Genomic DNA, 57,671 nt, shown 5'->3' with positions numbered 1-57,671 from the left:
GCCATAAACCAAACTATAAATAATCGAAACAAAATAATTCACTATACCTAGTGTTTTTATTCTCATTGATCCGATTAAAGCAACGAGTATATGGTAGGACATCCATATAAAAATTAATTGTTGGCTAAGTAAAAAATTGGTTACATCAACAAAAATGAGTGTGATACCTAAATTCATTAACCAAAGATAGGATTCAAGTAACTGATAGATTAATAAAAATGGTTTCTTCCAACAATGTCTGACTGAATACAAGGATTGTAAATAACCGGATTTTAACCATCGCACTTGTTGCTTAAAATATTTTGTTGCTTTTTCAGGGACATCTGTATAACAAATGGCGCTACTTTGATAAATCGACAGATAATTTTTTTGATTGGTAATATCTGTTAGGAGTCTATCATCACCAGTATTACAATTTATTCCCATAAATTTACTTTTTTCTAAAACTTTTAAAGAATGATCATCAAATACTTTTTTTCTGTGCATGCTTAATGCACCTGAAGCTACAACAATATGATTAAACAAACTCTGAGAAGCTCGACCTACTTCAAAAGCATTAAAATAGATAAATCGTTGCATTTTAGTTAAAAATGAATGTTTGTAATTTCTTACTCTTATTTGTCCGCAGACCGTTCCTACTTTAGGATTATCAAACGGTTTTTTTAACTCCTCTACTGCTCTTGGGTCTAATTCACTGTCAGAATCAGACAGTAAGATAAGTTCTCCACTAGCATGTTTGATTCCCCACATTAGGGCAGCTTTTTTTCCTTTATTTTGTTCAAAACGATGAACGATTATTTTTAGGCTATGGTGTTGAAGTTGCTGTAAATAATCATAACCTTCCTTACTATGACTCCCATCATCAATAAAGATGATTTCATTCACTACAGTCGTTTGTTTTTCTAGTGACACAAGCATCTTTTTAATGGAAGTGACTGATTCATTATAAAATGGAACAATCGCTGTGATACTATACGCTTGGGTACCCCCTTCATATTTCTGATAAAAATAGGAAGTAACAATTTTAAACAATAAGTAGACAAAATTAAGCGATAAAAAAACCATGTACCACTCATATTTTTTATCGACCGATTGTTTTAAGAGAATCACCATGACTACAATTGTTGCGATTAACATTAAATTAAAAAACTTTCTCGATTTTTCTTTCATATTCTCCCTCCATCCACTTAGATTTTAATGTCATCTTTTTAGAATATTTCTTGTCATTTTAATCAGAAATAAAAATAATAATAAACACACACTCATAGGTGACTTTCAATACACATCGCATCTTTTAGAACTAATCATAGTGTTTAATCGCACAATCTTTACACGGTTTATGTAAGCCAAACGAATCTATCCATTTATTTATAAAAAAATACGCCTCTTATTTTAGAGACGTACTTTTTTATTTTCTTTATTGTTGATTTCTATTACTTAAGCATTTAGCTAGTTTGTAATTGATAAAATCTTGATCATAAAAAGGATAAGTGATTAAATCTGATTGTTTAGATCAAACTTTTCTTATTTTGCTTTTTTGTCAGAAGCATTTTTGACTAGTCGAACAATTAGAGCAATTGTTGGAATGATCATCAAAAATTCAACGATGTACATTGCATTTACAATTAAATTTTCCCATGTTACTGGCACTATAAAGCCTAAAAGGATAAAAATTAAAATAACAACAAGATTACCTGCTAAAGCATGAAACAACTCTGTTAAATTTGCTTTACTCTTGTAATCAAAGCTTTTTTTCCAGTAATTAATGTATGTGTTTACCAAAAATTTTCATTCCTTTCTATCACTTACGTACTTTGTCCAAACAAATCATAGCTCTTTTTTTCCGGGAAATTCATCTTCTTTTTGTAACAGTAAGTGAAGCAAATACACTTTTTTTAGTATGGCTTGTCTAATTGGTGTTAACTCATTGGCCTTAATTGTTTTTACTTGTTGTTGTTCTGGAATTTTCTTTAAAGAAAAGTAATGCCACAAATCAAAAATCGAAAGCACCTTGCTACTTGTGAAGTAATAGGTTATATTTTTTTCTTTTGACCTGTTTTCATGGAGTAAACTATTGGTTGAAAGTGGGATGCTTAGCCACTTATTTTTTCTATAATCTGATTCCTTATCATACTGAGTTAAATCATAGGTTTCAATAATTTTATTCAGTTTTTGTGCATACTGTTGATCGGTGGCATAGCGACCTTGAAGATAATTAGTTGCTTCTTGGTAATTTGCAGTTTCAGATTTCCACACAGGTTTATAAAAATCTTTATTGCCAGCTATTCCTTCTTTGATTAACTGTGCATAATTTTCTAAACTTTCTTTATAAGAAGGATATTTACAAAATTCGGCTTTTACTTGGTAACTTTTACCAGTATTGTCCTGTTCAACGGTTTCAAATGTTATACTCTCCCCTTTGTAACTACCTTTAATTCCAAAGAGATTATAGTTTGGCTCTCTTGACAATTGACTATTGCCAGAACCACTTTCTAAAATAGCTTGTGCAAGCATAACGGACGCATAAATCCCTTCTTTTTGCCCAATTTCACGGGCATCTTCCGCAATTTTCTCTAAAAAAACCTTTGTTGATTGATTTGGAGTAAATGCCAATGGCTCATCAAATTTATTTGGAATAGAAGAATTGAAAAGATCCTCATTTCCTTGCTTCGACAAATCAATGCGCACAGCAAAATCTGGTGTATATTCGGAAATAGAAGTTATTTTCACTGCTTCCCCCGGCTGTGGGGCATGAATAAATTGATTCTCTCCTAAATAGATACCGACATGAGTGGTGGCACCTGTTGATGAGCCCCAAAAAAGTAAGTCTCCTGGTTGTGCTTGATTTATTGGAATTTGTGTCCCTGCATATTGTTGTTCGCCTGTCCATATACCAATAAAGTGCCCGGTAGCACGCAGATAGACATAGTATGCTAGCCCAGAACAATCAAATTGATTTGGACCCTTTGCGCCCCAGAGATATTGTTTACCGAGATGTCTTAATGCTTCTTGAACAATTGCTTGTTGTTGCTCATTCGTATTGGTAGAAAGAACCTCATTTATTGGTTTCTTTGTGACAAAATTTTCACTAGGACTTGCTGGTTCTTTCGCCTCTTTCATTGCTCCATTTTCCTTTTCTTTTGCTGGTGGAGTTGTTTCTTTGTTCAAAGTGTTGTCAACGCTACTTGTCGTTTGATTAGTTGATTCTTCTTTAGGTTGTTCAGGACTTGATGAATGTGCAGGTTTTGATTGATTCGAATGACTTCCGCTAGTTTCTGTATTCGTGCCTTGCTCTGGACTATTGGAAGAATCACTTGAATTAGTCGTTTTATCCGTTGAAGATTCTGTTTTTTCCTCTGACTCACTCGTTGAAGAATCTGTTATTGGATTATCTTCGTTTGGTTTAGAAGGATCTTCGACCGGTACATCAGGAGTCGTTTCAATCAAAGCTGTGATAAAAATATTTTGGGTTCCAACTACAAATGTTTGAGTACTTAAATCGATTTCCTCTCCTCCATTAATCGAAAGAGCCAATGACTCTTGTTCTTCATCTGCTAAAATAGTGTAAGATAGCTTTGTTCCTGTTTCAACTTCTAGTACACCATCTTGTGAGCCTGTCAACACTTGTCCATCTTGTGTCTTCAATTGCACACGATCAATTAATACAGGATCAATCATAATAGTTATTTTAGATGTTTTATCCATTGCATCTACTGTACTTTCTGTGACACTGGATGATTCTAACAACGTATTTTGTTCTGAAATTTCTTTTTCTTCAAAAGCAAAAGCGGAGTGAGTGGTTAAAACCATGGGCGCCACCAAAAAAGAAATAGTTAACAGTTGTATGCTTTTTTTGGCTTTTTTCATTTGTTCTTTCTTTTTTCCTTTCTTCTTTCCGTTCATCCACAAATGGATCCACCTATAGAAATAGTAGTGATGAAAAGAATATTTTAAACGGTTAGTTCCGTTATGTTGGCGATTATACTGTTTTTTTTTTACCATCCATTATTTTTTTTTGATCAATCATTCATAAAAATAATTATTTCACTATTTATTTTCTGCTAAAATTTGTTTTAAGGTAATGAATGTTGAGATATCCACAAATATTCTCTCAGATTTTCCTATCCATACTCTAACACTCTAATCTAAGTTCATTGCCTAAAAAAACACTGGGACAGTCATCAGAAAAAATTGATGATTGTCCCAGTCTAACTTTAAACTAGTCGAGCTGAATCGATCTATGGATCAATTCAGCTTGACTAGTTTTTTTGTACGATCATTTTTTTCAATAACTGTTTGTCCATCTTTGATATGACGAATACGACTTGTTAATTTTTTCTGTAATCAAGCTTTTTGCTACAATCGTAAGCTCTTCATTTTCTTTTCCTCGTGCTGTAACTATTCAAAGGTACCAGTCACGTTTGTGTCATTCAACGAATAAGGTTGAGGCAAAAGCATTTATGACAAGAAATCATAAAAAGGCTGTTTTGTATCAAGCAATCTGTCGTTTTTTCGAATGTTCTTTGATCACTCGAAAAAACGACATGTCTCACCCACCTATAGTGGATGGGCGACTTCTGCCTAAATCAGTTAAATTTAATGATAAAAAGCAAGGGTGAAGAATATAATTCTATTATTTGATCTCAAAATTTAAAAAAATATATAAAAAGTTATTTTTATAATATTTTCCACTTAAAAAAAACCAATATTAGAACACACTTTATTGAGATTTTAGTTTAATATAATGGCGTACTCATTAGCTAATGAATATTCCACTATATTAAAAAAAGGAGGTTAACAACCAATAAAATTAGTTATTTTAAAAATGAAATTCCCAATAAAAAATTTTAGGAGAGATACAATGTTAAAAAAACGATTATTCACATTATTTATGCTTACTGGAACGTTAACTCAAACTTTATTAACATCAACCAATGTAATTGCTGATGTCAATCCCTCAGAGAAATCATCTACTGAATTAGTAGCAGATACAAATAAAGATACTACCATTTCATATAAAAATTTAAGTAGTGATACTTTGGGGGAAACAATCACATCATTATCTATAGTCGATAATAAATTAGTAGCAACAAAAACAAAGAACCATAATGAACTAGGTGTAAAAGTTGGTTACTACTTGTATAGTTCAGACAGTCCGGTATTTGAGGAAAATACTGCTACTAAAATAGATATGCTACTTTTAGATAACCCCCAACGTGACACAACAACATTAGAAGCATGTTTTGATATTAATACTTATCCAAATGCGAAATATTATTACATTGTTGATACTAATTATTCAGTCATTACTCCAATGGTTCAAATCGATGGAAGTGAACTTGTAGGTAAGTAAATTTAGTATTCTATTTTTTTATAGTACAAAATAAAGAAATTAGAGACCAAGGACACACCGTGAGGCCTATAGCCTTCATCGATGTGTCCTTAGTCTCATTAAATAGCTTTTAAAAATTTATAATAATTTATCCAAACGTTGAAGCAAGAAAGGAGAGAAATATGTTCCTGTTAATCCGTGATCTGAATAATCACTCACTTCAATGAATGGATTGATTCCTTGTTTGATACATAATTTTTGAAAAGGAAGAATATCCGTTTGATACAAGGTATCTCCTGAACCGATATGAATAGAGATATTTGGTTTATGATCACACATGATTAACTCATTCGTAATTAATCGATTAAACCGTTCAAAACTAAAGGGTTCTTCTTCATTGATAATTTCAAATAATCGTTTAGAAATAAATGTCGACCGCTTACTCAAAATATTTTTTAAATATTTTCCAGGAAAAATTTGAGGTGCGCCCACAATAATATGCTGATAGCCATACTTAAGTCCAAAATATAAGGCTGCTGTCCCACCTTTACTTGAACCGATCGTCAGAACATTTTCTTTTGGCACATTTAATTGGTTCATGATCTTAGTTATCAAAGCTAAAGTGGCCGATTCATAAAGACTGTTGCCATCTTCTCCTAAATAATAACAGAACTTTCCAAAATAATTATCCAAAATAAAAAGTTTGTTGATTTTTATTGGTTCTAACGTTCGAATATAATTATATTTTGCTGCATCTTTTATTCCTCGAAATTCATCTTTATAGATTCCCGAGAAAACAATTGCTAATTGGTTGGATTGATTATGTTTTTCAAACATGTATTTAATTGGAATATCATGGAAAAAGACTTTCTCATTCTCAAATGTTGTGAAAATCTCTGTTGCTTTTCTCGCATCATAGACTCTTTCTGTCGTACTGATTTTTTGTATGACTTTTCCATCTTCTTTTAGAAAAATCAACACTCGATAAGCTCCACTAAAAACAAGAGGAATTTCAAGACATTCACAGTAATTTGGAATGAGCAAGCTATATTTATCTTTTCTATATGTCACCTTGCCATCTCGATAAACGTAATAACTATATTCATATTTTTTCTCTTTATCTGTTTGTAAATGAAACTCGATTTTTAATTTTTGATTATCCAATAATTCTTGATCAATTTTAAGAATAACACTCACCGCCAATTTTCTTCTATTAATTAACAATAAGGAGGCTTCTTTTTATATCTATTTATCGCTTATTTTGATCTTATTGATCAAAATAAGCTTCAATCGTTTCGATAATTCTTTGGGAGGCTTTTCCATCTCCATACGGATTTTTAACAGAAGAAATTTTCTGATAGTAGTCCTGATCATTAATCAATCTTTCTAATTCGGTCATTATCTTTTGTTTATCTGATCCTACAAGTTTTAAAGCTCCTGCTTCCACTCCTTCTGGTCGTTCTGTGACATCACGCAAGACTAAAATAGGCTTATCAAAAGAAGGTCCTTCTTCTTGAACACCGCCTGAATCACTCATAATAATAAAGCTTCTTTTGGCAATGTTATGAAAGTCAAATACATTCAGTGGATCAATGAGATGGATTCTTTCTTGATTTCCCAACATTTGGTAAGCCAATTCACTAACACGTGGATTCGGATGAACAGGGAAGATAAATTCAATTGTTTGGTACTTATTAACGATATCAAGAACTACTTGAAAAATTGAAGTTAGTGTATCACCAAAATTTTCTCGACGATGAGTAGTTAATAAAATAAATTGATTTTGCGGATTCACTTGATCTAATACTGGATGATGATAATCCTCAGTAATGGTTAAATCTAGCGCATCAATCGAGGTATTTCCTGTAATAGATATTTTTTGAGAATCAATTTTTTCCTCCAAAAGATTCTCTTTTGAACGACTGGTTGGAGCAAAATGTAACGTTGAAATTTTATCCACCAAAGTTCGATTGAATTCTTCTGGAAATGGTGAATATAAGTCATTTGTCCTTAACCCTGCTTCAACGTGAGCAATTGGTATATGATTATAAAATCCTACGAGGCTTGCAGCCATTGTAGTAGTGGTATCCCCATGTACCACGATCATATCTGGTTTTTCGTATACAATGACTTCTTCTAAACGCTCAATGACTAAAGCAGTAATCAAAGATAACGTCTGATTTTTAGTCATAATATTTAAGTCATAATGTACTGGAATATCAAAATAATCAATGACTTGATCCAGCATTTCTCTATGCTGTGCTGTAATTACATTCACTAAGTTAAATCGTTTGTTTTTTTTAATTTCATTAATAACAGGTGCCATTTTTATTGCTTCTGGTCTTGTTCCAAAAACAAACATTATTTTTTTCATTGCTTTCCTTCCTTCTTTAAAAAATAATAGACAGCGAATAAAGTAAAAGAATCAGTAATAGGAGATAACTACTACCTAAAACAAACTGTTCTACTTTTTTCACGCCCTTTTGGGGACGTTTTTTTATCTCGGCTTTTTCATATAAACGCTTCGAAAGTTTTTGTCTATTTTTTTTATATTCTGCGACATATAATTTATAGGCTTTTATAACTTTTGCTGTAGCGCCTCTTTGCTTAATTTTTCCTTCATGAATCCAGATTGTTTCTTGACAGACTGCTTCAATTTGAGCTAGTGAATGACTGATAAAGATAATCGTAGAACCTAATTGGTTTAAACGATTAATCTCATTCAGACATTTCCCATAAAAGTTGGCATCACCGACAGATAATGCTTCATCGATGATCAGTACATTCGGTGTATTTTGTATGGCAATCGCAAAACCTAAGCGTGCTTTCATCCCAGCTGAGTAATTTTTGACCGGTTCATCAATAAATCCATTGATTTCAGCAAATTCAATAATTTGCTTTTCTATTCTTTTAATTTGTCTGATGGAATAACCTAAATACAAACATTTTTGATAAATATTGTCTCTACCTGTTAAGTTAGGGTTTAATCCAGCGGACACACCTAATAAAGAAATAGTACCATCAATGGATACTTCCCCATAATCAGGGGTTAAAATGCCAGCTAATACATTGGACAAGGTTGATTTGCCAGAACCATTTAAGCCAATAATCCCGATGAAACTGCCATTTTTGATTTCTAAATTAATGTTATTAAGTGCACAGAAGTATTTTTTTTTTTCATTCTACTTTTTGCTGATTTGAACTTTTCTTCTTCAGACACTTGAAAGTATTTATACACATGTTTAATCGTGACCGTAAGAATTCCTCCTTTTACAAATATTCAAATAATTTTTCTTGATATTTTTTATAAAGTAAGATTCCTGTTAAATAAATAAGCAAAGTACTGGTTATCATAAATAGCATCAACCCTTTATTTTCATAAAATAAATTTGTTGACAAGAATGAATGTCTTATTCCTTCTATAAAGTAATTAATGGGGTTTAGTGCTAAAATTTGATCGATTAATCCGTTTTCCTTACTATTAATCACTACAGTAATTCCAGACATATAAAACAATATTTTCATCATAGATGAGATAATATTTGTCATATCTCTAAAAATGATCGTGAGTATTGAAAGTAATAAAGTCAGACTGTATAAAAAAAATATCATAAATGGAATGTAGTAAAACAACTGAAGAATATACAAAGTAAGAGGTACCTGATTGATAATAAGCAACCCTGTAAAAATTAGTAACATTAACAAAAATCGACTAAGATTAGTGTATAAAGTGATCATTGGCAATACTTTACTAGGAAATCCTACTCGTGTAGCTAAACTGATTTTTTGCAACATACTTTTTGAACCTTGGACAATGGTTGCATTCATAAATAACCACGGAATTAATCCACCAATTAACCAAAAAATATAGGGAATATTGTCACTTAAAAACCGATCACTTCCTAATCGAATATTAAAAACAAAGTAATAAATCATAATTTGAATCAATGGATTTAAAAAATCCCATAATAAACCAATTCTAAATCCACTATAAATATTCCTTTTTTCAAACTTTGAGAGGTAATAAATCGTTCGATAGGATTTTATTTTTTTTTCTATTTTGTCCCATACATTATTCACTATTAATCACTTCCTAAAAATCATATGGGATTATCTCTTATATAAAGTTTCGATTAATGTTTCGATTTCATCACAGATTTCTTCTTTAGAAAATTTATGATCCGCAAATGTTTTTAATTTTTCTCTATATTCTTTTGTAGGAACAACTTCTTCAATTTTTTCCACCATTTTTTCAATCGTTGGTTGAATAAATTCTCCTGGATAGATGGTCTCTGCCCCTTTCCAATTACGAATAATAGGAACTGTTCCTGAGGCCATTGCCTCTGAAACCGCTACGTGAGATCCTTCATAGTCACTTGTTGAAAGTAGATAACCGATCTTTTTAAACCAATCCGCAATATCTGAACCATGCTTTTCAAAGATGATATTTTTTCGCCAAGGTGCTGAATTGATGCGATTGAATAACTGATCATAGTATTCCTTCTCTTTTTTTCTACCCATTAGCCACGGCAATTCTTGAGGTAATTTCCCTTTGACGAATAATTTATAACGATTGTCTTTCTCCCATAGTTTTTCAAAGACATCCACTGCTAAATCAAGTCTTTTTCTTGCAGGTAAGATACCTAATATCCCTAGATTTAAGCTACTATCTTTAGTTTTTTGTGTCGTTAACTCTTTGGTATCAACTAAATTATCAATATAAATCATTTTGTGTCTAGGAATGCCAAATATTCGGGCAAATTCTTCAAACATATAAGCAGTAATTACAATAATTTTATCAATATTTTCCATGTTGAATTTTCTTGGATAAGCAAGATCTTTTTCTTGGAAGTGCAAGCGAACAATCAATTTTTGCTGTTTCTTTTTATGTTGGGAATACCATTGCGCATTTCCTAAGCCCCATTCACAAAAAACAATATCTGCCCATTCCACACATTTTTTACTATGATCTTCATCGTGTTTCGTATGATTTTCCCATTGATCAATTCTTACTTCATAATCTTCTTTTGATTCAAAATAGTTGATGAGCATGCGGGCAAATTTTAAGTCATGACCCGCAAAGACAATTTTTTTCTTGTCTTTTTGATGAGACCACAAAAAGTCATGTAAACGATTATAAGAAGCTTGATACGTATAATTATGAACAGCCTCAAACATTTGCCGAGCACTTTCTATATATATGGCATCATCAGTTGTCGCTAAAAATACTTTTTCTTCAAATTCTTCTGGCGTATTCGCATAAAGTGGATAATCTTCTCCTAGTAATTCCACGTGCATTTTGGTTTTTCTTAAAATCGCTGGTTTCCCTATACGAGCATATTCTAATAATTTGCAAGACAATTCGACACTTTCATCGTTGTCTATATAAGCACTTCGCCAAGCAATACCAATATCTGACTCTTTAATCAATTCTTGTGATCTTTTTCTAGAAACTGCACCTAACCAGTTGATATTTTCTAGTTCATTTAATTGTTTTCGTATTCGCAAAACGTTTTCTTTTTCTCTTAATCGATCCTGAAATTTATCGCCAATGATTAGAAAATTGATGTCTTTTTGTTGCTCTTTCATATGGATTGCTGCTTGAATAATTTCTTCTGTATGCCAATCCTCATGAAATTTACCAGCATAAACCAATTGGTTGTTTTTATTTTGAAATTGAGGTGTCTCTTCAACGTTTGGAACCATCGGAGATAACAGAACCACTTTATGGCCATCGACTTTCAATAACTTCTCAAACGCACGTTTTGTTTCTTTCGTTTGTAGAAAAATATGTTGAAATTCATCGTAAATATAAGTTAAATTTCGTCTTTCTTCGCTTGTGGATTCCTTTTTATCATGACGAAAATCGGTAATATAAGGAACTGTTTTTTCTTTTAAAGAAGAGACTTTGGACAATTCCAATGCTAAATTTTGTCCACGAATAATCACCAAATGGTAGTTATTTTCTTGGTTCAAATGATCCATAATTTTAACAGCTGTTTCAACATCTAATCGATTGCTTGGAATAAACGGATAACGTTCTTTTTTCGCATATGGCTCAATCAAATGTAAATTTGGGATACCATCTAATGATTCAATGAGATACTTTTGTTTTCTTGGTGCCTTAATTAATAAATCTACTTCAATGTTTTGATTTTGTGTAAGCATCTGTGCCATAGAGATAAGCCAAACCGCTGAACCATCCATAAAGTTCAGATCGATATCTCCATACAATAGTACTTTTAAAGTACGCAATCAGAACTCCCCTTTCCTCTAAATAGTTATTCTTTTTACAGCATCACTGGTTAAATCTCTTCCATTTTTTACAAAATTATATTTATCTGAACTATACATCGTCATTCCTTGTTCGAATAAAGAACGCAAGGATGGACTCGCTACTAATCGGTCAATAAAAGATTGAATTGAACCATTTGTCTTCAACTTCGTTGAAAAGATAGAAGAATAGACATTTAAATTATTTGTATATAAATATTCTGCTTCTCGCTGCTTTTCCATTATCACATCTGTGTCTTTTTCTCGTTCGTAATAATTTTCTTTGCCAATGATATCTGCTTTTGAATATTTTTCCGCAATCATTAAATCCAATAAATAATTTTCACCATAATAATGATTTAAAGAAACAAACGATATATAATCACTTGAGAAAATATCTGTTAGTTTGTAATATTGGTTCATATAGCTCCATAAGATGATTTGACAATTTTCTTGGTTGTATTGATTTAGCGTGTGTTCGAACCCTCTAAAATGTGAGATAAAGATCACCAATTGTTTTTGTGAGTAACTTTGTTTTTGGTAGAGTTCAATCAGTTTCACTACCTCTAACTCACTGTTAGCAAAACCACACATGGTGACACTCTTTTCTTGATCTAACACGTCAATGTTAAGACAACTCAAGATTTTACGCATTCGATGCTCATATAAATGGTTTTGGTAGACTTCCCTGATTCCTTGGATCGAATTTTTTCGATATTCATATTCATCATAAAATAATTTTGTAAGTACAGGCTTGAGTTCTTCTGTGGTTTCTCCTGCTGTAACGATGCGTTTAAATAGTGTTTTAATTCCTTTTGAATAGTTACTAATAATTGGGGTGCCACAAGCTAATCCTTCAAATACACGTCTAGAAAACATCGATTCTGAATGCTTGACACTATTCACATTTAAAAGAAATTTGTATCCTTTGTAGGCATTTAAAATTTCAGAATAATGCAATGTGCCAACAATGTTTTCTCGAAATTCTTTTGGATATTTAAATTCTGGTTCCTGTCTATAATAATTCCGATCAAAAATATCTAAACCGTACTCTTTTGCAAGTGATAATAAAACATTCAAATCTTTTTTTCTTTCTTCATGTCGATTGGCATAATAAGTACCTGCAAAACAAATCTTTTCTTCACGGCTTTTCATTATTTTCGTTGGATTATGAATAGATGGCTGTGCAGCAAATGACAAGTGAGAAACATTTTTCTTCTTCGTCACCTTTTCATATTTCGGTACCATACTTACATCTGTTGTGAAGATATAGTCAAACAATTTTGCTGTTTCAATAAATTTATCAAAATGAAACGGATCTTCTTTATTCCAAAAAACAGTGGGAACTTCTTTTTCTTTGCACCACTGAATGAGTTCTTTTATTTCTGACCGATCTTCTCCATGATATTTACCAATTTTGTATTCCCAAGTACGGTTATTTCCGTGCCATGCTGACTCGACTAATAATAAATCTGGATGATTTTGTGAAAGGACTTGTTTCCAAGTTTGAGGTGTAAATGGAATCAGCTGTGCTTCTTCCCCAAAACAAGTCATACTAAATTCATCTAAGATACAAGCAATTTTTAAATCTTTAATATACTTTTTATTTTGTTCAGTAGCATTGAGTGAAAGTAAATTATGAACTCTTTCAATCGTAAATTGCTCAATTTCTACTTCGCTGTTGCCAGAAATTCGAAAAGCGATTCGCACCTGTTGCGTTTCTGGTAGTACTTTGAAAATTTGTTCTTTGTTTGCTTCAAGAAAAGTCGTTTGAATTTTTTCTTTGTCTGAATATTCAATAATAACCAGAGATAAATTGCCTTCGATCGCTTTGATTTTTAGATAGATTTTAAATTTATCTTTCGAGTAAAAGGGGATTTTCTGACTTGGAAAAACAGTAAAAGAATTATTTTTTTCTAAATAAGAAATATAGTTGGTTTTCTTTTCTGTATTTTTAAAACACAGCGTTGCTTTATTTTTCTCCAACAACACACTATTTTGAGAGTTCTTGTAATACCACTTCGATGCATTCAATAATTGTTCATTATCTAATACACTCGCATTGACTTTTTCTAGTAATCGCAGTTTTATTGTATGAACATCAGCTAAAATTTGATTTAATTCCTGATTTTGAGATTGTGACATTTTCTTCTTACCCCCTCGATTTCTTTAGCCACATGTAAAGTTTCACTACGGTTGGACTTTTTTTCAATAGCTGCTTCGAACGATAAATAAAGCTTTTCTTGTTATTTGAAACAACTGTAATATTTTCCTTTTTCTGAGGAGGTGTAGCTGTATCAGCTATTTGTAACTCTTCAATTTGTTTTTTTTGTTTTTTAACTACTTGTTCCAAGTTTTCAATTAATTTTGCTGCTTCTTCTTTTACGGCAGTATCCTTTAAAATAATGCTTTTTAAGTCCTTAGTTATTGATTCTTTCTTTTCTAATTTATTTTTTAATTGTTCATTTTCTTTTTTTAGCTGTTCGGTTAATTGTTTTAATTTTTCGTTGTTTTCCACTAGTCCCTCCATTAATCTGCATACAATTTTAAAAATTTATTTTTTTCTTGTTCCCAGTTATAAACCTTCTTTGCATCTTGACAATTCCTTTTACATGCTTGATAACGTTCTCCGTTAGTTAAAAGCTTTTCAATTCCTAGTCGAATAGAATGCACACTATGAGAGTCCACGATTTCTCCCACATCCCAGGTTCCTACGACTTTGGCGATTTCTGGAAAACTACAAGCAACAACCGGTACTTCTGCCATAATATATTCAAATAATTTATTCGATGAGGCAGAATAGTGATTCATACAAGTATTTTGTAAGACTTGAAAACCAATCGTGGCCGATACGGTGTAACATTTTAACGTCTCCATATAAACTTTATCCAAAAATTTTACCCGATTGGTGAGATTTAGTTGTTTTGTTAATGTAATTAATGATTGTCTTAATCGACCATCACCTATCAATACCAATGTTCCTTGATCTAATAAAGCGACAGCTTGGATCAGTTTTTCTAATCCTCTATCTCGTTGTATTCCACCTTGATAGAGCAAGATAGGTTCATTTTCATCAATGGCTAACAATTCATGTAGATTGATTTTATTTATGTGTGTTGCCTCATAACAAACAGGATAATTATGAATGACCTGAGGCTTAATGCCATAAACTTTTTCGACAAAATCAGCTCTCGTATCATTTTCATGAATGTAGACATCGACATATCTTAAAAGATTTTTTTCAATAAAATAATAAAGTTTTTCATTATAACCTGTACGACTAATTTGTATCTCATGAGAATCGTAAATTAATTTTTTACGGTGAAAAATTTTTGCGTTTATAATTGTTTGAGGTAAGGTATTGATATCATTTGCATGATAAATATCAGAAGACTTAAAAAGATTCACACACGTCATTTTTATAATAAGGTAGACTTTATTTACGATTGCCCAACATTTTTTGTTATGGAGTAACACACTTATTAATAAAATAACTCCTGCCGATTTTAACCAGCCAATATGTAGCAACATAAAAAAAACAAATGCTAACATCATTAAAGTTTTTTTTAGATTTGCTCTTTTTAAACGCCGCACGGTAAAGTAAGGGGCAGGGTGCTCGATTTTCTTGAGACTTTCTTTTTCATTCATCAAACAAATCAAATGGACGTAAAACCCTTCTTCAGACAAAGCCGTACACTCTCTCATGACTCTTGCGTCATTTTCAAAAGTATTCCAAACATACATTTGTATTTTTTTCATGCTAAATTCCCTTGATTATTTTTAAAAATCGTTGATAATTTTTATCCCATGAATAATGTTTTTTAGCAAAAATTAATCCGTTTTTTGCTAACTCATATTGCATTTTCCGATTCACCATCAACTTATGAACATTTGAACTATCTTCCATGGTAATGCCACCACTAGATTGTTGAATAATTTTTTGTGAATAACCTTCTAAATTAGCAATGACTGCTGTCCCACTTCCAAAATAATCAATTATTTTTCCTGGGATCACATCACGAAATTCCTCTATGTCAATGAGTCCAACATAGCCAATCGTCGCATTTGCTAAATAATCAAAGACGATTTCTCTTGGCTGTGGCTTTAATATTTTGACATTTGAGGCATTGATTTTTTTTATTTGTTGGATAAATGATTCTGTATCTACACCATATGGAATGATCGTAAAGGTATGTTCTGACGAATTTTTATAAGCATCAATCAGTTTGATTAATGGCTGCATTTCTTGCGCTCTACCGACATTGCCTGCATAAACCACTTTAGTAGTCGTTGTTTCTTTATTCTTTTCTAAATGGCTTCCCCCTTTTTCTAACTCCTCTAAAGTGATTGGGTTAGGTATAAAAGTGATTTTTTCTTTATTAATTCCTAAGGCAAGCAAATGGGATAAAAAACCTTCACTATTGATCACAATATGGTCAGCTGACTGGTACATCCATTTTTCAGCTTTGTAAGCAATTTTGTAGATCATCTTATGAAAGCGTGTTGTTTTGTGTTTTTTGACTCCTTCTACTGATTTGGGCCAAAGATCTCTAACATCTAAAATTAATTTCTTTTTTTTCAGTAAAACACCGAGAATACCTGAAAAAAAATTGGGCGTAGAAGCTACAACAACATCTGTATTTTGTGCAAGTTTTTTCCCCTTAAAATAACCTTTTACTAAAAATTCCAAGTAAATGATCAATCGTAGAATAAAACTTTTGTGGTATTTTTTAAAAAATGGAGAAATACATTCGATACTAGTTTGAGAATCCAATTTTTGTTTAAAAATTGGATTCTCTTCATATAGTTTTTTATTTGGATAACGCGGATTGGAAGTTAAAACAGAAACTTCAATTTCATCTTCATTCGATAAACTCTCGTATAATTTGGTTAATCGATTTGCCGCACTTCCTATTTCTGGAGAAAAATTTTGAGTAATTAATAATACTCTTAGCATATCGCCTCAGTTGTAGACATTGCGATATTTTTGTATCCTTTTTCAAGTTTTCCAAAATTCAAGTAGTGTGCTTCTCCATATTTTTCTACAATATCTTTCGTATCAAAAATAACTTGTTTGTTCATATGGCTCAATGTTTCTGGTGATAATTCTTTAAAGGCATCGTGATCCGTTAACACAACGATTAGATCAGCGTTTTTAACAGCCTTTTCGATATCTTTTTCAAGAATCTGAGCTTCTACATAAGGGTCATAGAAACTTACTTCATATTTTTTGGATTGCAGATGCTCATAGATTTCCACAGATGGACTTTCTCTCATATCATCGGTGTTTCCTTTGTAGGTTGCACCAAATAATGTGACTTTTTGCCCTTTCATTTCTTCCATAATTCGATCGATCCATTGAACGACATATTCAGGCATGCCAGTGTTAATTTTTCTAGCACTTCGAATCAATTGGGCTTTATCAGGGTTTGCTGCTATGACAAAGTAAGGGTCAACTGCTAAACAATGTCCCCCCACACCTGGTCCTGGAAAATGTAAGTTTACTCGAGGATGTTTGTTCGCCATCTCGATTACCTCTAATGCGTCCACTCCTAAATCTAACGAAATCTGAACCAATTCATTAGCTAAAGCGATATTTACATCACGGAATGTATTTTCCATTAACTTAGACATTTCTGCATTTTGGGTATTTGTTCGGATCAATTCCCCTTTAACGAATGTACTATAAGCTTCTACTCCTTTTTCTGTACATTGCTCTGTAATCCCACCAATGATACGATTATTATGAATCAACTCATGCATAATTTTTCCAGGTAATACTCTTTCTGGACAATGTACAAGGAAAATATCTTCTCCTACAACAAATCCTGCTGCTTCAATCATTGGTTTAACAACATCGATCATTGTTCGAGGTGGGATCGTTGATTCTACAATCACAGTATTTCCTGGTTGTAGATGCTCTAAAATGCTAGTTACTGCCTGCTTCACATAGCTTAAATCACAAGATTTGTGCTCATCATTTAAATTAGGCGTAGGAACTGAAAGGATAAATACGTCCGCTTCTTCTGGTTTTAACTTTGCTTGGAAATTTCCATTTTTGACAACTTCATTTAATGTTTCCTGTATATGTGGTTCTTCAATGTGGACTTTTCCACTATTTAACGATTCAATTACTTGTTGATTGACGTCTATCCCAACAACTTTCTGTCCATATTTTGAAAACATCAATGCTGTAGGTAACCCAATATATCCTAGACCGACTACTACAATTTTCATACTATACGCCTCCTAATTTACATTAAACTTCCAAGATGCAAGTTCTTTTCCGTGTGGGTTATAACTTAAAGTAAACTCTTTTTCACCTTTATCAATTTGAAAACTTAGTGTTCCTTTTGCTTCTTTTTTAGATTCAATATCTAAACCAAAGTTTTCTGCATTTTCATAAGGTGTTACTTCTTTGTCTTTTACCTTTAATCTAAAGTCATACGCCCCAATTCCAGTTTTTTCTGCTGAGGTATTGACTGCTTTGATATCAATCATTACAATTTGTTTCTTATCGTTACTACCATCTGCTACCATACGTAAATTTTCTGGTGTTATTTCTAAATAATTAGCAAACTTTGTCTCAGAGGCTTTTGAATCATCGGTATTTTTTTGAGAGGTTTGTATATTCATACTATCCGTGGTACTTTTTGATCCACTACAAGCTGCTAAAATAAATGGGGTAGCCAGTAATGAAATATAGCATAATTTTTTCTTCATACTTTCGCTCCTTGTTATTCTTTTTCAATTACAAAGGAATTTTAATACATCCACAAAAAACTAATTATTCAAATTTAGAAAATAAAAAAAAAAAATGATAAACGAAACGGATTTTTCTCTAGTTTTATCAAACCCATCAAAAAAACAGAGAGTAACGTTCAATAAACGTTCCTCTCTGTTTTTTTGGTTTATCATAATTAGTGAGCTCTTTCTAAACAGAAAATTCCTAGAAACAAAAACATCGTGTGTTTTTTATTAACAAGGCGATCCCTAGTGCTCCTACTAGTTCATTTCATCAAACATCACTTGTTTTCCGATTTTTTCTAATGTTACACTTTTTTGATCACATGAAAGATGAGACTGCTCATTCATATTAATCAAAAGCAAAGATTTATTATACCAATGCGCTTTATATCTTAATTTATGAATAAATTTATACCAATCTTGAAGTGAAAATTTCGTTGAAAAACAATCATTTGGCACAGCTTCAATAAATAAATAATCATAATGACGTATGAGTTTTCCTGAGAGTTGTTCCAAATAATCTTCCTTTTGGTATTTTTGCTTCAAATAAAGGTCCATGACTTTTCTCTTTTGTTTTTGATAGTTCTTAGCCTTTTCTAAACGAACTTTCCGTTTTTGAGCAGCTTTACTTTTGATCCATAATTTTCTCTGAGCAATCTTTATGCTGTCTTGCGTTTGCTTAAGTAATGGCAATTGCACATTCAGTGGAGAAGATGTTTCAATCAATTTTTGTGGATCGTATGCTACGCCAATCCAGCGATTTGAACCGTCTAAGTTTTGATCAGAGACTTCACAAAGTAAAGAGACATAAAACACCTCATTGTAACGAGCTGAAATCGTGGCTGATCGAATGACCCCTTCAACTGGTCGATGAAGATTCACTTTAATTCGTTCTTTTTGTTTTGGCAGTTTTAAATAATTTTTTTCTAAATAAATGGTGCCATTTTGATTGTTGGTTGTATAAGACTGCCACATACTTTTTTTATTTTTTAACTTAGGAAAACTTGCACGACCTTTAAAGTAATTACGAAATGCACGATCCAAATTTAATTGGGCGTTTGCTAGTGCTAGACTGTCCGCTGTTTTTAAAAATGGATACTTCTTTTTTAAAGAGGCAGGTGTCACCGTATAATCGATGGCACCTGTTTTAGCGTAACTTTCTTGTCGAGCTTTTAATAAGTGGTTATACGTAAAACGAACACAGCCAAAATTTTGAATAAACCATTGCTTTTGTAAAGTAGTCGGGTAAATTCGGAATTTAAAGGCTTTTAGCATAATCACTTACCTCCTAGGTTGTCACAAGTAAGGTTTCCTTTTTTTGTTTTAATTTTTTCGTATAATAAGCCACTTCTTGCTCGGTTGCATAAACAAAATGTTCAGGAGCGATTTCTCTTAAACAACGTTCTTGTCCATCATCAGGCTCTGCTTGATATTTAATTCTTTTGCGTTGTCTTTCATGATCAGGATCTGGATGCGGAATGGCTGATAACAAACTTTCAGTGTAAGGATGCACGCCATAATTATAAATCTCATCGCTGGTTCCCATTTCTAATAAGCGACCATTGTGCATCACACCAATACGATCACTAATATGTTTGACCATTGATAAGTCATGGGCAATAAATAAGTAAGTTAATTGCTCTTGTTTTTGTAGGTCTTGTAAAAGATTCACCACTTGTGCTTGAATCGAAACATCTAAAGCAGAAATGGGCTCATCACAAATAATAAAGCGAGGATTGACCGCTAGTGCCCGGGCGATCCCGATCCGTTGACGTTGCCCCCCTGAAAACTCATGAGGATAACGAGTGCCATGACTCGGATTTAACCCTACAGTACGGAGTAACTCGTCTACTTTTGCAGAACGTTCGTCGGGTGATTTTACCAAACCATTGACATCAATTCCTTCTGCAATGATGTCTCGAACTTTCATTCGAGGATTCAATGATGCATAGGGATCTTGAAAAATCATTTGAACTTCATGGCGAAACTTAGCCATTTCTTGTTTTCCTTTAAGTTTGGTCACGTCTTTTCCGTCGAATAGAATTTCTCCACCAGTTGGCTCATACAAGCGTATAACTGTTCGTCCAGTCGTTGATTTTCCACTGCCGGATTCACCAACTAATCCAAAGGTTTCTCCTTCATAAATATGAAAACTGATGTCATTGACCGCACGAACTTCATTTTTTTTGCCCACATTGAAGTATTGCTTCAATCCTTTAACTTCTAACAGTTTTTTTCGCATTGGTCATCCCCCCTTGGCTATATGCTTTTTGTTTTTCTTCAAAAATCGCCCAACGTCGCTTAATTTCCTCAGGTGGATTGACTTTTGGTGCTTGAGGTGCCAATAGCCATGTAGCGGCTTTATGTGTTTTTGACAATTCAAAAAATGGTGGTTCCTGTTCCGCATCAATTTGTAAAGCAAATTCATTTCGGGGATAAAAAGCATCCCCTTTAGGCGGATTCAATAAATCAGGTGGCGAACCTGGAATGGCATAAAGTCGCTCATTGCCACTATCTAAGGTTGGCATCGATCCTAATAATCCCCATGTATAAGGATGTTGCGGATGGTAGAAAATTTCTTCTGATGTGCCAACTTCGATAATTTTCCCACCATACATAACTGCTACACGATCAGCCACATTAGCGACTACGCCAAGGTCATGGGTAATGAAAATGATAGATGTGTCGATTTTTGTTTGGATTTCTTTTAAAAGCTCTAAAATTTGAGCCTGAATTGTTACATCTAAAGCCGTGGTCGGTTCATCGGCAATTAAAATTTCTGGATAACAGATCAACGCAATGGCGATAACAATCCGTTGGCGCTGACCTCCTGAAAATTGATGAGGATAACTATTAATCCGTTTCTCAGCATCTGGAATCCCTACTAATTTTAGTAGCTCTAATGCAGCCTCTTGCCCTTCTTTTTTTGACACCTTGTTGTGTTTACGTAAAGATTCAGCGACTTGTTTCCCAATCGTCATCGTTGGATCAAGAGAAGTCATCGGATCTTGGAAAATCATGGCAATTTCTTTCCCACGAATTTTTTGCATTTCTTTTTCTGTCTTCTCAACAATGTTCTTGCCTTTGAATAAAATCTCGCCAGAATCAATGTTGGCATTACTTGATAACAATCTCATAATACTTCTCGTGGTGACTGATTTCCCACTTCCAGATTCCCCTACAATCGCTAGGGTCTCTCCTTTATTTAAATGAAAATTGACACCACGAATGGCTTGAACTTTTCCAGCATACGTATCAAATGAGATTTGCAAATCTTTCACTTCAAGAATTTTTGTCATAGTACTCACTCTTTCATTTTAGGATCAAAGGCATCACGTAGCCCGTCAGCTAATAAATTGAACCCAATCATGATAACTGACAACGTAGCTGCAGGAATCCATAATAGATAAGGAAGGTACAAGAATGTTTTATACCCATCGCTAAGCATGGTTCCTAAAGAAGCAGCTGGTGGTGTTAGCCCTAAGCCAATGAAACTTAAAAAGGCTTCAAAGAAAATGGCTGTCGGTATACTAAACATCATTTGGATAATAATGACGCTTGAGATATTCGGTAAAATATGTTTAAAAGCAATTTTTAATTTTGATTCACCTAATGTCATTCCTGCTAATACATATTCTTGATCTTTCAATTTCAATGTCTGTGCACGAACAATACGAGCCATAGGAATCCAGTTCGTAATGGCCATCGCTGCGACGATTGAAAAAATACCAGGCTCAAAAACAACGAGCATTAAAATCATGACGACTAAGTTAGGTATACCAGATAGGATTTCTAAGAAACGTTGCATGGCATTATCAATACGTCCGCCTAATAACCCGGAAATCAATCCATAAGCCACACCAATTGTTACGTCTAAAAGAGCGGCGATAAACGCGATTAGTAAAGAGATTCTTGTTCCCATAAATAAACGACTCAACACGTCACGTCCTAAACCATCTGTTCCTAAAAAGAAATTAACGTTCGCAGGGACATTCGCTTGGGCATATTTATCAACTAATTCTCCGCCAACCATTGCCTTCCCATTCAACCCATCAATATTGATACCAGGAATACGGGGAGGTAAATTAATATAATCGACATTTTGAGCGGTTGGATTATGTGGTGAAACAAAAATAGTAATGATCGAAATCAAAATGATGATTGATAATAGAATCATTGAGACAACGGCTGCTTTGTTTTTCTTTAAACGGCGCCAAGAATCTTGAATAAAATTCAATGAAGGAGTCGCAATTTGTTCACGTTCTTCTTCTGTACTTTTTTGCAACGGAAGAAATTTATCTGCCGGAATATCTGCAATGTTTTCATAACGCTTTGGTAACAATTCCATCTAGCTTCGACTCCCTTCTGAAACACGTATTCTTGGATCAACTAACCCGTAAAGCAGGTCTACCACTAATATCACAAAGATCAACATAAAGGAATAAAGAATGGTCACAGCCATAATAGTGGGATAATCATTAGTCGTAATTGACTTGACAAACTGTTCACCAATACCTGGTATTGCAAAAATATTTTCTACAACTAAGGAACCAGTCATCAAAGCAACGGCTAAAGGTCCTAATAATGTTAATAATGGAATTAAGCTGTTTCGAAGGCCATGTTTAAAAGCAATTTCCCAACGACTTAACCCCTTAGCTCTTGCTAATTCAACATAATCACTGTGTAAAACCTCGACCATCTCCGTTCGAATAAAACGTGCGGAATCAGCTAAAGGTGACATGGCTAACGCAATAGTTGGTAGGATTGTATACATAAAACCATCCCATTTCGCAATTGGCAAGACATGTAATTTAATTGCAAAGATATATTGTAGTAAAACCGCAAAGACAAAGTTAGGAATTGAACGTCCTAAAATAGCAATCAAAGTGGATGAAGTATCTGCCCATGTATTTTGTTTCATGGCAGAAATGGTTCCCAAGATCGTGCCAAAAAATGTACCAAAAATAATCGCCTGTAGTCCTAATTGTAAAGATGGACCGACTCTTCCAGCCAATAAATTAGCGACTGGTTGATTTTTAAACTGGAAGGAAATACCAAAATCTCCTTGAAGTAAGTTTGACAAATAAATACCGTATTGGACAATCACCGGTTTATCAAGACCTACTTGTTTATTCAGCATAGCAATCGTCTCAGGACTTAACCGCTCTTGGTTGGTATAAGGTGTACCTGGTAATAATTGCATTAACAAGAACGTAATCGTTGCAATCAACCAAAGTGTGATTACCATAAAGAAGACACGTTTCAATACATATTTTATATAACTATTCACTAATGTTTCCCCCTAGCTTTTGACTTCTGACAAATGTTTCGCTACATTATTAATAATGAACCAAAGATAAAGGAGCAAATGGATGAAAAAAAAGTTTCTACCTTACGTAATTGCGGTGGTCTTGATTCTCCTAATTATGATAAAAAATAGTTTGAATCATTCACTCACACTCACTCAATTATCAAATGATTTATTTTTATGTGCGTTGCCGTTTTTAATTATCGGCGGATTTTTATGGGTTTTTTCCTCAGGTTTCTTTGATCATTTTCAACGATCTATTTATTTAGCCCGTACAAGAAACCGCAAGAAAAAACCAGAATTTTCTTCACTCTCGTCTGCCAGCTACGGTATGTATACCTTTTGGCTGATCATTGCCGGAATCTTACTTGCTCTTTCTGTCTTATTAGCAATTTTAACGTTTATTTGATAAAAATTTAAAGGAGAGAGATTGAGACAATTGTCTCAATCTCTTCCTCTTTTTTTTGCGCTAATTGCTTATTCTTCTACGTATGTCCATTTGTAATCCCATGAAGCTCCTGCTGCATGATGAACAATTCCTTTGATTTTTTCATTGACTAAGTGACCTTCTGCTTTTTGGTAAACTGGAATGACACCCATATCGTCGGCCATGATTTTATTTGCTTCTTGTAAATCAGCCCAGCGTGCTTGTTCGTCACTCGCATCTTTTGTATTTGAATTTGCTACTGCTTTATCGTAATCCGCATTACTCCATTGTCCACGGTTGTAAGAATTACCTGTAGTGAATAAATCAGTAAAGCTACTTGGGTCAGAATAGTCAGCACCCCATCCACCTAATACAGCATCAAAATCACCTGATGATGAACGATCTAAACGAACAGAAAACGGTACTGGTGTTGGTTTGACTTTTATTCCATCTAAGTTTTCTTGAATTGAATTTTGGATATATTCAATTACTTTTTTCGATGCATCATCATCAGAAGCCATCAAGTTAAATTCAAGAGAATCAATGCCAAGTTCTTTCTTAGCTTTTTCCCAATATTCTTTGGCTTTTGCTTTGTCATAAGAAACAAGTTCGCCCGCTTCTTTTGCAAAGTCTTCATTTGTTTCTGGATTTTTTGAAATATCAGCTGGAATTAATCCAGTAGATACCACAGAACCATCACCTAACACTTGTTTAACCAATGCTTCACGGTTGATTGAATAAGAAATGGCTTTTCTTAAGTTTACATTGTTAAACGGTGAATCTTTTTCACGTTGATTCAATTCAATGTAACTTGTACGTGCTTCTTTGACAGAAGTATAAGCAGGATCATTTGCATTTTGTTGGGCTAATTCACCTGAAAGGATGACATCATCCGCTTGTCCATCTTTGAATAGATTTAAAGCTGTAGAAGATTCTTTCACTACACTTACTTTAATTTCTGATAATTTTACAGAATCTTTATCCCAGTAATTTTCATTTTTCTTATATGACCATTCAGTATCTGTTCCTGGCCCATCAAATCCTTCTAAAGTAAATGGTCCATTGTAAACGGCTTTATCGCTTGCTGAAGCATAAGCATCGCCATTTTTCTCAACAACGGATTGATTTTGTGGGAAGAATGATGGGAAAGCAAGTAAATATTGGAAATATGGCGTTGGTTTAGTTAATGTAATTTCTAATTCATAATCGCCTACTGCTTTGATTCCTAATTCTGATTTGTCTTTCTTACCAGCAGTGATATCTTCAGCGTTAGCCACTGGTGCAAAAAGATAAGCATATTCAGAAGCTGTCGCAGCATCTACTGTCCGTTGCCATCCGTAAACATAATCAGCAGCAGTCACAGGATCTCCATTTGACCATTTTGCATCTTCTCGTAATTTGACTTTATAAGTTAACCCATCGTCACTTACATCTGCAAGTTCACTCGCACCTGCTGGTTGTGGTTTACTGTCTTTATCTAAACGATAAATTCCTTCATAGACATTATTTAATGCAGTAAAACTAATGGTATCTGTTGCTAAAGATAAATCTGCAGTTGGCATTTCTTGAGGTACGACTAAATTAAATACTCCGCCTCCATCAGCAGAACCGCCATTAGCTGAATTACTACTTTTTGTATTTGAACTTCCTCCGCCATAACAGCCTGCAAGTACTAGCCCACTCAAAGCTATCATGCTAAATACCCATTTCTTTTTCATCTCTCGTACCCCTTTTTTCGAAATTTTCAGAATAATTAATTTTTTCTGAGTTGTTTAAGATTTTAATGAATAATTATTAAAAAAGCAATACCTTTTGAATGATTTTTTTTAAAATAATCGGAAAAATGTGAAATATCCAACATTTTTTTCAGAAAAATAGCTGATTTTAAAGGTTTTTTTACAATTTAGAAAAAAATAAAATAATTATTGAAAATAAACCTTCCTGCTAAAAGAAGGCGCGAATGTTCGGATTTAGCAAAAAAAATATCAGTTGTCATTTTTATAAACAAAAAAACATGCGAATGCTAAAGAATAAAATCACTGATTTTTTCTTTAACATTCGCATGTAACATGTATTTAATTTATTTGATTTTTTTTACAATACGTTTAGCCATCCAAATGTCAGGTTGGTACCATCCATTGGCATCTGGTATTACTCCGACGATTTGATAACCTAACTTTTCATAAAAGCTGTAAGGGTGATGATTTTTATTCTTTATTTCTTTTAATTTCTCAAATGTTTGATCAAATAAATCGACTTCACTCAGACTAGTTTGTCCCTCGGTGTCATCAGTCCCCAAATAGATAACGATTCCACCACGTGAAGCAACTTCTTTTTCTAAATAAGTAACTAAGCGAGTACCAATTTGCTGTTTACGATGTGAGCTTGCGACCACTAAAGGATGTAACTCCCAACCAGTTTTGCCATATTGGGGAATCGCTCCAACAAAGCCAAGCAACTCATCTCCTTCAATTGCTGATACCGCAATACGCTCCGGTGTCAGCAATTGCTCTACCTCTTTCATCGGCTCTTTGCCGTATTCATCGGGCCAAGTTAGCCTCAAAAGATCCGCAAGCTGGTCTCTTAAAACTAAATTATCACGATCAAATTCACTGATGATCATAGCCATTCCCCCTCTTTGCCTATTGTAGCAGTACATAAATAAAAAAAGAAAAGGTTATGCTTATGAAAGGCAAAATAGGTGACTTCAAGTGTAAGAAGCTAATTTTGAAAACTATAGGAAACAATTTTTATCTATTTATTTAAAGCTACTTAGGCTACAAAAGAAACTTGGTGGGAGTAATAGAGAAAAGATTAATTCCTTCAATTGTACAAGCGAATATAGATAATGTTCCAAATAATTTTCATGAGTGTTAGAATAATTAAGGCGATCGTTCAAAAATTATGCTTATTATCAACAAGCACTTGTTTACAGTAAAAAAAGGAGAGTGATGGCTATATGAAACTGGAAAGTATGACAAAGCATAGAAAGACTTTTATATTTTTATGGTTAGCTATTATTTCGAGTCTTGCAGTATTTCGGGTTACTGAAAATTTTCTATATGGATTGTTCTGCTTTGGTCTTTCTTGGCTACTTTATGGACTTGGGTTGAGCCAACGTAAACGACATTAGTACAAAATTTTACAGGTAGAATTAAAACATCAAAAGACGACAATCCTTGTGGTTTGTCGTCTTTTAGCGCTTTATTTAACGTATGAATAATTCTTATTCCCATCAAACACAATTGTTTTAATTTCTCTTACACTTCATTTATCTTTCCCATGAAATTCTTAAGATAATCACTCACTTGATTTTCTTCCTCTTTTTGAAATGAGGGCTAAGCTTTTCACTTATCATTTAATCTATATAAATTGTTTGAACAATCATTGAATGTTTTACTATATAGGCTATTTCTGTGTATCCTTCTTTTTCCTATAAAAAATGGCAAAAACCGTCCATCTTCTATGAGTGGACGACTTCTGCCTCAAATTCGTTCAACTAAAAAATGTGTGTCATTCCTAAGTTCGTCATTTTTTATTTTGTTGTTGCTTTTTCCTTTTTCATTTGTTTACTACGTAATTGCCCGCATGCTGCGTCAATATCTGTGCCATGCTCTTTGCGGATCACACAGTTGATGCCATTTTTTTTCAATACATCATAAAATTTTAAGACATCTGCTTTAGGGCTTCTTGAGTATTGATCATGTTCACTTACTGGATTATAAGGAATCAAGTTTACATAGGTCAGTTTTTTCTTATCTTTTAGTAAATCTGCCAACTGTTGGGCGTGCTCTGGACGATCGTTTACTTGGTTTAACATAATATATTCAAATGTGATCCGTCGATTGGTTTTTTCTAGATAGTCATCGACTGCATCCATCAATTTTTCAATTGGAAAACTTCGATTGATACGCATGATTGACGTACGGATCTCATTGTTTGGTGCATGTAGTGAGATTGCTAAGTTTACTTGTAACCCATTGTTAGCAAATTCTTTGATTTTATTAGCCAAACCACTTGTTGAAACGGTAATATGTCGTGCCCCAATGGCTAACCCTTTCGCATCATTGATAATATGCAAGAAATTCATGACATTATTATAGTTATCAAAAGGCTCTCCAATCCCCATCACCACAACATGAGAAACACGTTCGCCTTCTTGTCGCTCGTCAAAGTAGTGTTGGACCATCATGATCTGTGCCACAATTTCCCCCGCAGTTAAATCACGGTTCTTCTTTAAAAGCCCGCTGGCACAAAATGTGCAACCGATATTACAGCCTACTTGTGTCGTGACACAAACAGATAATCCATACTCTTGTCTCATTAAGACAGTTTCGATCATATTTTTATCAGGTAATTCAAATAAATATTTCACTGTACCGTCAGATGCTTCTTGGACAACCATTTGTTTCAATGGATTAATGATAAAGTGTTTGGTTAATTTGGCAATTAAATCCTTTGACAAGTTGGTCATCTCAGCAAAATCTCTTACACGCTTTTGATAGAGCCATTCCCAAACTTGTGATGCTCGAAATTTTTTTTCGCCGTTTTCTAAAAACCATGTCGTCAATTCTTCAATTGTTAAACCGTAAATGGATTGTTTTTCCAAAATTATTTCCCTCTTTTTTTCAAAGTATCGCTACATACTATAACTGATTCTAGGTTCTAATGCAATAGTTCACAAGGGAAAGAACACGAATCTCAGAAATTTTTCAATAGCTGTTGTTGCTTGACTAATACTTCATTTATTTTCTTTCCAAATTCGCCTTTCACATGTTCCTTTAAGTCTCGATTCGTCGCCTCAATCATTCTTTGTGCAACTTTAATTTCACCCCTTTTCTTTTTGGAAACTGCTTGTTTCTTAGCGTAAGCTAGTTGAAGATTAATCTGACCAATCACCTGTACATGATGTTGTTCTAAATTTTTTTCTAACCCTTTCAGTAACTCTTGCGCAATTTCAATCAAGTGATCAACCCACTTTATTTATTTTTTTGACATTATTCTGTTTGATTGAATTGCTCGGCTATTTCCAACCGTTTAAGCAACTCCTTTTTTTCTAACATCATTTTCTTAACATATGACTCCTCTAAATCAGCGATCGTTCGATGGGCTTTGAGAATCGCCTCATGGGCTTCACCGTATTCTTGAGACAAACGATGTATTTTAACATGCGCCTCTTGAATCAAACGCTCTCCCTTTTTTTGAATCATATTTAATGTTTCCCATTCCTTTTCCAATTTAAGATAGGTTTGTTTTTGCGCCATAAGTCGTTGTTTATTTTTATCCATATATGGATCTCCTAATTCTTATTTTAACAATTGAGCAAGTTCTCGGTCTCTTTGAAGTATTTCAGCGATTTTCTTGTTCAGTTCTTGTGCCAATCTTTCAAATCTTTGATCTATTTTTTTTGCTTGATTGATTTGTTCTTGATAAAATCTAGCAGGTTCAAGAACAAGTTTTTGTCTTGTTGCTCCGCCAATGGCTAAATATTCTTTAATCTCTATATCTGAAAGTTGATTCGTTTGGTATTTGGCTAATCTTAGCATTTTTTTCCAATCCAATTCAGTCTCGCTGATAGCTGTTTGATAAATGTTCACTGTTTTTGTCAGTGCTAATTGATGCGTTGATTTCGCTTGATGTATCACTAAAGAAGCTTGTTGACTGTCTAAGTAAAGACGGGCATTCGTAGATAAATTCCCATCATTTATTTTCTTCAATTTTTCTCTTGTTCTATGTAAAGTCGCTAACTCGGTCTCAAAGCTTTTATTTAAATAATATTCCTCTTGTTTTACTAATGCTTTCTGATTGAAATCATTCTTTGGAATCACTAGTCTTCCTTTAGCATCGAATTTCCAACTTGCCAATGAATGGTAGGCTTGTGCAAAAAGCGATAGCTCCATTTCTAAATTTACTTTGATCTCTGCTCCAGTTCTATCTCCCATAAAATTACCAAGAAAATCACCTCGATGACGATAATTTTTCAACCAACTTCTATGTTTTTTTGCCCATTTTTTAGCCTTTGACGTCAATATTTCATATGGATCTGGACCATTAAAACTGACGCTTCTCCACTGGTTCTCTGTAGCAACCATCAAAGCCAGATAAGCGCCCAATGAGTGTCCTGTCGTTGTGATTTGTGCATCACTATAGGACTGCTTGACTTTATGAGCAAATTGTAAGGAAGATGTCGCTTGCCCGTCTAAACGTTGAGGACTGCGGTCAATTGAAAAACCGGGACTCGCAGTTTTATCAAATAAACCGCCAATAGTAATTAAATCGGTCATAATATCATTGATATCTGCTGTATTTGTCCCCGCATAAACAATCACGATTGAGGATTGGTCAACAACACCATTTCTTATCGGTGCCACTGCCATTGCTTGCATTCCATCTGTTTTAGAATTTTCTTGTATTTTTAAGATTTTAAATGTCGTCTTTCCAATTAACTTTAGGACACCTTCTTGGTATGTTGGATTGTATTTAGGATGTTTTGGATCCAACCAATAAACATGTTCACTTAGATAACGATAGTCTTCGTCTGTTATCGTCATATATATGCGACCTCACCATTCATGTAGGTCACTTTAATCGTACTAGTTGTTCGTCCTTCCTTTTGGACTTCTACGTCTTCTAAACCATAACTGCCAATCTTACTGGCTTGTGTTGTGTAAAAATAATCAAAATAAACGGCTTTTCCTTCCGTATTTGTCATGGTTACAAGTGCGCCATAAGTGCCTGTCGTATGATTTTTTTCAAAATGTTCGACCTTTACTTCTTGAATATCTGCAAATTTTTCTTTTAGAACTTTCACCGACTGTCTTTCTGCCGCTAGTAACTCTACCGCTCTTTGTTCCTCTCGACGTTTCAGATAATGCGTCCTTCCAATACCTATTATGCCTACACAAAGGAAGATACTTAAAATTACTTTTAGATATTTCTTCATTATTCAAGTCCTTTCTTTTTTCTCTTTCTATAATGATGACTGATAACGATAAATTACATTTTTAAGCGATTCTTTGTCGCTTATCCAAACCTTTCTCTAACTAAAAATACGCACATATTTTTCTACTATTTTTATCTTTTGATAAAAAGATTTATCTAGTAATTTTTACTTCGTTTGATTTAAAACGCTTACAAAAGTGATTGGTTCTTTAAAAATAGAAGATGGAGAGGACATAAGTTTGTTTTAAAACTGGATAAACGATGTTCACAAGCTAACCTCTTTGACATTAACGCTATATTCAACAAAATATGCTCAGCTGTTTTATTAAATATGACGTTAATGCTTGAGGCTTAACAACTTTTTCATGATTTCTTGTTATAAACTGCGCTCAAGGGTTTGTATCCGTAATAATAAGACCAAGCAGAGAAAAATAGTTACATATATTTTTCCCCTGCTTGGTCTTATTTTGTATAGCTTTTTTACAACCTATCCACGGTGTTCTAGAAGCTACTCCTCAACAAGGGATAAATTTCAAAAATATGAAAAGCTATTTTAAAAAATATTCTCCTATTTGCTCAGAGCTGATCGCTTCTATCACAGCCTTTTTAAGTTTCTTGATCGGTAGGAATCATGTCGGTTGGTTCTTCGACTTGTTCAATAAATACTTTTCTTGGCTTACTTCCTTCCGATGGACCTACGACGCCATGTGCTTCCAATTCGTCGACTAAACGTGCCGCACGATTATAGCCAATTCTAAATCTTCGTTGCAAAAGCGAGATACTTGCTGTTTGCATTTCGATGACTAGTGATTTGGCTTCTTCGAATAGTTCATCTTGTGGTTGATCCGTGACAGACCCATTTGACTCCACTTCATCGGTTGGCATCATTTTTTCTTCGTAATGCGCTTCTTGTTGATCGGTTACAAAGCTTACGACTCTTTCGACTTCATGATCAGAAATAAATGCCCCTTGTACACGAATTGGTTTATTTTCTCCCATTGGCAAGAAGAGCATATCCCCTCGACCTAAGAGTTTTTCTGCTCCGTTAGAATCAATAATTGTTCGTGAATCTGTTCCGCTAGAAACGGCAAATGCCATTCGTGAAGGAACATTGGCTTTAATGATTCCTGTGATAACATCTACACTTGGTCTTTGTGTAGCTAAAATCATGTGGATGCCGGCTGCACGTGCCATTTGTGCTAAACGGATGATCGCATCTTCTACTTCATTACTTGCCACCATCATCAAATCAGCTAACTCATCAACGATTACCACAATAAATGGTAACGTTGGATGCTTCGTTCCGTTTTCTAAATTCTTTTGCTGAACAAATTCATTGTATCCCGTGATATTTCTAACCCCAGTTGCCGCAAATTTCTCATAACGTTCTTCCATCTCTTGGACAACTTTCTGTAAAGCTTGGGCGGCTTTTCTAGGGTTAGTAACAACCGGCGTCAATAGATGAGGAATCCCATTATACATATTTAATTCCACCATTTTAGGGTCAATCATCATCAGTTTGACTTCATGAGGTTTCGCTCGCATTAAGATACTCGTGATGATCCCGTTTATCGCAACTGATTTCCCACTACCTGTCGAACCAGCTACCAATAAGTGGGGCATTTTTGAAAGATCCGCTGTTTGGACTCGTCCAGAAACGTCACGACCTAAAGGAACTTCTAACAATTTATCAGGATGATTGGGTTGGGCTTCGATGATTTCTCTAAAAGAAACCATACTAATTTTACTGTTTGGTACCTCGATTCCAATCAAAGATTTCCCAGGAATTGGGGCTTCCATTCGAACGTCTTTAGCCGCTAGCGCTAAAGCAATATCATCGGTTAGACTAACGATTTTACTTACTTTTACCCCTACAGCTGGTTGAACTTCAAATTTCGTGACAGAAGGTCCTAAACTGGCTTTCACTACTTTTGCATCGACACCAAAGCTTTGAAAGGTTTGTTCCAAGACGCCAATATTTTTTTCGATTTTTTTGTACTCATCACTTTGATCAGTCGTTTTTACAGAATCAAGTAAATCGATGGAAGGTAATTCATAATCTTGGTTTTCTTGTTCTGCTTCAATTTCAAATTCTAGAGCTGAACCATCGTCTTCTAATCCTTCATTTTCCAGTTGATCCACCAGCGTATTTGCTGGTGATGATGACTCTTCATTTGGTACGTTCTTTGTTACAGGTGAAACCGTTCCTTGAAAACTGTCAATTGGTACAAAACTTAATTGTTCTGGTTCATCTTCTATCATTTCTTCCTGATAAGAATGCATCGGTTCTTCTTGTTGTTTGCTCAATCGTCGTTTTTCAAGTTCAGCAATTTCAGCTTCTGCCGCTTCTTTAGCTGCTTGTTTTTTCTCTTCACGAGCTTGGGCGCGCTGTTGTTGCCGTTCTTCTTTGGCTGCTTGCTTTTTCTCTTTTTTGGCAGGGTCTCCTTCTAGTAACTCTTGAAGTCGTTCGCCCATCATTTGCAAACCATTCACCAGTTGATATCCTTGTAGATCACTAAATAAGATGGCACCAGTCACAAGCAATAAAATTGCGACAAAATAACTACCTGGTTGTGCGATCAAGAAGTAAGTAAAACTGTATAATGCTGCTCCAACCATACCGCCACCCACATTGTTATCTACTTGGCTTTGTTTGATGTCACTTACGAGTAGATCCCAAGTTGTTCCTAGAATATTAGGTTCGCCACTATGGAGTTTTCCAAAAAGATGCGCATGTAAAAAGAGTAAAATACCTAAATAAAAGAGAATACCACCAAACCAGCGTCGACTCTTTCCTATTTTAAAGTTGGTGTTTTTAACCACGACCCAAAAGCCTAAAACCGCTAATAACAAACAGAGAATTTGATAACTATTTCCAGCAATAATTCGAAAGCCATTCGCAACTAAAGTACCTAAAAACCCTAGTTTTAAAAAGCCAAAGACGGCAAATAATACCAAAGTAAATCCAATACTGATTGCAAGAAGTTGTTCCTGCTGTTGTTGCTGCTTTTTCGTCTTTTTCTTTCTCTTTGCAGGACGTTTTTTCTTTGCCATTTTTATCCCTCATTTCATCAAGTTCCATTATACAAAAAAAAGCGAGGGAACAAAAGTTTTCTTTTTTAGCTATGTCTATCATTGCTTTCTTTTATGGAATAATCACTGAATAAGTAAATCATGAAATGACATTCTTGACTAAGATATAAAAAGCCAGAATTTCCTTAAGATGAACGATCTTTGGAAATTCTGACTGTTTGCTAATCATGATGACTTTTTACAAATTTCTTATTGTTTCCTTGAGTGAACAGATTGTTTCGTTAGAAAAAGCAACCTTTATCTATTTTTTATAATCAACTGCTTTATAGATTGGCTCCATTTTCTTGAATCACTTGTTGATACCAATAATAGCTATCTTTTTTGTAACGATCGAGTGAACCGGCTTGCGTTTCATCTTGATCCACATAGACAAACCCATAGCGTTTTTGATAACCGTTCAACCAGCTTAATAAATCCGTATAGGACCATGTACAATAACCTAACACTTCGGCTCCATCAGAAATCGCTTCTTTGATGGCTTTGACATGGCTGGAAAGGTAAGCTATACGATAGTCGTCATGGATTTTTTTGTCTTCTGTCAACTGATCATATTCTCCTAAACCATTTTCAGTGATCAAGACTGGCGTGCGGTAACGACTAGTAATTCGTCGTAACGCAATCCGTAACCCTTCTGGATCAATTTCCCAATCCCAGTTGGTTCGTTCTACAAAAGGATTTTCTACTTTTTTATACATACCAGGAACTCCAGTCTCTTCAGATGATCCTTTTTTCCCAGTCGTATTCATTTTACCTGCTCCAACTCCATCAATTGGGTTAAAGGCATTCGTGGCAGTTTGGTAATAATTGATTCCTAAGAAGTCAGGCTTCGCAGATTCTAACAGCTCGGCATCTCCAGCTTCCATTGTTGGCGCCCAACCACGTTCTTCTAAAAACTTCATCGCAGCGATTGGGTATTTGCCCCACATATACACATCCATCCAGTAATGAGCCATTAAATCTTCGGCATTTTCTGCCGCTAGGATATTTTTAGGATCACTATTGAGTGGGTAATTTGGTGTATAAGCAAAACTTGGTCCAATTTTTCCGGGCATCTTTAGTTCATGGAATTTATTGATGACAGAGGCATTGGCTAAGTTTGCGATGTGGTTCACTTGATACATTCGTTTTGGGTCAGTCACACCTGGCGGATGCGCTGCTAATAAATACCCCAATGAAGTAAACACGTTTTGTTCATTTAAACTAATCCAATAATGAACTTTTCCTCGAAAAGCTTGGAATAAGGTTTCCGCATAATTCGTGAAATCTTCAATAATTTGGCGTGATTCCCACCCTGCATATTCCTCTTGTAAAGCTTGGGGCAAATCCCAATGGTATAACGTCAACATCGGTTCAATGTCATTTTTAATCAGTTCATCAACCAACTCTTTATAAAAATCCAATCCTGCTTGATTGACTTCACCACGTCCGTTTGGAAAAATCCGTGTCCAAGCCACAGAAAAACGGTAAGCCTTTAATCCTTGTTCTTTCATCAAGGCAATATCTTCTTTAAAACGATGGTAGTGATCCACCGCTAAATCGCCATTTGTTCCTTTAAATGTTTTCCCGGGAATCCGCACAAAACGATCCCAGACGGATTCACCTTTGCCGTCTTCTTGCCAAGCTCCTTCGACTTGGTAAGCCGCTGAGGCCGATCCCCATAGAAAGTTATTAGGAAATTCTGTTAGTTTTTGGTGTTCCATCAATCTCTTCCTTTCTTGCTTCAATCCTTACTAAAATAGAATAACACGAAACCCCTTACAATACAAAGAGAGAAATAGGACCTTTTTGACGGTCGTGACAATTTTATTTTCTTTATTATCCATTGAATTTTGACATTGATCTTCTTATTTACTTGAAGCTGTTCTTAAGTGTTAACTAAAATCAAGGTAACAGTATTCATCGCATTTCTTATGCGAAAACGAAACACAAAAAATCAAACCCACACAGAACTGTTTTTCGATTTTCGTGCTTAATTGTTGAAACAGTTTCTACTTTTCATGACCTATCTAAGGAGTTCAAAAACTTGTCGCTACAATAATAAGCCCAAACAGGGGAAAATAGGTAGAACTATTTTTCTCTGCTTAGGCTTATTATTTGAGGAAATTCAGACTTTTCACAACTGCTCTTTGTTACTCCTGTCCTGTTAAAAACTGATGGAGCTTACATCATTCGCTCTTTTTTGTTTCGTGAACTGGTGTGACATCTTCTCCGAACCATTTCTCTGAAATCATTTGGAATTCTCCTGTTTTTTCTAATTGAGCGATTCCTTCATTGATTTTTTTCACTAATTCATCGTCACTTTTGCGCGCACCAACCACAAAATCTTCGCTTTCATAATCACCGGTTATCATGTTAAAGTCATCAATTTCATTTCTTTGTTTCAAGTAATATCCCGCATAGACTTTATCCATTAATAATCCATCAATCCGACCGCTCTTCAAATCAATTAAGGCTTCATTAAAGCTATCATATAAAACAGCATCTTGATTTTTTACTATGTTTTTTAATACGTTGGGTTGCTTGGTAAATGCATCATACCCAGAAGAGCCATTTTGAGCACCTAACAGCTTACCTTTCATTTGAGCAAAACTTGTGATTCCTGATTTTTTCGGGGTAATCAATTCTTGCTCATTTTGCATATATGGTTTGGTAAATTGAACTTTTTTAGCCCTTTCTGCTGTTTTTGAATAACCATTCCAGATAAGATCAATGGTTCCATTGTTTAATTCAAATTCTTTCATTGACCAATCGATCGGTTGAAAGACAACATTTATGCCATATTCTTTAAAAACGGCTGTCGCCAGGTCAATATCGAATCCTGTTAGTTTACCTTCCTTGTCTCGAAAGCCCATTGGTACAAACGTATCATCTAATCCAATGATTATTTTCTTTTCTTCTTGAATGGTTGCCCAATTGTCTTTGTCTGCCTTTTCATTCCTACATCCGGAAAGAAAGATGATCCCTGCAAAAATGGCGAGTAACAAACTAATTTTTTTCATCATACGCCTCTCCTTCTACTTATTTGGAATGACTTTCACTAATTGATCTCCTACATTTTCAGCAAAAACCAAGTCATGGGTCACAATAATTTGTGTCACACCTTCTGATTTTAGTGAAACGATCAAGTTTTCAACTTGTTGGCGTAGCTCTGGATCCAATGCACTGGTAGGTTCATCATAAGCTAAAACTCGTGGATTCATTGCAAGTGCTCGAGCAATCGCCACTCGTTGTTTTTGTCCCCCAGATAATTGATAAGGGTAGTTATCTAACAAATCACTAATCCCAAGTGAAGTTGCCAATTCTTTGGCTTTTTTCGTATACGTTTCTTTTGATTGTTTCAATACCATTTTTGGTGCTAACGTAATATTGTCAAAGATACTTAAATGTGGAAATAGTTGAAAATCTTGGAAAACGACACCAACTACTTGTTCCTTTGTCTTTAATTCAAATGGATCAAAAGGCGTTTTATCTAAATAAAATTCGCCACTATCAGCCTTTTCTAGCCCTGCTAAAATTCTTAGAAGTGTCGTTTTTCCGCCACCAGAAGGACCAACGATTGCCAATGTTTGCCCATCTGGGATCACTAAATCGAAATCTTTGATGACTTTCTTTTCCCCAAATGCTTTACTTACTTTTTTTAATTCAATCATGTTCGTTCCTCCTAGCGGTAGTAATTTAATTTTCCTTCAACTTGTTTCATAATAATCGTCAAAATTCCTGTTAAAGCTAAATAGATCAAAGCAACCCCAAGTAGTGGGAGTAAAGTGGCGTCACGTTCCATGGCAATCTTACCAGCACGCATGACGTCTCCTAAACCTAAGATATAAATTAAAGAAGAATCTTTTACTAAGTTAATGACTTCATTTCCAACGGATGGTAAAACGATTTTGGTGACTTGTGGAATAATGATTTTGCTGACAGTCTGAAATGGGCTTAATTGCAAAACTTGTGCTGCTTCATATTGCCCTTGTGGAATCGATTGGATACCTCCACGAAAAATTTCAGCAAAATAAGCCGCGTAATTTAAGATAAAAGCCAGTAGTGCCGCTTCAAAGCGATCAAATACGATACCAATCGTTGGTAAACCATAAAATACAAAAATCAATTGCAATAATAATGGCGTACCACGCATGATCCAGACATAAGTCTGTAAGAAATAGCGAATAGGTTTAAAATGCAAGGATAACCCTAACGCTAAAATGATCCCTAATGGTAATGAACCAATCAAGGTAAAAACAAATAATTTCAAGGTTGTGAGAGCACCCACCAATAATTGTGGCATGACTTCAATTAAATAATTCATTTCTTTCTTCCTCCTTTTAAATAAAAAGTCCCCTTGACTTTCGTCAAGAGGACGTATAACACGTGATTCCACCTCTGTTCGTTTCTTTTTCACAAAAGAAACCTCACGCAGTCATTCCAGAAATAAGGCAAAACATCAATAGTTGTCATTTACTTGTCCACGAGAACAAAAAAACGTCCTCTGATCAAATGATCAAAGGACGTAAATAACGTGGTTCCACCTTTTTTTGTTAATTCCTCACGGTAATTAACCTTATCTGGTCATCTATCAATGACCGCAGCTATAACGGGCTCCCCGGATTTTCCTACTTCATTTCAGAAAATCGACTCCAAGATGTGTTTCACCATTAACTGCTATCTCTTTTCAGCTACCAGAGACTCTCTTCAAACATTTAATCGCTACTCTTCTTTTCGATGTCGTTTATTTTAACTTACGAGTAATTTACCTGATTATTTTTCATTTGTCAAACCTTTTTTTGTGATAAACTAAAAAAAAGAAAGGAAGCGGTGCATAATGCCTCAAGCCACTGAAAAAGAAGCCTATGAATTACTTGATTTTCTAGAGATCTCTTACCAAAAAGTAGAACACCCAGCCATTACTTCCGTTAAAAATGTGCCTTTTTCTCTACCAGGTCCGCAAGTAAAAAATCTTTTAGTCAAAGCAAAAAAAGGAAAGCAAATTTATTTAGTCATTTTACCTGATGAAAAACAAGCCAATTTAAAGCAACTCGCTGAACAACTGAATGAAAAGCGATTGTCTTTTGTGTCAGAAAAACAGCTTGATGACTTACTCGGAGTTCCTGCGGGGACTGTCACACCACTTGCATTGATGCATGACCAAGAAAATTTGATCCAAGTAGTGATTGATTCATCGATCGATCAAAACAAGACAGTCGGATTTCATCCAAATGTCAACACGGCTACCTTAATCTTGCAGTTCGCTGACTTCACTAAAATACTCACTCATCTGCAGCATCTACCCATCTACAAAGAATTATAAGAAAAAAAGAAGGCACAGCTGATTGAAGTGATCGGACAAAACGAGTCTAAAAATGGAACTTTTGGTGATCACTTCACCTATTGGCTGGCCTCTTTTTTACGGTTTTATTATTTTTCCATTGCAGCTTTTAAGGCTGCTGCTAATGGACTTTCTTCTGGTTCTTCTGCTTGCGCATATTTTTTCAATAATCTTCGTTCTTCATGCTTCGTCATTTTTTTCTTCTGTTCTTTTTTATCTAACATTTTTTCTGTTGTGCCATCATATTTACAGCGGAAATAGGCTCCATTTTTTCCTTCAATAATTTCCATTTTTCGATGACATTGTGGGCAACGATGATTGGAAACTTTTGGGTCTTTTCTTCGACGATAATGGCAATCTTGATTGGTACACACATAGATTTTTCCATCACGAGTGTTTTTTTCACGCAAATTAGCGCCACACTCGGGACATTTTTTTTGCGTGATTGAGAAATCTTGATAGGTTTGTTTGCTTGTCTTGATTTCTTGAACCAATCGTTTAGTTTCTTTTTCAATTTCTTTTAGAAAATGTTGTGCTTGTTTTTTGCCCATGGCAATTGCTTCAAGATCTTTTTCCCAGCTTTCCGTTAGGTCTGGCGATACTAATGACGGATTCACTAGTTCTAAAAGTTGTTTCCCTTTTGGTGAGACTTGTAGTCCTTGTGGCGTACGTTCCATTAGTTCAGATTTAATTAATTTTTCAATAATCTCTGCTCTTGTGGCTGGAGTTCCCAAACTATGTTTTTCCATTTGTCCTAAAAGACTAGCTTCTGTCAGCGGTTTTGGTGGGGCAGATAATTCTTTCTTGATCGTAAAGTTTGGTTGAATCTTCATTCCCTCTACCCAGTTCACTTCATTGCTCTCATTTTGGCTAAGTTCTTTCCAACCTGCTTGGAGTATTTTATTTTGGCGAAAAACAAATTGTTCCTTTCCAAACGTCACTGTCACTTTTGTTTGGCTGACTTTATGCGGTTCAGCAAATAGTCCCAAAAAACGCGTAACGATCATTTGATAGATTTTTTGTTCTTCATTACTTAATTTTTCATAGCGGGGACGATTTTCAGTTGGTAACAAGGCATGATGATCCGTAACCTTATTGTCTTGGAACACTTTGGTTTGACGAACGACAGCACCATTTTTTAGATATTGTTTGACTTGCGGTGCAAAGTCACTTATGGCTTGTAACCGTTCTTTCATTGTCCCTTTCATATCTTGTGTCAGATATTTACTATCTGTTCGTGGATACGTCACGATTTTATGAGTTTCATATAAACTTTGAACCAGTCCTAATGTTTTTTTAGCAGAATAGCCATAGCGTTGATTGGCTTCTCGTTGGATTTCAGTTAAATCATAAGGTAAAGGAGCAGTTTCTGTCTTAGTCTTTTCTTGGATCGAGGTGACAGTTCCCTTACTTTTCGTTAAATTTTGAACCAGCGATTGCGCTTCTTCCTGACTCTTCAAAGCAAATGGATTTTTTTGAACCATTTTTGCTTGTTCTTTTTGTACTTCTAACAAAATAGAAAAATAAGTTTGAGGTCTAAAGGTTTCAATTTTTCTTTCTTGCGCTCTGACTAAAGCTAAGGTTGGTGTTTGAACTCTTCCTGCTGATAGATTGTCTTCATATTTAACTGTTAAGGCACGTGTAACATTCAAACCTACCAACCAATCAGCTTTGGCTCTAGCTAAGGCTGATTGGTACAGTGCATCGTACTCTTTTGCGGGTTTTAATTGCTTGAAACCTGTCTTGATGGCTTTATCTGTTTGTGAGGAAATCCATAGTCTTTTGACAGGTTTTTGAAAGTGAACATACTCTAAGATCCAACGAGCAACTAACTCGCCTTCTCTTCCTGCATCGGTTGCAATTACTGCTTCAGAAACGTCTTTACGTTGAGCTAATTGCTTGATCGTTTTTAACTGATGACCCGTTTTTGGCAAGGGTTTGATGCCCAAATGTTTGGGAATCATTGGTAAGGTTTCCATTTGCCAACTTTGCCATTCTTTATTCAACTCTTCCGGCATTTTTAGCCCTAACAAATGACCAAGGGCCCAAGTCACGATCACCTTGGGTCCTTCGTAGTAATTTTTATGCTTTTGATTAGCACCAAGCACCTTGCTTAGGTCTTTCGCAACGCTTGGTTTTTCCGCTAGAATTAGTTGTTTCATAAAATTCCTTTCTGCTTTCTAAAGTGATTGGTTGATGATTTTTTAACAAGGCTAACCCTTTGTATTGCTGTAAGTCATCATCACATTCTTCACACCAGCGCTCATCTCCGTCATTCCAGAAGGCGCTTAGAAAGTTACTTTTTGCATGGATATATTCGTATTGATTATGGATGGCCAGCCACTTTTGTTCATAATTTGCCTGTGCTTCTTCAAAAGAATCAAATGACTCTTCTAATTCGATATCTTCTTCCCAATCTTCAAAAAACCACCAAGGCTCATTATCACCGAACATTGTAACTACTTGATACATACTCGTGCTCCTTCTTTTCGCTTTTTCTTAGAACCATCTTAGTCACTTTTCAAGAAAGTTGCAAGAAATTTCTCTTATAAAAGGAACATTTTATGAATTCATTCATTTTAAAGAAAAGTGCCCTTTATTTACTTTGGAGTGTGGCGATAAAATCATTGATCATCCAAGAATAACTGTCTTCTGGAGATACTTTTGGCTCTTTAGTAAAGTAGCCAAGAAATCGTAAAGATAGATAGCCGTGGATCATGCTTCGTAATTCACGACTACGATGTGTTTTCTCTTCGTTTGTTAAATCAAATGATTCAAACAATTGCAGAATAATCTGATTAGTTTCACGAATGCCTTCTAAAAGAATCACTTCATTGGTATGAGGCACACTAATCAACAGTTCGTAAACTGCTTGATTGGCAAAAGCAAACGATTGATAGACTTGTGCGTATACACGTAAAGCGTCGGCTCCGCTTCTCCCTACCAGAGAACGTCTCAGCTCGTCATTTAACTCTTGCAACAATTTAGCCGTTAAAGCTGTTTTTACTTCGCGCATATTTTTAAAATGATTGTATAGGGAAGGTGATTTGACATCTAAGCGTTTAGCTAAATGTTGAAAAGTGATTTGTTGAACATCCATCTCTTCTGCTAATTCACGAAAACAGGCGAGGATTTTTTCTTGAGATAGATTTCTTTTTTTCATTTCATTATTCCCTTCATGTGTTAACTACCCAACAAGATTAGTTTACCATGAAAAACGAAGATAAAAAAGAGCCTCCTGTTGATAAACTACAATTTGTAGTTTATAATAATCAAATGTAAATGAAAATTTTCAGAAAGAAGGACAACGCATTGACCACCAAAATAAAAGAAGTACTATTTAGAAAAAGAGAAACTTGGGAACAAAATTTATTCGTCTTGTGGTTTGGCACATTTATGGCAGGGATCGGATTTAGTCTAGTCATGCCGTTCATGTCATTGTACATAGATACGTTAGGCAATTATAATACAACACAATTGAACTTTTGGAGTGGGTTAACTTTTTCTTCTACTTTCTTAGTAACGACCTTGATTTCTCCTTGGTGGGGAAAACTGGCCGACCAAAAAGGCAGAAAATTAATGCTTTTGCGCGCTTCTTTAGGAATGGCGATCGTCATTTCATTAATGGGGTGCGTCACAAGTGTCTATCAACTTGTTGCTCTTCGTTTGTTGCAAGGTATTTTTGCTGGTTATGTCAGTAACGCCACAGCACTGGTTGCTACTGGTACGCCAAAAGAAAAAAGCGGTCAAGTCCTAGGAACTCTCGCCACTGGGTCTGTCACAGGAACCTTGCTTGGTCCATTACTTGGTGGGATTTCTGCTTCTGCTTTTGGTTATCGTCCAACCTTCTTTATCACTGGTATTATTTTATTTCTGGTCTTTTTATTGAGTCTCTTTTTTGTCCATGAAACATTTGTCCCTGTGAAAAAAGAAAACATGAGTTCCGCAAAACAAATATTCAAAGAGTTAAAATATCCTCATGTCGTGATCGGCATGTTTGTCACGACGATGATTATCCAAGCTTCCAATAACTCAATCAGTCCAATTATTAGTTTATACATTCGTCAATTGTTACATGGACATGGTAATGTCACTTTGGTCAGTGGAATCATTGCTTCTATACCAGGGATCGCTACATTGATTGCGGCTCCTCGTTTTGGGCGTTTAGGAGATAGAATAGGTAGTGAACGAATTTTAGCAATTGGTTTAGCCTTTGCCATTTTAGTTTACATCCCCATGGCCTTTGTGACGAACGTTTGGGAGCTCGCTTTTCTTCGTTTTTTGATCGGCATTTCAGATGCTTGTCTTTTACCAGCGGTTCAAGCATTGATTACAAAATATTCCCCTCATCATGCCGCTGGACGTATTTTTAGTTACAATCAATCCTTTCAAGCAACAGGAAATGTGGTAGGTCCGATGATTGGTTCAAGTGTTTCTAGTGTTTTTGGTTATCGAGGTGTTTTCCTTTCTACTTCGTTCCTTGTTTTCGTTAATTTCTTGCTCGTTCGTCGGAACACACAAGAAATCCATGAGGAAGACAAAAAACAAATACAAGAAGAAACAACGCAATCTCTTGTTTCTAACCGCAACATGACGAAATAGGTCACCCCTTTAGTCAATTCATTCAACAAAAAAAGCCAGTTCATCTAGGATAGTTTTTCTATTCTTAGATGAACTGGCTTTTTGTCATAAGAACGAGTATTGAAATCATCACTAAGCGAAAAACACCAGTTTATTTTTTAGTAGACGTAGGGTTCAATGCGTTCACTTTTCGTTTTGTTTCATCAACTTTTGGCTAAAAATTCTGATAGTAATGTTAAGCCTTTTTCTAAAACTTCTTTTTTACAGCAGTAGCCTAGTCGTGCATGTTTAGGTAAATCAAACGCACTACCGGGTACGAGTAATACTCCGGTTTCTTCTAATAAATCAATGCAAAACTGCGTGTCATCGTCTTTAATATCCAGCTTGATAAAGGAAGTGGAAACATAGTTAGGCATCACCAAGGATACTTTCGGTTCAGATGCTACCCAATCTTTTAGAATTGCTAGATTTTCTGCAACAATCTTTTTATTTCGTGCGAGGATTTTTTCTTTATTTTTTAGTGCGTGAACCGCTAGATCATCCGATAAGACGCCACCACAGATCATCGTATAGTCTCGATATTTTCGAAAGAGTTCAGCCAATTCAGCGTTCGTTGCTGTCCAGCCAATCCGTATTCCCGGAATCGAATACGTTTTAGATAAAGAGTTGGTCGCAATTCCTTTGTCATATAAATCAGCGATGGAAACAAATTCTCCTTCTGCTGCTAAAGGCGCATACACTTCATCCACCAACACATAGGCGCCAACTCTTTTCGCAATGGCAACAATTTGTTCTAACGTTTGACGATCCAATAATGTTCCTGTAGGATTATTGGCGCTATTTAAACAGATCATTTTTGTTTCTGGTTTTACTAAACCAGCTAATTTTTCAACATCAAATCGCCAGTTTTCTTCTTCTTTTAACTCAACGAAATCAATACTTGCACCAATTGATCTTGGGATGTCATACAGTTGTTGATAAGTTGGTAACATCGAAATCACGTGATCGCCTGGTTCGATCAATGCGTATAAGGCAAGTAAATTTGCGCCTGTCGCCCCATTTGTTTGGAGAACATTTTGCGGTTTTACCGTATGATAAAGTGCTGCTACTTGTTCTTTAAATGCCTCTGAGCCTTCAATCCAGCCATAATCTAAAGGCAGATGACTTCTTTGTGTAAAAAATTCATTGACCGTGGTGCCGTCCAAGCCAATTAATTCTTCCAAAGTCAGTGCTTCGATTGAACTTTGCGCAATATCATAAATCGCCTTCTTTTCCCATTTGTTGAGCCATTCTTCGACACCAAAATTTGCAATCTCCATCTAACTCTCCTCCTATATCGTAATTATTCCTGACACAAGTAAAATGATTGAAAGAATCGCTCCACTACTCATCAATCCGATCATTATTTTTTCTTTGGTTGAAATTTGATGATTAGTTTCCTGACAAGCCTTCCAATAAAAATAAAAGCCAGGAAGATAAGCAATACTACATAATAAAACATAAGAAAAACCCGCCAAAGTTATGCCCATTAGTTCAAAAACAACTGCAATACCACCTATGATCATTTGTTTGTGATCCTTTTGCTGAAAAGAAAATTGAACTTGGTAGATTCCCACCAACAAATAGCAAATTAAAATAGCTGCCGTACATAAAGAATAAGCAAATTGATAGGCATAGTCTGTAAATAAAAAGGTCAATAAAAATAGGTTCGTCAATGCTGCTGTTAACACCAAAGAATAAGTTGGTGCTTTTTTACTGTTGGTTTTCCCCCAGAATTTCGGCAATAAACCATCTTTAGCCATCAACATTGTTGTTTCAGCTGGTAACATTGTCCATGAAAGCCAGGAACCAATAATTGATATAATCAAACCAATATTAATAAGCATCGCACCCCAACTTCCGACAACACCTTTTAAGATATTGGCCATCGCTGGTTGAGAGATACTAGCAAGTTCACTTTGAGAAAGTACCCCATATGGCAATAATGAAGCCAAAATATAAATAAATAGCAAACACAATAAACCTATAATCGTCGCTTGCTGAGCATCGGAACGTTTTTTGGCACGGTTGGCTAAGACACTTGCGCCTTCTATTCCTACAAATACCCACATCATGACCATCAAACATCCTTTGATTTGTAGCCAAATACTGGCCTCATTCTTAGCCCCATTCATTAGATTATCTGAGACATTTCCCCAAAAATCAGCCGTAAAGACATTTAATTTAAAAGCTACAATCATAAAAACAATAAATAAAAATAAGGGAACTAATTTACAGATAGTTACGATCATGTTAATAAAACTAGCACTTTCAATGCCGTTATTCACTAGAAACGTCAGTCCCCAAATAAACATACTGGCAAAAAGAATCGAAGGAATATTTTGTCCTCCTTTAAATAATGGGAAAAATTCACCAATCGCACTCATCATCATCGTTGCAAATGCCACATTTCCTAACCAAGCAGACAACCAATAACCCCAGCCACTAATAAATCCACCTAATTCACCAAAAGAAGCTTTTGCATAACCAAAAATCCCACCATCTAAATCGGGACGTTTTTCCCCTAAATGATTCAAGGATAAGACCAGCGCTAAAATACCGATACCTACAATCACCCATGAAATAATTGCTGGACCTGGAGCAGCCGCACTTGCTAGATCACTTGTAATCCCAAATACGCCACTTCCAATAGAAGAACTAACGACCAAAGCCACTAATCCCCACTTGCTAATACCTGCTGTTTTTTTCTCCATTCACACCACACCTTTTTCTTATTTTAGCAAACGCAAAAAATGATTTTTCATGCAAACAAAAACAAATATATAAAATATTTATACATATTAATGGCTATTATGGACTTTTTATTCGATATATTCAAGTGTTATTTGCATAATATCCAATTTTGACTAGAAAAATAATTCTTTTTCTAGCGTATGCAAAAAGAAATCGATTACATTTTTATCAACACGCCTTTTTCTTAGCCAGAAGACTCTTTCTATTTAGTTATTGTACGCTATTTCCATTTTAAGCTATATCACCACAAAAAAAGAGAAGGATGTCTCCTTCTCTAGATTTCATTCCATTGTTTTTGCTATAACTTAAACATATTGTAAAACTTTTGCTTCTTGGTAGGCGTGATCAATCAAACCGCCACCCAAGCATTCCATGCCATCATAAAATACAACTGCTTGTCCAGGTGTGATCGCACGTACTGGTTCATCAAAAATCACTTCAGCGCGGTTACCTTCTAATAGACGAACCGTTACCGGTACATCTTGTTGGCGATAACGGAATTTTGCGCTACATCTAAATTCTTTGGGCATGTCTTCATTGGTAGTAAAGTGAATTTCACTTGCATCCAGACTAGTAGCGTACAATGCCGGATGATGGAACCCTTGACCGACGTATAATGTATTGGTTGTGAGGTCTTTTCCTACGACAAACCAAGGTTCTTGTGAAGCACCTCCGCCCCCAATTCCTAAGCCTTGTCTTTGACCAATGGTGTAATACATCAAACCAGCGTGTTGACCTTTGACTTCGCCATCAAGTGTCACCATATTGCCTTTTTTAGCTGGCAAGTAGTTACTTAAAAATTGTTTAAAATTCTTTTCACCGATAAAACAAATACCCGTTGAATCCTTCTTTTTAGCCGTAGCTAACCCTGCTCGTTCTGCAATTGCTCGAACTTCAGATTTTTCCATCCCGCCTAGAGGAAACATGGTTTTAGCTAATTGTTCTTGTGACAATTGGCTAAGAAAATACGTTTGATCTTTGTTATTGTCCACCCCACGAAGCATGTGAGAGACACCATTTTCATCTCTTATGACCTGTGCATAGTGCCCCGTAGCGACATATTCCGCCCCTAAGTCCATTGCATAGTCTAAAAATGCTTTAAATTTAATTTCTTTATTACACATGACATCTGGGTTAGGCGTACGTCCTGCTCGGTATTCTGCTAAGAAATATTCAAAGACACGATCCCAATATTCTTTTTCAAAATTGACAGAATAATAAGGAATCCCGATTTGTGAAGCTACTTTTGCGACATCCTTATAATCTTCTGTCGCTGTACATACACCATTTTCGTCGGTATCATCCCAATTTTTCATAAAGATTCCCACGACGTCATAGCCTTGTTCCTTTAATAAAAGTGCTGTTACAGATGAGTCAACACCGCCACTCATCCCAACGACAACGCGTGTTTTGCTGTTGTCTTTCATGGTATCACCATCATTTCAATTAGATTCTGAAACATCTACGAGTTGAAGGTCGCAACTTTTCAGTGCTTTACATTATACGATATATTTTTGAAAATTTCATCCTTTATTTCTCAAAGTTTGAGACAGCCCTTTTGATCGAAAGAAGAAAAAATCATAACGAGAATCAGACGTTTTTTATAAGTGTCAGGAATTAGAGTAAATAATTGACAAACCGTCCTACCAATTTATTATATGATGGTGTCATTTTTGTGGAAAAATATTGTCTAGTTAAGCTTAAATATGTATCATTTTTTTAGTAATTCTCCTGTATCGGTCTAAAGCCCAAGAATCCAAATAACGACATGAAAATAGGTTGCGAATAAATAATTGATAAGTAGTAGCCACCATTTCATTTTTCCATTCTCAAGGATAGAAGAAAGAATAAGGCCAATTAAGCCAGAAAGACTTAGTAAAATCACGTAACTGAACATTTCCCAACCATATGAAGAAGACAATAAACTGTAATTGATTCGAATAAAAAAAACTATTGAAAGTAGCATTGGTAGCCCCAAGCAAATAATCGCAACCGTTTTTTGATGATTGTTTTTTAGCAACCAAATAGATAGTAGTAAATAGGCAAGGATCGCAATAAGAACATCGAATCTTTTTATCCCAACAAAACCGAGCAGAAATAACACGATCCCATACACACAACTAAAATGAAGACAAGTAACCAACCATTTGATTTTTTTGGCTGCGCACCAGTAGAAAAAATCAAACTAAGACCACTAAACAAATATAAAGAATAGTAAATGAAGAGCCAATTTTTAGCTACTTGCTCTACAAATACAGGAAAAGTCCTCCACATAAACCATGTGATAAAGATAGAAATAATGGAAGGCAAGCAACAAGCTAAGAAAATCAGTGAGAATTTCGTACATGTCTTACTGTTTAGCGATAACATGAAAACAACTCCTTTTTTCATTTTTTACGATTTGCATTAAAACAGATCAAATACTAGGACTACCAAAAAGACAATATGAAAATAAGCTGAAAAAAAATAATTAAATCCCAAGAGGAACCATTTGGCTCTTCTACTCTTGTTCGGGAGTGTGGCTGAAAGAATAAAACCAACTAAACCAGATAAAGTCAGTAAAATCACATAACCGATCATCTCCCAACCAACCATAGCTGTTAGTAGGTTGTAATTGATTTTAATAAAAAAGCCAGTTGAAATGATCATGGGTAGTCCTAAGCAAATGATAGCCACCCATTTCTGATTAGTTCTTTTCAGCAACCAAAGAGATAGTAGTAAATAGCCAAGGATTGTGAGGAACAAATCGAATCTTTCAATGCCCACAAAACCGCTAAGTAACAGAACAACCCCATACACACAACTAAAATGAATAAAAGCAATCAGTCGTTTTAAGATTTTTGAATGGGCACTGGTTGAAAAAATTAAACCGAGACCACTGAGCAAACAACACGGATAATAAATGAATGCGGCACTTACTTCTGGAAGATGAATTAATGGAACAAATCCATGAAAATCCTTAAACCAACTAACCATCATTACTATAATTAACAAAAGACTACAAATTAAGAAAATCATGGAGAACTTCGTACACGTCTTATTTTTTAGTGATGGCATGAAATCAACTCCTTTTTTGAGAAAAGATTTTTTGTATCTTAATCTCTTTTCTTGCCAACAGTCACTTTTATTAACGACGTAGGACTGAACCAAGCAAGATGACAATATGAAAATAAGTTGCAAAAAAATAATTGATCCCCAAGAGGAACCATTTGACTTTTCTATTAGTATTATCAAGATTCGCTGCAAGTATAAGACCGACTAAACCAGAAAAACTCAGTAAGATCACAAAGCCCACGATGTCCCAATTCCAGCCAATTCCATAAGTGATTAAATTGTAATTGATTCTGATAAAAAAAACGGCTGAAGTTAACATTGGTAGCCCCAAACAAACCAACACTACCCACTTTTGATTAGTTGTTTTCAACCATACTATAAATGGCAAGACAAATACACTTATTATAAATACAAAAGCAAAACTTTGTACGATAATCAAAACGATCCAAAACAGAGGAATCAGATAAATACAACTAAAATGAAATAATAGAACTAGCCATTTTAATTTTTTTGAATGCACGCCGATAGAAAAAATTAAACTGACACCACTAAGTAAACAACCTAGATAATAGAAAAAAGCTACATTTATTTTTTGAAGATTAATTAATGGTACGAGTCCACAAAAATCCCTAAATTGGCTAATCATTATTAACGTAATTAAGAACAAACTACAGGTGAAGAAAAGCAGTGAGAACTTCGTAAATGTTTTACTATTTAGCGATAATATCGAAACCATTCCTTTCTAAGAAAAATTTTTTACACTTTAGACTTTTCCTTTCAGGTAATCTGTTTTGATTAAAGTCGTCTTACAGAAGTAAGAGAACGATATGAAAATAAACCGCAAAGACATAATTAATCCCTAAGAGGAACCATTTGGCTTTTCTATTAGTGTTATCAAGATTCGCTGCAAGAATAAGACCGACTAAACCAGAAAAACTCAGTAAAATCACAAAGCCAAGGGTACTCCAGTAATCCCCAGAAGTGAGGAGATCGTAATTGAGCTTAATAAAAAAGCCGGTTGATAATCCCATTGGCAATCCCAAGCAAACGATCGCTACTCGTTTCTGATTCTTTGTTTTCATTAAACGGATAGAGACTAATAAATAAGCCATTATCGCAAGGACAAAAATGAACCCTTGAATAATCATCAAGCTGATCCAAAATAGACCAACTATATAAATACAACCAAAATGACCAACTATAATCATCCATTTTAACTCTTTTGAACGCACACCGGTCGAAAAAATCAAACTGAGACCACTGAATAAACAGCAAAGATAATAGAAAAAAATGCCACTTATTTCTTGATAATTACTAAATAGAGCGAATCCATGCTCTTCACCAACCCTGCTCATCATTAGTAACAAAATGGAGCAAATACTACAGACTAAAAAAATCACTGTAATTTTGGTACATACCTTATTTGATAGCGACACTATTTACACAACTCCTTTCTAAAAAATTTTTTTTATTTAAACATGTTCATTTTATTAACACCCACTATTTATGAGAAGTAGCTCAATGAAGAAAGATGAAGATATGAAAATAAGCCGCAAAAAAATAATTAATTCCTAACACTATCCATTTGACTTTTCCATTATTAAGTTTTGTCGAAAGGATAAGACCGATTAAACCTGAAATATTAAGAATAATCATATATCCAAAGGTATCCCACCACCATCGTCCGCCAGAAAGGATGAGATCGTAATTGAGTTTGATAAAAAAGCCGGTTGAAATAATCATCGGTATCCCGAAACAAGCAATCATTATCCATTTCTGCTTACTTATTTTTAGTAACCAGATAGATAGTAGTAAGTAGCCAAGGATGGCAATCAATAAGTCGAATCTTTCCACCAACATAAAACTGATAAAAAATAGAAAGAACCCATAAACACTACTAAAATGGACAAACGAAGCAATCCTTTTTAAAAGTTTTGAATGCGCATCGATAGAAAAAATCAAACTTAAACCACTAAGTAAACAGCAAAGATAATAGACAACCACAAAACTTACTTCTAGAAAATGATTCAAAGAAATGAATCCATAAACTTGACTAACCCACCCAATCATTATTAACGCAATTAAACAAAAACTACAGATTAAGAAAATCATTGAAAACTTCGTACATGTTTTACTGTTAAGCGATAACATAAAAATACCTCCTTTTTTCATTTTTTACGATTTGCATTAAAACAGATCAAATACTAGGACTAACAAAAAGACAATATGAAAATAAGCTGCAAAAAATTATTGAACTGCAATTAAGAAAAAGCTACAGGTTAAGAAAATCATTGTAAGTTTGGTATATACCATACTTGATAGAGATAACATTCCCCCTCTTCCTTTCTGATAAAAAACTTTTTCATATTTTAGTAAATCCACTTTTATTTCAAGTACCCAACGTATATGAAAAGCGCCTCAACGAAGAAAGATAATGGCATGGAAATAAGCTGCAAAAAAATAATTGAGCCCCAAGAGTATCCATTTGGCTCTTCCCTTATTGAGATTTGCTGTAAGAATAAGACCAACTAACCCAGAAATATTCAGTAAAATAGTAAACCTAGTAATGTCCCAACCGCCTATGGAAGTTATTAATGCGTAATTAAGCCTAATAAAAAAGTTGACTGAAAGTAACATAGGGATCCCCAAGCAAACGATTGCTACCCCTTTCTGATTGTTTATATTTGTTTTCAGCAACCATATAGGTAGTAACAAAAATATACTTAGTAGTATTAAAAGAGGGGTAAGTAAACTGATCCAAAATAGAGCTACCACATAAACACTACTAAAATGAACAAACGCAGTTATTCTTTTTAACATTTTGGAATGCGTGCCTATAGAAAAAAACAAACTAAGTCCACTGAGTAAACAACAAGGATAATAGACAACCGCCATACTTACTTCTGGAAAATAAAGCAAAAGAACAAATCCATGAAAATCCTTAAACCAACTAACCATCATTACCATAATTAACAAAAGACTACCAATTAAGAAAATCATTGAAAACTTCGTACATGTTTTACTATTTAGAGGTAACATGAATACCACTCCTTTCTTATGAACAACAGTTTATCCATTAAAATATTGTCTATTATTTTTTTATCTACTTTTATTTCGTTAGCTATTCATTACAAAATCTACTACAAGTAATAAATGAATATCGGTAATAAAATGGTCTTTTTCTATTAGAACGTTTATTTGATTCAATTAATTTCCAATCTTGGCAAATACTCTCTGGTGATTAAAATCCAATAATCCAAATAACAACATGAAAATAAGGATGAAGACCGCTAGAATCAAACTTTGAGAAACACTATCAGAACGAAAAATATTGATTAATCACCAAACAGATAGAAACATCGCTACTCTAAACAAACCGAATAAACTTTTACTCTCATTTTCGTTTTCTCCTTTCATTTTTCTGTAATTCTCCTCTTTTTTTGTACCTAATTTTTCTGTCCATCCATAAACCAACAAAAAGAACTCAACGATCCCGACAAAACAAATGAAGGAAGAACTTATTTCCTTTCAGTGATTTAGTTTTTATTTTTTGGAAAATATTTAATTGATTCCTCTTTCCATCTAGTAATCTAATATAGTTAACACTATAAAAATATGTTTCTCCTTCACGATAAGCCAAAATAATCCATAGAAAAATTACTAACCATTTAAAAAAAATTTAATTTTTTTATTTTAAAAAGTGTTATCTAAAATAAAATAAAACTTATATTTAAATAACAAATTAATCCAAAAAAATCATATAACACCTATTCATTTTTTATAAAAAAGAGCATAAAGATCGTAAAAAACAATAGTATATTCGTTTTTTACAGTATAACAACGCTTACATTTCAATTTTAATTAATTGTGTTTTTACCGTTATGCATCATTCTTTCTCCTTTAAAAAAAACAAATTAAAAGAATAAACTCTACTTTTTAACATTTTATTTTATGTTATTATGATAGCATAAAACTTAGGAGGGATTACATTGAAATTAAAATTTTTGCTCGTGACTTTTTTATGGACTCTTTTGTTGGCTGTTCCTGCAACTCATGTATCTGGAGAAACAACAACCGATGAACAACTGACGGAATACTATGATTTCTTCAAAAATGAATACGCTTCCTTTGATCAAACTTTTGAAGAATTTACCGCCAATTATTATCAGCAAAACGCTTTAAATGATGCCTTACCAGATGAAGAACAATTAAAAGCTTATTTGCAGTCCGTTAATGAACAATACTTACCAGCGGAAGCCGAACGTTTATCTAAAAATGAGGCTTTATGGTCCTACAATATTGGTAACTCATTGGATAAATTAACCTTTGAAGAAAAACCAAACTATGATACCTATGATTTATTGAATACAGTCCAGCCTGGAGATGTTATTTTTGAGAAAGAACGAGCGGTATTTTTCCCTAATGTAGTCGTTCTTCATCATGTGATGATTGTAGAAGGGATTTACGAAGAAACTCATTTGATCAATGGAAAAGAAGAAACCTTTCGCTACATTCGAACCATCGAAGCGGTAAAACAAAGTGAGCCAACTGAGTTTAAACCAGATGGGGTCGTCTATGGAGTGTTAGATGATAAGCGCTTTGATTATGCGGAAGACACTATTCTGCGGGTGCCAGAGGCTACTACTTTACAAAAAAATGCAGCCATTCAATTTATACGCAATCAATTAGGCAAGCCTTATCATATATCAATAGATTTTCTTCAACATAAAAGTCGTTTATCTACCAGAGAAAATTGGTATTGCTCTACACTGGTTTGGGCTGCTTATATGAATGCGACCCCAGATGGTAGAATTGATGATAAAACCCCAGAATATTATCCTAATTTTCAAGGTATTGATCTTGAAACCGATGATTTACTTAATGAACCTGGTGTAACACCAAATGACATCTTACGTTCAAATAAAGTTGAAAAAACCAGCCCATCCTTTGCTGATTACAAGTATTATTTACAAAATGTGATTAGCTCACCAATCGGAGGTCCTGCGATCGAATTAGCTGATTTTACTTTCAGAGAAAATTCAAACGTATACAATCTAAGAAACAACTATCGCTTTATCGCCATTGATAAAAACAACCAAAAACCTTATGTTAGTACTGAGCTCACCTTGGGGCGGACATCTGGGGGAAGTTTGGTGGCGCAGTTAGATATTTTTACAAAATTCTTGTTAACGGATGAAGCAAAAGAAAAATATGCCGATTCATCCATTCCCGTGATTCCTAAAATGATTGCTACAGAAGATATTCCTAACTATGTGATGAATTGGATCAATACTTACACCCATTGTTCCTTTGAGGTCGTCTATTCGCAAGATATAACGACCGATCTCAATCATTTGCGCTATAACCCAAGTTATACAAAAATTGCGAAAAAAGCTCATCCGATTAATAACTATCAAGTCAATCAGGTTGTTCATACTCCACCTCCTTTTACGCAACAACGATTTGATTATACGGAAAATCTAACGGTCTATGAACATTACGAACTAAGTAATCCTAATCCAGCCTTTGCTGATATTTCTCACAACAAGATGGCTGGTGGCTGGTATTATTTTTACAATAATTTTTATGCATTAGTTCGCTTAGAGAATGGCACCTATCGTTATGCGACGTATCTTCGCTTCCATGGTTCTTTTTCTACGGCTGTCGCTGAAAGAAATGGCTATGGTTTGAACTACGATTACACCATGACCGCAGAAGCAAAAGAAAAATATGGCAATTATTATAATAATATCGTGAAAAATCAGTCTGTTGACTTTGGGATTGATTGGTTGAATCAATACACCAAAGAAAGTACTTTGATTGTTTTTTCTAAAGATATTGATAAAGATATCACTCGACTCAATCAAGGAACAGCCACCGTTGGCAAAGGATTTAATGACAAAGGTCAATACGTTTATTGCATTTTATAATAGATGAAATGAAGAGCTAACAGCCATAAAAAATAAGCGCTAACTAAAAAAGAAAACTTCCTTATCACCTAAAACGGTATCCTTGGAAGTTTGCTTTTTGCTCTTTTTATTTTGATTGCCAATTGGTTAATTCTTGTTGCTTCGCTTCATAAATTTCTTCAATTTCCTTTTCCGACAATGGGGTACCAAATGGCAGTTTCTTTTTAAAAAAATCTCTTTCTGGCGCATCGACTCCGACGTTCACATCATTACCGATTGGCACACTATAGTGATGGATATGACCATGGAGGTTACGAACACTGTCATTAGGACCAAGTAACATCGGATAGTGAGTTAAGTAGTATTGCTGATGATTGAATTTCACGATTGTTCCGACGTCATAAAAATAAAACTTTTTCGCACCATTTCCCATACCTGGGTCATGTTTTTCTAAATACCGAAAAAAGGCTCGGCTGTCATGATTTCCTTTGATAAAATGAATGGTTCCTTTGAGTTGTTGGACTAATTCAAGTACGTCTTGACTTCCTTTTTCATATTGAGGATGCATGGCTAAATCGCCTAAATGATAAACTTGATCCGCTTCTTTTACTACCGCATTCCAACTAGTGATTAGTTGCTGATTCATCTCTTCGACTGTCTCGAATAATCGTGGGGCAAAATCGTTTTTCCCTAATAAGTTCTTATGGAAAAAATGCATGTCACTAATAAAAAAATTCACGTGCCTTCCCTCCTTTCTTTTAGCGTAAACAAAATCAAGTAAATAAACAACTGATCCGTTTTTTACTAAAAAACAGATGCTGTTTCAATCTTTAACGTGCAAACCCATAAAAAGGTATTTGCAACAAAAACGTGATAAAATAAATGAAAAACTGGAGGCGTTGGCTATGGAAATCACCTTTCAAACGACTGTAACCCCAACAAAAATAGAAATTACTTTACCACATGAACATGGAAAGATTCACTTGTTAAAAGACAAACCGCCTTTATCTGAAAACTCTTTTTATCTTTTTTTTGAACAGAAACAATGCATTGCCATCGGGAAAACGGTTACACCCAAAAAATGGGACACGCTTGCTTTTATTCAGTTTCCTTGGGATATAGAAAGTGATCTTATCAGTTATTTACTTCAAGAAAAAGAAGAATCTGCTGGGCTAACAATTGAAACTGATGCTTCTTCCAAGGAAGCTATTCCTAGTGCCCTCAGGAAAAAGCTAACCGAACCGCTTGAAGAGATCGTAACCATCTTAGAAACATTTGGCTACTCACTTGAAAAAGGCGTCTCGCAGAAAAAGAAGAAACCTGCAAAAGCTCGTCATCGTTGGTCCAAAAAAGTAAGTGAAATTCCTTTTACTGTCAATTATAGAAATAGCCAAGCCACCCTTTATTGGATTAGTCGCAATGAACTATTGATTAAAGCCGGCGCTACGTTGTTACCAGAGGCTCCATTAAATAAAAACGGCTCTGTGAGTTATTCAGCAAAATATGGTGAAAAACTGCGTGATGATTACAAAGATCGGATTGCCGACAATAAAACGACGAAAGATATTATTGTAAAAAGTGTCAATGAAGCAAGTTTACTACTTTACTTTGGTGGAACGAACAGCTGGTTAGAAATTGTTGATGAAAATGGAAAATCAATTGACGAATGGACAAAAGTGGATTAATATTTTTTCCTCAAATGAATAGTCAAAAAAAGAGTGGGAGACAAAAAGTAAAGAATACTTTTGCCTTCCGCTCTAAATATGTGTAAATGGTGTTCTCAGCATTGCTTCTACGGAATTGAGCTCAAAAATGCAAAAATATGAAAAGCTATTTTCGTGTTTTTGTTCTTAATTCTTGAAGCAGAACATGCTTTTCATAACCTCTATCCA

Annotated in this window: 50 protein-coding genes and 1 other annotated feature (1 of these 51 running past the window's edge); of the genes, 6 read left to right on the top strand and 44 right to left on the bottom strand. The window is 34.6% G+C overall.

What is annotated here, in order from left to right; genetic code table 11:
* The 3 genes from EVI01_RS07035 to EVI01_RS07025 form a co-directional block, all read right to left on the bottom strand.
* On the bottom strand, window positions 1-1,170 hold the 5' portion of the coding sequence (locus tag EVI01_RS07035) for a glycosyltransferase (RefSeq protein WP_010750449.1). Its footprint begins 69 nt before the window's first position; only the first 1,170 of its 1,239 coding nucleotides appear in the window; it begins with the start codon at window positions 1,168-1,170; its stop codon lies off the left edge, out of view.
* Between the two features lie 354 nt (window positions 1,171-1,524).
* Window positions 1,525-1,782: a hypothetical protein gene (locus tag EVI01_RS07030; RefSeq protein ID WP_010750448.1), complete on the bottom strand. Its 258-nt coding sequence runs from the start codon at window positions 1,780-1,782 to the stop codon at window positions 1,525-1,527.
* A 45-nt stretch (window positions 1,783-1,827) separates the two neighbouring features.
* On the bottom strand, window positions 1,828-3,903 hold the full coding sequence (locus EVI01_RS07025) for a glucosaminidase domain-containing protein (RefSeq protein WP_010750447.1): 2,076 nt from the start codon (window positions 3,901-3,903) through the stop codon (window positions 1,828-1,830).
* A 958-nt stretch (window positions 3,904-4,861) separates the two neighbouring features.
* On the opposite strand from EVI01_RS07025, the gene EVI01_RS07020 reads away from it, so the two are divergent.
* Window positions 4,862-5,353 carry a hypothetical protein gene (locus EVI01_RS07020; protein ID WP_010750446.1) on the top strand — a complete coding sequence of 164 codons (492 nt, stop codon included), beginning with the start codon at window positions 4,862-4,864 and terminating at the stop codon, window positions 5,351-5,353.
* A gap of 117 nt (window positions 5,354-5,470) precedes the next feature.
* Here EVI01_RS07020 and EVI01_RS07015 read toward each other — a convergent pair whose 3' ends face one another.
* The 16 genes from EVI01_RS07015 to opp3b all read right to left on the bottom strand — a co-directional run bounded on the left by EVI01_RS07015 (window position 5,471) and on the right by opp3b (window position 23,642).
* Window positions 5,471-6,529, bottom strand: a complete 1,059-nt coding sequence (locus EVI01_RS07015) for a hypothetical protein (protein ID WP_146811582.1) — start codon at window positions 6,527-6,529, stop codon at window positions 5,471-5,473.
* Between the two features lie 70 nt (window positions 6,530-6,599).
* Window positions 6,600-7,706 carry a non-hydrolyzing UDP-N-acetylglucosamine 2-epimerase gene (gene wecB / locus EVI01_RS07010; RefSeq protein ID WP_010750444.1) on the bottom strand — a complete coding sequence of 369 codons (1,107 nt, stop codon included), beginning with the start codon at window positions 7,704-7,706 and terminating at the stop codon, window positions 6,600-6,602.
* A gap of 16 nt (window positions 7,707-7,722) precedes the next feature.
* Entirely contained in the window at window positions 7,723-8,478 is a 756-nt protein-coding gene (locus EVI01_RS07005; protein WP_081630615.1) for an ABC transporter ATP-binding protein, read from the bottom strand.
* Between the two features lie 124 nt (window positions 8,479-8,602).
* Complete coding sequence (locus EVI01_RS07000) at window positions 8,603-9,412, bottom strand: ABC transporter permease (protein WP_010750442.1); 810 nt, start codon at window positions 9,410-9,412, stop codon at window positions 8,603-8,605.
* A gap of 30 nt (window positions 9,413-9,442) precedes the next feature.
* Window positions 9,443-11,587 (bottom strand): glycosyltransferase, encoded by a 2,145-nt coding sequence (locus tag EVI01_RS06995; protein ID WP_010750441.1) that lies wholly within the window; start codon window positions 11,585-11,587, stop codon window positions 9,443-9,445.
* Window positions 11,588-11,605: 18 nt separating this feature from the next.
* Window positions 11,606-13,750: a CgeB family protein gene (locus EVI01_RS06990; protein WP_010750440.1), complete on the bottom strand. Its 2,145-nt coding sequence runs from the start codon at window positions 13,748-13,750 to the stop codon at window positions 11,606-11,608.
* 7 nt (window positions 13,751-13,757) lie between these two features.
* The gene (locus EVI01_RS06985; RefSeq protein WP_010750439.1) at window positions 13,758-14,123 is read right to left on the bottom strand and encodes a hypothetical protein; all 366 of its coding nucleotides are present in this window, start codon (window positions 14,121-14,123) and stop codon (window positions 13,758-13,760) included.
* A gap of 11 nt (window positions 14,124-14,134) precedes the next feature.
* Complete coding sequence (locus tag EVI01_RS06980) at window positions 14,135-15,364, bottom strand: glycosyltransferase (protein ID WP_010750438.1); 1,230 nt, start codon at window positions 15,362-15,364, stop codon at window positions 14,135-14,137.
* A 1-nt stretch (window position 15,365) separates the two neighbouring features.
* The gene (locus tag EVI01_RS06975; RefSeq protein WP_010750437.1) at window positions 15,366-16,562 is read right to left on the bottom strand and encodes a glycosyltransferase family 4 protein; all 1,197 of its coding nucleotides are present in this window, start codon (window positions 16,560-16,562) and stop codon (window positions 15,366-15,368) included.
* Window positions 16,556-17,842, bottom strand: coding sequence for a nucleotide sugar dehydrogenase (locus EVI01_RS06970; RefSeq protein WP_010750436.1), 1,287 nt, complete (start codon window positions 17,840-17,842; stop codon window positions 16,556-16,558). The genes EVI01_RS06975 and EVI01_RS06970 overlap by 7 nt, the downstream gene beginning before the upstream one ends.
* Before the next feature lie 12 nt (window positions 17,843-17,854).
* On the bottom strand, window positions 17,855-18,328 hold the full coding sequence (locus EVI01_RS06965) for a DUF4352 domain-containing protein (protein ID WP_010750435.1): 474 nt from the start codon (window positions 18,326-18,328) through the stop codon (window positions 17,855-17,857).
* Window positions 18,329-18,610: 282 nt separating this feature from the next.
* Complete coding sequence (locus tag EVI01_RS06960) at window positions 18,611-19,627, bottom strand: RNA-guided endonuclease TnpB family protein (RefSeq protein ID WP_010750434.1); 1,017 nt, start codon at window positions 19,625-19,627, stop codon at window positions 18,611-18,613.
* A gap of 13 nt (window positions 19,628-19,640) precedes the next feature.
* Window positions 19,641-20,594, bottom strand: coding sequence for an ABC transporter ATP-binding protein (locus EVI01_RS06955; protein ID WP_010750433.1), 954 nt, complete (start codon window positions 20,592-20,594; stop codon window positions 19,641-19,643).
* Window positions 20,569-21,651, bottom strand: coding sequence for an ABC transporter ATP-binding protein (locus tag EVI01_RS06950; RefSeq protein ID WP_010750432.1), 1,083 nt, complete (start codon window positions 21,649-21,651; stop codon window positions 20,569-20,571). Before EVI01_RS06950 ends, EVI01_RS06955 begins: the two co-directional genes overlap by 26 nt.
* 5 nt (window positions 21,652-21,656) lie before the next feature.
* Window positions 21,657-22,700, bottom strand: coding sequence for an ABC transporter permease (locus EVI01_RS06945; RefSeq protein ID WP_010750431.1), 1,044 nt, complete (start codon window positions 22,698-22,700; stop codon window positions 21,657-21,659).
* Window positions 22,701-23,642 (bottom strand): oligopeptide ABC transporter permease, encoded by a 942-nt coding sequence (opp3b, locus tag EVI01_RS06940; protein ID WP_010750430.1) that lies wholly within the window; start codon window positions 23,640-23,642, stop codon window positions 22,701-22,703. It abuts the gene before it with no gap.
* Between the two features lie 82 nt (window positions 23,643-23,724).
* Between opp3b and EVI01_RS06935 the strand changes: the two genes are divergently transcribed.
* Window positions 23,725-24,069: a DUF3899 domain-containing protein gene (locus tag EVI01_RS06935; RefSeq protein WP_010750429.1), complete on the top strand. Its 345-nt coding sequence runs from the start codon at window positions 23,725-23,727 to the stop codon at window positions 24,067-24,069.
* 68 nt (window positions 24,070-24,137) lie between these two features.
* On the opposite strand, the gene EVI01_RS06930 is transcribed toward EVI01_RS06935, so the two are convergent.
* From EVI01_RS06930 to EVI01_RS06875, 12 genes are all read right to left on the bottom strand, one after another.
* Entirely contained in the window at window positions 24,138-25,805 is a 1,668-nt protein-coding gene (locus EVI01_RS06930) for a peptide ABC transporter substrate-binding protein (RefSeq protein WP_010750428.1), read from the bottom strand.
* Between the two features lie 362 nt (window positions 25,806-26,167).
* Entirely contained in the window at window positions 26,168-26,710 is a 543-nt protein-coding gene (locus EVI01_RS06925) for an aminoglycoside 6'-N-acetyltransferase (protein WP_010750427.1), read from the bottom strand.
* Window positions 26,711-27,622: 912 nt separating this feature from the next.
* On the bottom strand, window positions 27,623-28,696 hold the full coding sequence (rlmN, locus tag EVI01_RS06920; protein ID WP_010750425.1) for a dual-specificity RNA methyltransferase RlmN: 1,074 nt from the start codon (window positions 28,694-28,696) through the stop codon (window positions 27,623-27,625).
* Between the two features lie 92 nt (window positions 28,697-28,788).
* Window positions 28,789-29,052 carry a hypothetical protein gene (locus tag EVI01_RS06915; RefSeq protein WP_010750424.1) on the bottom strand — a complete coding sequence of 88 codons (264 nt, stop codon included), beginning with the start codon at window positions 29,050-29,052 and terminating at the stop codon, window positions 28,789-28,791.
* A gap of 32 nt (window positions 29,053-29,084) precedes the next feature.
* Window positions 29,085-29,375: a hypothetical protein gene (locus EVI01_RS06910; RefSeq protein WP_010750423.1), complete on the bottom strand. Its 291-nt coding sequence runs from the start codon at window positions 29,373-29,375 to the stop codon at window positions 29,085-29,087.
* Between the two features lie 18 nt (window positions 29,376-29,393).
* The gene (locus tag EVI01_RS06905) at window positions 29,394-30,638 is read right to left on the bottom strand and encodes a lipase family protein (RefSeq protein WP_010750422.1); all 1,245 of its coding nucleotides are present in this window, start codon (window positions 30,636-30,638) and stop codon (window positions 29,394-29,396) included.
* Window positions 30,635-31,030, bottom strand: a complete 396-nt coding sequence (locus EVI01_RS06900; RefSeq protein WP_010750421.1) for a hypothetical protein — start codon at window positions 31,028-31,030, stop codon at window positions 30,635-30,637. The genes EVI01_RS06905 and EVI01_RS06900 overlap by 4 nt, the downstream gene beginning before the upstream one ends.
* Window positions 31,031-31,635: 605 nt before the next feature.
* Entirely contained in the window at window positions 31,636-34,083 is a 2,448-nt protein-coding gene (locus tag EVI01_RS06895; RefSeq protein ID WP_010750420.1) for a DNA translocase FtsK, read from the bottom strand.
* 302 nt (window positions 34,084-34,385) lie between these two features.
* Entirely contained in the window at window positions 34,386-35,822 is a 1,437-nt protein-coding gene (locus tag EVI01_RS06890; RefSeq protein ID WP_010750419.1) for a glycoside hydrolase family 1 protein, read from the bottom strand.
* Between the two features lie 465 nt (window positions 35,823-36,287).
* A complete protein-coding gene (locus EVI01_RS06885; protein ID WP_010750418.1) occupies window positions 36,288-37,121 on the bottom strand; it encodes an amino acid ABC transporter substrate-binding protein in 834 nt (277 codons plus the stop codon).
* A gap of 15 nt (window positions 37,122-37,136) precedes the next feature.
* Window positions 37,137-37,772 carry an amino acid ABC transporter ATP-binding protein gene (locus tag EVI01_RS06880; protein ID WP_010750417.1) on the bottom strand — a complete coding sequence of 212 codons (636 nt, stop codon included), beginning with the start codon at window positions 37,770-37,772 and terminating at the stop codon, window positions 37,137-37,139.
* Between the two features lie 11 nt (window positions 37,773-37,783).
* Complete coding sequence (locus EVI01_RS06875) at window positions 37,784-38,425, bottom strand: amino acid ABC transporter permease (protein WP_010750416.1); 642 nt, start codon at window positions 38,423-38,425, stop codon at window positions 37,784-37,786.
* Window positions 38,426-38,617: 192 nt separating this feature from the next.
* Window positions 38,618-38,848 (bottom strand) — a binding site (T-box leader).
* Window positions 38,849-38,938: 90 nt separating this feature from the next.
* Between EVI01_RS06875 and EVI01_RS06865 the strand changes: the two genes are divergently transcribed.
* Complete coding sequence (locus EVI01_RS06865) at window positions 38,939-39,424, top strand: prolyl-tRNA synthetase associated domain-containing protein (protein ID WP_010750415.1); 486 nt, start codon at window positions 38,939-38,941, stop codon at window positions 39,422-39,424.
* Between the two features lie 107 nt (window positions 39,425-39,531).
* Here the strand turns inward: EVI01_RS06865 and EVI01_RS06860 are convergent, their stop codons facing one another.
* The 3 genes from EVI01_RS06860 to EVI01_RS06850 all read right to left on the bottom strand — a co-directional run bounded on the left by EVI01_RS06860 (window position 39,532) and on the right by EVI01_RS06850 (window position 42,605).
* Window positions 39,532-41,604, bottom strand: a complete 2,073-nt coding sequence (locus EVI01_RS06860; RefSeq protein WP_081630613.1) for a DNA topoisomerase III — start codon at window positions 41,602-41,604, stop codon at window positions 39,532-39,534.
* Entirely contained in the window at window positions 41,537-41,914 is a 378-nt protein-coding gene (locus tag EVI01_RS06855; RefSeq protein WP_010750413.1) for a DUF1033 family protein, read from the bottom strand. Before EVI01_RS06855 ends, EVI01_RS06860 begins: the two co-directional genes overlap by 68 nt.
* A gap of 124 nt (window positions 41,915-42,038) precedes the next feature.
* Window positions 42,039-42,605, bottom strand: coding sequence for a TetR/AcrR family transcriptional regulator (locus tag EVI01_RS06850; RefSeq protein ID WP_010750412.1), 567 nt, complete (start codon window positions 42,603-42,605; stop codon window positions 42,039-42,041).
* 149 nt (window positions 42,606-42,754) lie between these two features.
* On the opposite strand from EVI01_RS06850, the gene EVI01_RS06845 reads away from it, so the two are divergent.
* Window positions 42,755-44,044 (top strand): multidrug efflux MFS transporter, encoded by a 1,290-nt coding sequence (locus tag EVI01_RS06845; protein WP_010750411.1) that lies wholly within the window; start codon window positions 42,755-42,757, stop codon window positions 44,042-44,044.
* 182 nt (window positions 44,045-44,226) lie between these two features.
* On the opposite strand, the gene EVI01_RS06840 is transcribed toward EVI01_RS06845, so the two are convergent.
* The 9 genes from EVI01_RS06840 to EVI01_RS06800 all read right to left on the bottom strand — a co-directional run bounded on the left by EVI01_RS06840 (window position 44,227) and on the right by EVI01_RS06800 (window position 52,909).
* Entirely contained in the window at window positions 44,227-45,342 is a 1,116-nt protein-coding gene (locus EVI01_RS06840; RefSeq protein ID WP_010750410.1) for an aminotransferase, read from the bottom strand.
* Window positions 45,343-45,354: 12 nt separating this feature from the next.
* Window positions 45,355-46,776: an arginine-ornithine antiporter gene (arcD, locus tag EVI01_RS06835; RefSeq protein ID WP_010750409.1), complete on the bottom strand. Its 1,422-nt coding sequence runs from the start codon at window positions 46,774-46,776 to the stop codon at window positions 45,355-45,357.
* 345 nt (window positions 46,777-47,121) lie between these two features.
* Complete coding sequence (mnmA, locus tag EVI01_RS06830) at window positions 47,122-48,243, bottom strand: tRNA 2-thiouridine(34) synthase MnmA (RefSeq protein WP_010750408.1); 1,122 nt, start codon at window positions 48,241-48,243, stop codon at window positions 47,122-47,124.
* 314 nt (window positions 48,244-48,557) lie between these two features.
* A complete protein-coding gene (locus tag EVI01_RS14055) occupies window positions 48,558-48,920 on the bottom strand; it encodes a hypothetical protein (RefSeq protein ID WP_051093418.1) in 363 nt (120 codons plus the stop codon).
* A gap of 302 nt (window positions 48,921-49,222) precedes the next feature.
* Complete coding sequence (locus EVI01_RS06820; RefSeq protein ID WP_010750406.1) at window positions 49,223-49,873, bottom strand: hypothetical protein; 651 nt, start codon at window positions 49,871-49,873, stop codon at window positions 49,223-49,225.
* Between the two features lie 70 nt (window positions 49,874-49,943).
* The gene (locus EVI01_RS14235) at window positions 49,944-50,189 is read right to left on the bottom strand and encodes a hypothetical protein (RefSeq protein ID WP_244150188.1); all 246 of its coding nucleotides are present in this window, start codon (window positions 50,187-50,189) and stop codon (window positions 49,944-49,946) included.
* A 487-nt stretch (window positions 50,190-50,676) separates the two neighbouring features.
* Window positions 50,677-51,306 (bottom strand): hypothetical protein, encoded by a 630-nt coding sequence (locus tag EVI01_RS06810; protein ID WP_010750404.1) that lies wholly within the window; start codon window positions 51,304-51,306, stop codon window positions 50,677-50,679.
* Window positions 51,307-51,388: 82 nt separating this feature from the next.
* Complete coding sequence (locus EVI01_RS06805; RefSeq protein WP_010750403.1) at window positions 51,389-52,021, bottom strand: hypothetical protein; 633 nt, start codon at window positions 52,019-52,021, stop codon at window positions 51,389-51,391.
* Window positions 52,022-52,288: 267 nt separating this feature from the next.
* Window positions 52,289-52,909 carry a hypothetical protein gene (locus EVI01_RS06800; protein ID WP_010750402.1) on the bottom strand — a complete coding sequence of 207 codons (621 nt, stop codon included), beginning with the start codon at window positions 52,907-52,909 and terminating at the stop codon, window positions 52,289-52,291.
* Between the two features lie 950 nt (window positions 52,910-53,859).
* On the opposite strand from EVI01_RS06800, the gene EVI01_RS06795 reads away from it, so the two are divergent.
* Window positions 53,860-55,800, top strand: a complete 1,941-nt coding sequence (locus tag EVI01_RS06795; protein WP_010750401.1) for a YiiX/YebB-like N1pC/P60 family cysteine hydrolase — start codon at window positions 53,860-53,862, stop codon at window positions 55,798-55,800.
* 106 nt (window positions 55,801-55,906) lie between these two features.
* Here the strand turns inward: EVI01_RS06795 and EVI01_RS06790 are convergent, their stop codons facing one another.
* Window positions 55,907-56,518: a metallophosphoesterase family protein gene (locus tag EVI01_RS06790; protein WP_010750400.1), complete on the bottom strand. Its 612-nt coding sequence runs from the start codon at window positions 56,516-56,518 to the stop codon at window positions 55,907-55,909.
* A 166-nt stretch (window positions 56,519-56,684) separates the two neighbouring features.
* On the opposite strand from EVI01_RS06790, the gene EVI01_RS06785 reads away from it, so the two are divergent.
* Window positions 56,685-57,464, top strand: a complete 780-nt coding sequence (locus EVI01_RS06785; RefSeq protein WP_010750399.1) for a hypothetical protein — start codon at window positions 56,685-56,687, stop codon at window positions 57,462-57,464.
* Window positions 57,465-57,671 lie beyond the last annotated feature (207 nt).

Source organism: Enterococcus villorum (assembly GCF_007990225.1).
Lineage (GTDB): Bacteria > Bacillota > Bacilli > Lactobacillales > Enterococcaceae > Enterococcus_B > Enterococcus_B villorum.
Note: the sequence above shows the minus strand (reverse complement) of the source record. Positions and strands in the feature narration are given on the sequence as shown.

Bases quoted from the DNA above. Each gene is read 5' to 3' on its own strand.
- EVI01_RS06990 (WP_010750440.1), bottom strand. From the start codon at position 13,750: ATGTCACAATCTCAAAATCAGGAATTAAATCAAATTTTAGCTGATGTT.
- EVI01_RS06855 (WP_010750413.1), bottom strand. From the start codon at position 41,914: ATGTATCAAGTAGTTACAATGTTCGGTGATAATGAGCCTTGGTGGTTT.
- wecB (WP_010750444.1), bottom strand. From the start codon at position 7,706: ATGAAAAAAATAATGTTTGTTTTTGGAACAAGACCAGAAGCAATAAAA.
- EVI01_RS06805 (WP_010750403.1), bottom strand. From the start codon at position 52,021: ATGTTATCGCTTAACAGTAAAACATGTACGAAGTTTTCAATGATTTTC.
- EVI01_RS06930 (WP_010750428.1), bottom strand. From the start codon at position 25,805: ATGAAAAAGAAATGGGTATTTAGCATGATAGCTTTGAGTGGGCTAGTA.
- EVI01_RS07020 (WP_010750446.1), top strand. From the start codon at position 4,862: ATGTTAAAAAAACGATTATTCACATTATTTATGCTTACTGGAACGTTA.
- EVI01_RS06955 (WP_010750433.1), bottom strand. From the start codon at position 20,594: ATGCGAAAAAAACTGTTAGAAGTTAAAGGATTGAAGCAATACTTCAAT.
- EVI01_RS06890 (WP_010750419.1), bottom strand. From the start codon at position 35,822: ATGGAACACCAAAAACTAACAGAATTTCCTAATAACTTTCTATGGGGA.
- EVI01_RS06800 (WP_010750402.1), bottom strand. From the start codon at position 52,909: ATGTTACCTCTAAATAGTAAAACATGTACGAAGTTTTCAATGATTTTC.
- EVI01_RS06925 (WP_010750427.1), bottom strand. From the start codon at position 26,710: ATGATCATCAGTGAATTTGATCGTGATAATTTAGTTTTAAGAGACCAG.
- EVI01_RS06980 (WP_010750438.1), bottom strand. From the start codon at position 15,364: ATGAAAAAAATACAAATGTATGTTTGGAATACTTTTGAAAATGACGCA.
- EVI01_RS06950 (WP_010750432.1), bottom strand. From the start codon at position 21,651: ATGACAAAAATTCTTGAAGTGAAAGATTTGCAAATCTCATTTGATACG.
- EVI01_RS06865 (WP_010750415.1), top strand. From the start codon at position 38,939: ATGCCTCAAGCCACTGAAAAAGAAGCCTATGAATTACTTGATTTTCTA.
- EVI01_RS06905 (WP_010750422.1), bottom strand. From the start codon at position 30,638: ATGACGATAACAGACGAAGACTATCGTTATCTAAGTGAACATGTTTAT.
- mnmA (WP_010750408.1), bottom strand. From the start codon at position 48,243: ATGAAAGACAACAGCAAAACACGCGTTGTCGTTGGGATGAGTGGCGGT.
- EVI01_RS14235 (WP_244150188.1), bottom strand. From the start codon at position 50,189: ATGTTAACTTCAGCCGTTTTTTTTATCAGAATCAATTACAATTTAATC.
- EVI01_RS06850 (WP_010750412.1), bottom strand. From the start codon at position 42,605: ATGAAAAAAAGAAATCTATCTCAAGAAAAAATCCTCGCCTGTTTTCGT.
- EVI01_RS06820 (WP_010750406.1), bottom strand. From the start codon at position 49,873: ATGCCATCACTAAAAAATAAGACGTGTACGAAGTTCTCCATGATTTTC.
- EVI01_RS06840 (WP_010750410.1), bottom strand. From the start codon at position 45,342: ATGGAGATTGCAAATTTTGGTGTCGAAGAATGGCTCAACAAATGGGAA.
- EVI01_RS06935 (WP_010750429.1), top strand. From the start codon at position 23,725: ATGAAAAAAAAGTTTCTACCTTACGTAATTGCGGTGGTCTTGATTCTC.
- EVI01_RS06875 (WP_010750416.1), bottom strand. From the start codon at position 38,425: ATGAATTATTTAATTGAAGTCATGCCACAATTATTGGTGGGTGCTCTC.
- EVI01_RS06895 (WP_010750420.1), bottom strand. From the start codon at position 34,083: ATGGCAAAGAAAAAACGTCCTGCAAAGAGAAAGAAAAAGACGAAAAAG.
- EVI01_RS06945 (WP_010750431.1), bottom strand. From the start codon at position 22,700: ATGGAATTGTTACCAAAGCGTTATGAAAACATTGCAGATATTCCGGCA.
- EVI01_RS07025 (WP_010750447.1), bottom strand. From the start codon at position 3,903: ATGAACGGAAAGAAGAAAGGAAAAAAGAAAGAACAAATGAAAAAAGCC.
- EVI01_RS06910 (WP_010750423.1), bottom strand. From the start codon at position 29,375: ATGGATAAAAATAAACAACGACTTATGGCGCAAAAACAAACCTATCTT.
- EVI01_RS06970 (WP_010750436.1), bottom strand. From the start codon at position 17,842: ATGAAAATTGTAGTAGTCGGTCTAGGATATATTGGGTTACCTACAGCA.
- EVI01_RS06860 (WP_081630613.1), bottom strand. From the start codon at position 41,604: ATGAAACAACTAATTCTAGCGGAAAAACCAAGCGTTGCGAAAGACCTA.
- EVI01_RS06900 (WP_010750421.1), bottom strand. From the start codon at position 31,030: ATGAAGAAATATCTAAAAGTAATTTTAAGTATCTTCCTTTGTGTAGGC.
- EVI01_RS06960 (WP_010750434.1), bottom strand. From the start codon at position 19,627: ATGCTAAAAGCCTTTAAATTCCGAATTTACCCGACTACTTTACAAAAG.
- EVI01_RS06785 (WP_010750399.1), top strand. From the start codon at position 56,685: ATGGAAATCACCTTTCAAACGACTGTAACCCCAACAAAAATAGAAATT.
- EVI01_RS06975 (WP_010750437.1), bottom strand. From the start codon at position 16,562: ATGCTAAGAGTATTATTAATTACTCAAAATTTTTCTCCAGAAATAGGA.
- arcD (WP_010750409.1), bottom strand. From the start codon at position 46,776: ATGGAGAAAAAAACAGCAGGTATTAGCAAGTGGGGATTAGTGGCTTTG.
- EVI01_RS06880 (WP_010750417.1), bottom strand. From the start codon at position 37,772: ATGATTGAATTAAAAAAAGTAAGTAAAGCATTTGGGGAAAAGAAAGTC.
- EVI01_RS06885 (WP_010750418.1), bottom strand. From the start codon at position 37,121: ATGAAAAAAATTAGTTTGTTACTCGCCATTTTTGCAGGGATCATCTTT.
- EVI01_RS06965 (WP_010750435.1), bottom strand. From the start codon at position 18,328: ATGAAGAAAAAATTATGCTATATTTCATTACTGGCTACCCCATTTATT.